Origin of the sequence: Isoptericola sp. NPDC060185 (genome assembly GCF_042728595.1) — a bacterium.
In the GTDB taxonomy this organism is placed as follows: Bacteria; Actinomycetota; Actinomycetes; order Actinomycetales; family Cellulomonadaceae; genus Isoptericola.
The window spans coordinates 1-55211 of sequence record NZ_JBHWYY010000001.1 but is presented as its reverse complement, the minus strand read 5'-3'; the positions used below and the strand labels follow the sequence as shown (position 1 = coordinate 55211).

Genomic DNA, 55211 nt, shown 5'->3' with positions numbered 1-55211 from the left:
CGTCGGTCGCGACGACGTCGACGCCGCGCGCGGCGAGCAGCCGGGTCAGCGACCCGCCGACGAGCCCCAGGCCCACCACCGCGACCGTGCCGACGGGGCCGCGGGTCACCACAGCAGGCCCCGGGCGAGCGTCTCGTCCGCGTCCTGCTGCAGCACGCTGCCCGTCGGCACGTGGTCGGGCAGGACGCCGTCCAGCCCGGGCCCGCCCGGCGACACCGGGAACGCCCCGAGCACCTTGAGCGAGTCGCCCGCGCCGAGGAGCGCCTCGAGCAGGTCGCGCACGCGCGGCTCCCACGGGGCGCCGTCGAGCGTCACGACGAACACGTACTGGCTCTCACGCACCTTCAGCGGGCGCTCGACGAGGCTCGTCATGTTGACGCCGCGCGCCGCGAACTCGCCCGTGACGCGCGCGAGCACGCCCGGCCCCGTCACGACCGGCGTCATCGCGAGCATCGTGCGCCATGCGCCACCGGCGGCCTCACCACCCTCCGCGCGCACCGGGGCCCACGCGGCGGGCGCGTCGTCGCGCCGGCACAGCACGAGGAAGCGGGTCCGCGCGCCGCCGAAGTCCTCCACCCCCGTGGCGAGGGTCTCCAGCCCGTACAGCTCCCCGCACAGCCGCGGGCCGAAGGCGACCTGATGGTCGGCGAGGTCGCGGCAGGCGGCCGCGTTGGACGACGCCGGCACGGGCAGCAGGCCCCGCTCGGTGACGAACCGCGTGCACTGCGCCAGGCCGTGCGGGTGCGCGGTCGCCTCGCGCAGGCCGGCGCCGTCGGCGTGCCCGGGCCGGACGAACGCGTCGAACGAGACGTCCAGCACCACCTCGTCGACGGCCACGACGTCGGGGCTGCCCACCAGAGCGTCGAGCGACGGCACGACGTACCCCTCGACCGAGCTCTCGATCGCGACGACCCCGCGGTCCGCGGCCCCCGACGCGACGGCGTCGTGCACCGCGCGCACCGTCGCGAGGGGCTCGAGGGCCACGTCCTCGGCCTGGTCCCGTGCCGCAGAGCCCGCGCCCCCGGCCCAGCGGCGCGCCGCCTCGTGGGTGAACGTGCCCTCCGGGCCCAGGTACGCGACCCTCATGCCCCGGCCTGCCCGCCCTCGACCCAGCGCGGGTCCAGCGGGACGGGCCCCGGCACGAAGCCCTCGCCCGGCAGCACCGCGAGCGTACGGTGCGCGACGCCGCGGCCGTCCAGCTCGGCGACGAGGCCGTCCAGGACGTCGACGGACGGGCAGCGGAACGAGGTGAAGAACACGTGGGGCCCGCGGGCGGACACGTGGCTGCGCAGGTGCTGCAGGTCCACGCCCGCGGCCGACAGCACGGCCAGCGTGTGCTGCAGCGACCCGCGGTGGTCGTCCGACGGCCCGACGGCGAGCCACACCTGGGCGGGCTCGTCGAACCGCGGCCACGCGGCGCGCGCCTCCAGCAGCCCGTACCAGACCGGCAGGCGGCCGGCGAGCCGCTCGCTGCCGGGCACCTCGGCCCAGCCGGCGGGCACCCGCGACCGCTCGACGACGATCGAGCCCGACGCCCCGGCGAGCGCGACCCGCTCGTCGACCGACGTCCGCGTGGGCACCAGGCGGGGGCTCACGCCCATGCCACGCAGCAGGTCCTGGCAGTCGCGCATCCCGGCCTCGTCGATGACGACCTGGCCGCCCGACGCGCCCGCCGGGGCCACCCACACCCACTGCGGCGCGACGGCGACCGCCGCCGTGACGATGAGCGACGGGTCGCCCGCGAGGATCGCCTCCTCGAGCGCCGGCGACGGCTGCTCCGGGTGGCCCAGGTGCACCACCGCGGCGAGGTCGTCGATCGTCGCCACCGTGGCGAGCGTGTCGGACGTCGTGCCGAGGTCGAGCAGCTCGAGCGACTCGTCCGCCACGGCCGCGACCACCGCCGAGCCGGCGGCGACCCCCGACCATCCCGCGTCGTGCGCCGCCTGCGCGGCGTGCGCCGGGGACTCGCGTTCCGAGCGTCCGAGCATCAGTCCTCCTTGGCCTTGCTGTCGCTGTCGTCCGTGCTCCCGCCGCCGCCGTCGCCCTGGTCGTCCTTGGGCTGGCGGTCCTGGTCCCGGTCGGCCTTCGGCTGGTCGCACACCACCGGGTTGTCCGGCTTGTACGTCCAGGTCTTCGACTCGTCCTTGACCTGCTTGCCGTCGAGGTACACCTTGCGGTAGTCGGTGATCGTGAAGCCGTCGCTGCCGCCCGGGTACGGCTCGCACGACGCGCCGGAGCTGTGCACCGGGGTGGCCTGCACGATGTTGCGCTTGTCGCCCGTCCCGGGCTTCACCGTGTAGTACTTCGTGGACCAGATCGCGACGTGCACGCGCCCGCCCGACACCCACGACTGCATGACCGCGCCGTACGGGGTGTCGTTGGTGAACTTCATGTCGATCGCGCCCACGTAGATGGTGGCCTCGCGCCCGGCCGGGTAGCGGTCGAACCAGTAGCTGTGCGGCTGGTGGCCCGCGTCGTCGTACCCGGCGTGGTACGCCGCGTTGTACGTGGTGGTGGCCATCTGGGACAGCCCGCCGCCGATGGCGTCGGTGTGCACGCCGTTGCTGATGACGCCCGACTGCACGTACCCGTTGGCCGCCGTCACGGGCGACAGGGTGTCGAGCAGGGAGAACGTCTCGCCCGGGGCGACGAGCGTGCCCGTGACGAGCTGCGCACCGCGGATCAGGTTCCGGGTGCGGACGCTGTCGCTGGTCAGGGGCGTGGAGAACTCGGAGACGACCTCCTTCACGCCCATCTCCTCGAGGCCCTCCTTGGTGCGCTCCGGGTCGCGCTCGACGAGCTTCAGCTGCGTGGTGCGCGAGTCCCCCAGAGCGGCCTTGCCGACGGCCTTCGCCGCGGCGTCCGGGTCCAGGGACGTGCCCTGGGCGCCGCCCTCGACCACGGGCTTGCCGCCCGAGAACACGAAGTGCGCGTCGTCCGGCTCCGTGAGCAGCCCGTCGGTGCCCTCGACGACCGCCGAGACGATCTTGTCGCCGTCGAACTTCGCGGTGAGCGAGCCGTCGGCCGCCTTGAACGAGGTCGCCTTCGCGAGCGTCTTCGGGCTCAGCTCCGCGGTCTGGTCGCCGACCTCCACCTCGACGGGGCCGCTCACGACCTGCTCCGCCTCGGCCAGGGCCGCGTCGGTCTCCTCCTGCGTGATCGCCGGGTCGACCGTCTTGGTGGGGAGCTCGACCGGGCCCGAGGTGACCAGCCACGCGTCCGCGACGGTGTCGACCGCCGCGTCGACCTGCACGCTGGAGCCCTCCTCGGCCTTCGTCGCGACCGCCTTGGCACCCTTGAATCCGACGGTGCCGTCCACGGGCTCGACCTGCAGCGACTCCTCCAGCCCCGAGAGCGCCTCGGTCAGCGCCGAGCGTCGGACGTCGACCGCCGGGGCGACCTCGTCCCCGCCCACCAGGTGCTCCCACAGGTGCGCCGGGCCCAGCGAGAACCCGGTGAGGTCCTCGACCGTCGCGTCGGCGTCGAAGGACAGGCCCGCGTCGGCCGGGTCGACCGTGCTCGAGGCGTCGCCCGCCTGGACGGTGATCGGCTCGGCCGCGCGCGGGCCGAGGCCTGCGTCCAGCGCCGCCACCGCGGCGGCGGTGTCCATGCCGCCGATGTCGACGCCCGCCACGGTCGTGCCCTTGGCCACCGACCCCGCGACCGCCGCCTGCGCGCCCACGTACAGGCCCGCCACGACGACGAGGCCGACGCCCGCCCACAGCGCCACCTTGGGCGCGCGGCTGGGGGCGCCGTCGCCGGCGAGGCCGTCGAGCGGGGAGCCCGACGCCGGGCCCTCGGGCCCGCCGGTCCCGCCCGCGCCGCCGGGGCCGACACGTCCACCGGGGCCGACAGGTCCACCGGGGCCGACAGGTCCGGCCGGACCGCCGGGCGCGGCCGGACCGCCGGGCGCGGCGAAGGCCGCGGCCGCCCCGAACGCCGCCGGGGCGGCGGACGCGGACACCGCGGGCAGCGCCTGGGTGGGTGCGCCCGTCGAGGGGGCGGCGACGGTCGCGATCACGCGCTGCTCGTACAGGCGCACGCGCGGCTGGTACGGCTCGTCGGGCTCCTCCTCCGCCACCGGCGGCGTCGCAGGCTGCGCCGTCGCGGGCTGCGGCGTCGCCGGCGCCGGTGCCGGCGCCGGTGCGCTCGGCGCGAGGCCCGCCGGGGCGGGAGCAGTCGGCGCGGAGGTGATCAGGGTCGGCGGCGCCGCCGGGTTCGTCGCCGTCATGTCGGCCCCGGAGTCGGGACGCGCGGGCTCGGCGGGTGCGGATCCGTGGCTCGCCGGATCGCGCTCGGTCGGGTGACCCATGCAGAGGCTCCGTCGGGGTGGAGGTGCGGGGACGACGCCCCGGGAGGACAGGTGGGCGCGGGCCGGACCCGCGTGGAGGATCCTACTCGCGGGGCCTCGCCCGACCTCGCCGCAGTTCGGGTGAAACCGCCAATTCGGGCACGAGTTCCCACACGTTCGTCACGCGCGGCATGGTGCCGCGCACGGGACGGTCACACCCGTCCGCTCAGCCCCGGCGGTCGGTGAACCAGGACCGGGGCAGGAAGGCCGCGACGAGGAACGCGACGAGGCCCCCGTAGGTCCACACGAGCCCGACGGCCTGCGCCGGCACCAGCACGTCCCCGCCCGGCCCCGCGACCGACAGCACCTGCACCGCGACCACCCAGCCGGCGCCCGCGGCGAGCAGCGTGCCGAGGCCCGCCCACGCACGGCACAGCATCGCCGTCGACAGGGTGATGGCGAGGGCCAGGACGATGCCGACCGGCAGGTCGTGCCACTGGGTGCGGTGGGCGACGGTGCCGAGCACGCCGACGGCGGCGCCGAGGGCGAGCGCGAGCACGACGCGGGCGGCGGTCGCCCACCAGCGGCCGGTGCGGGCCGGGGCGGTCGAGTGCTCGGGCGTGGTCATCGCGCCGAGCCTACCGGCGCGGACGCCAGGTACGTCTCGTGGGCGAGCACGGGGGCGAGCACGTCGTTGCTCAGCGCGTACCAGCCGAGCAGGGCGGGGTCGCCCGTCGGCCCCGTCGGCCCCGTCGGCCCCGTCGGCCCCGCCGGCCCGGCCGTCGCGTGCTGCACCTGCGTCGCGTGCGCCCGCATCGCCCCGAGCACCCGGTCGAGCACGGGCGCCACCGCGACGGTGCGGACGTCGCCGGCGGCGAGCTCCTCGTCGTGCCGGGCGAGCGGCGGCAGGTCCCCGTCGGGGTCGGGGAAGGTGAGCCCGGCCCGGTCCGCGAGGGCCCGCGCGTCCGGGTCCGCGGCCAGCGCCCTGCGCGACGCCCGCAGCTCCGCCGACGGCGTCATCGCCTGCCACAGCTCGGCCTGTGCCCACGCCTCGCCCGGGACGGGCGCGGCAGGGTCCGCCGCGAGCTCGAGCGCGCGGACGGCGACGTCGTGCGTGCGCACGTGGTCGGGGTGACCGTAGCCGCCCCGCGCCTCGTAGGTCGCGACGACGTCCGGCCGGTGCGCCCGGACCAGGGCCGCGAGCCGCGCCGCGGCGTCGTCGAGCGCGACGCGCGCGAACGCCGTCGGCGGCGCGTCGTCGGCCGGGCCGGCGATGCCGGGCGCGACCCAGGACATCCCGGAGTCCTCGAACCGCGTGTCAGACGCCGGGTGCGCCCCGGTGCCCGGGGCGTCTGACAGGTCGACCGCGTCGAGGAAGGCGTGGGCGACGGCGCCCGGCGCGCCGCCGAGGGCTGCCAGCGCCGCGGCCAGCTCGGTCTCGCGGTGGGCGGCGAGCGCGGGCCCGTCGCCCTCCAGGCGGGCCAGGCCCGTGGGGTGCGACGGCGTGTCGATGACCTCGCCGCGCTCGCCGCGCGTGCAGGTCACCACCGTGACCGGCCGCCCGGCGGCCGCCCACGACGCGATCAGCGCACCGGTCGCGAGGGTCTCGTCGTCCGGGTGCGCGTGCACCGCGAGCAGCCCCACGGGCGTCGCCGGTCCGTCAGGCGCGCTTGGCGCGGGCGACCGCGCGGGCGCGCGCCGTCGCGTCGAGCTCCACCTTGCGGATGCGCACGACCTCCGGCGTCACCTCGACGCACTCGTCCTCGCGCGCGAACTCGAGGGACTCCTCGAGCGTGAGGTGGCGCGGCGGGATGAGGTTCTCGAAGTTGTCCGCGGTCGAGGACCGCATGTTCGTCAGCTTCTTCTCCTTGGTGATGTTGACGTCCATGTCCTCGTTGCGGGAGTTCTCGCCGACGATCATGCCCTCGTAGACCTCCTGCGTGGGGTCGACGAAGAACGAGCCGCGCTCCTGCAGGTTGATCATGGCGAACGGCGTCACCTTGCCGGCGCGGTCGGCGACGAGCGAGCCCGTGTTGCGCGACTCGATCGGGCCGTTCCACGGCTCGAAGCCCTCGGAGATGGAGGCCGCGATGCCGGTGCCGCGCGTCTCCGTGAGGAACTGGGTGCGGAAGCCGATGAGGCCGCGCGCCGGGACCATGAACTCCATGCGCACCCAGCCGGTGCCGTGGTTGCTCATCGTCTCCATGCGGCCCTTGCGCTGCGCGAGGAGCTGCGTGACGGCGCCGAGGTACTCCTCGGGCACGTCGATGGTCATGCGCTCCATCGGCTCGTGGCGCTTGCCGTCGACCTGCTTGGTGACGACCTGCGGCTTGCCGACGGTGAGCTCGAAGCCCTCGCGGCGCATCTGCTCGACGAGGATCGCCAGGGCGAGCTCGCCGCGGCCCTGCACCTCCCACGCGTCGGGTCGCTCGGTCGGCAGGACCTTGAGCGACACGTTGCCGATGAGCTCCGCGTCGAGGCGGTCCTTGACCTGGCGGGCGGTGACCTTGTGGCCCTTGCCGCCCTTGCCGGCCAGCGGCGAGGTGTTGATGCCGATGGTCATCGAGATCGCCGGGTCGTCCACCGTGATGAGCGGCAGCGGGCGCGGGTCGTCGACGTCGGTGAGCGTCTCGCCGATCATGATGTCGGCGATGCCCGCGACGGCCACGATCTCGCCCGGGCCGGCGGACTCGGTGGGGACGCGGTCGAGCGCCTTGGTCTCGAGAAGCTCGGTGATGCGCACGCTCGTGAGGGTGCCGTCGTGGCGCGCCCAGGCGACGGTCTGGCCCTTGCGCAGGGTGCCGTTGAAGATGCGCAGCAGCGCGAGGCGGCCGAGGAACGGCGACGCGTCGAGGTTGGTGACGTGCGCCTGCAGCGGCATCTCGGCGTCGAACGTCGGGGCCGGGATCTTCTCGAGGATGGTGGCGAACAGCGGCTCGAGGTCCTCGTTGGCGGGCAGCGAGCCGTCCGCGGGCTGGTCGACCGACGCGCGGCCCGCCTTGGCCGACGCGTACACGACGGGCACGTCGAGGATCGCGTCGAGGTCGAGGTCGGGCACCTCGTCGGACAGGTCGCTCGCGAGGCCGAGCAGCAGGTCGGTGGTCTCCCCCACGACCTCGGTGATGCGCGCGTCGGGGCGGTCCACCTTGTTCACGACGACGATGACGGGCAGCTTCGCGGCCAGCGCCTTGCGCAGCACGAAGCGGGTCTGGGGCAGCGGCCCCTCCGACGCGTCCACGAGGAGCACGACGCCGTCGACCATCGACAGGCCGCGCTCGACCTCGCCGCCGAAGTCGGCGTGACCCGGGGTGTCGATGACGTTGATGGTGATGCCGCCGGGCTCGCCGACGCTCGCGGCTGCCGGGCCGGCGTACCGGACCGCGGTGTTCTTCGCGAGGATCGTGATGCCCTTCTCCCGCTCCAGGTCGCCGGAGTCCATCACGCGGTCGTCCACGTGCTGGTGGGCGGAGAAGGCGCCTGCCTGGCGCAGCATGGCGTCCACGAGGGTCGTCTTGCCGTGGTCGACGTGGGCGACGATCGCCACGTTGCGCAGGTCTGAGCGCACAGACATCGAGGGTCTCTTTTCCTGGGGAGGGAGGTGTGACCCGCGATCGGGCCCCGACCATCTTACCTGCCGCGCGAACCCGCTCGCGGATGGTCCTCCTCACCCTGCCCGACGACCCACGCTCAGCCCCCCGGGGCCCCGTCGTCGCCCCGCTCCTGGTCGGCTCCGCCGCCAGGCGGCCTCGCGTCGCGGCGCCGGGGCACGCGCAGCCGGAGGGCGCCGGGGGCCGACGGCAGCACGTTCTCCCAGCGTCCGGCCAAGGTGGTCGCCACCTTCTCGGTGACGTGCTCGGTCAGCTCGGCGCGCGCGGCCCGCCGCTCGGAGCGCACGATCGCCCGGTGCTCGGCGCTCAGCTCGCGCACGATCGAGACGGCCATGCCGATGAGCACCAGGGAGAAGGGCAGCGCGATGAGGATCGCGGCGGTCTGCAGCGCCTGGAGCCCGCCCGACAGCAGCAGCGCGATCGCGACCAGCCCCTGCAGCGCCGCCCAGAACAGCCGGCTCCACAGCGGCGGGTTCGGGTTGCCGCCGTGGGCGAGCATGTCGACGACGAACGACCCCGAGTCCGACGACGTGACGAAGAAGATCACCACGAGGACGATCCCCGCGACGGCGAGCCAGGTGCCGGCGCCCGGCAGGCTGTCGAAGAGCTGGAACATCGCCGTGTCCGTGTTCACACCGCCGGTCGCCGGGTCGAGCATGCTGCCCGGCTCCGTCATCTCCTGGTGCAGCCCGGCGCCGCCGAACACGCTGAACCAGATCGTCGTCACCAGCATCGGGACCGCGAGGGTGCCGAGCACGAACTCCCGGACCGTGCGCCCGCGGGAGATGCGGGCGATGAACACGCCGACGAACGGCGCCCACGACATCCACCAGCCCCAGTAGAAGATCGTCCAGCTCGACTCCCACGCGAGCCCCTCGTCCCCGCGGAAGGCGAGCGTGTCGAACGTCATCTGGACCACGTTCGCGAAGTAGTACCCGAACGACTGGACCCAGCTGCGCAGCAGGAACAGGGTGGGGCCGAGCACGAGGACGACGGCGAGCACCACGCCCGCCAGCATCATGTTGCCGTTGGACAGCCACTTGATCCCGCGCGAGAGGCCGGACGCCACCGAGAACCCGGCGATGGCGGTGATCACGGCGATCAGGCCGATCTCGAGACCCACCGACGGCTCGACCACCTCCAGGTAGCCCAGCCCGTGAGCCACCTGGAGCACGCCGAGGCCGAGCGACGTCGCGACGCCGAACACCGTGCCGATGATGGCCACGACGTCGATGACGTGCCCCCACGCCCCCTTGACCCGGTCGCCGAGGAGCGGCTCCAGCGCCCAGCGGATCGACACGGGCCGCCCCTTGCGGTGGATCGCGTACGCCAGCGCCAGCCCCGCCACCACGTAGATCGCCCACGCGTGGATGCCCCAGTGCACGTACGTCTGGCTGATCGCCGCCTGCGCGAGCGCGGCGTCGTCCCCGGTGACCCCCGGCTTCGGCTCGACCAGGTGGGACAGCGGCTCAGAGACCCCGTAGTAGACGAGGCCGATGCCCATCCCCGTGGCGAACAGCATCGAGAACCACACCGGCAGCTTGAAGTCCGGGGCCTCGTCGTCGGGGCCCAGCACGATGTCGCCGAAGCGGCTCAGCCCCATCCAGATCGCGAAGACCACGAATGCGGCCACCAGGAGCACGTAGTACCAGCCGAAGGCGCCGATCACCTCGGTCTGCAGGGAGTTCATGACCGCCGTCGTGGCGTCGGTGGCGACCACCGCCAGGAGGACGAACAGCAGGATGATGCCCGCAGCCGGGTAGAACACCCCTCGTGACAGCGTCGACGCCCGTGCCATGTCCCTCACCTTGACGCCGCGCGGGGGGCCCGGCAAACGGTGGAGGGGCCGCCCGGCTGCGCCGGGGGCCCCTCCACCGAGATGGTGCTTCTCGTCAGCCCGCGATCGCGGACCCCTCCAGCCCGGCGCCCGGGATGGCGGCGAGCAGGTCGCGCGTGTACTGCTCGCGCGGGTTGTCGAACACCTCGTCGGTGGTCGCCTGCTCCACGACCTTGCCGGTCTGCATCACGACGACCTGGTCCGCGATCTGGCGGACCACCGCGAGGTCGTGCGTGATGAACAGGTACGACAGGCCCAGCTCCGACTGCAGGGTGCCCAGCAGGTCGAGGATCTGCGCCTGGACCAGCACGTCGAGGGCCGAGACGGCCTCGTCGAGCACGATCACCTCGGGGCGCAGGGCGAGCGCGCGCGCGATGGCGATGCGCTGGCGCTGGCCGCCGGAGAGCTCGTTCGGGAACCGGCGCATCGCCGACTGGGGCAGGGCCACCATGTCGAGCAGCTCCCGCACCCGCTTCTCACGCTCCTTCTTGGAGCCCACCTTGTGCAGGACGAGCGGCTCCTCGATCGAGCGGAAGATCGAGTACGTCGGGTCGAGCGAGCCGTACGGGTTCTGGAACACCGGCTGGATCCGGCGGCGGAACGCGAACGCCTCCTTGGTGGAGTGCGTCGCGATGTCCTGGCCGTCGAACTCCACGCTGCCCGAGGTGATGTCGAGCAGGCCGAGCACCATGTTCGCGGCCGTCGACTTGCCGGAGCCCGACTCCCCCACCAGCGCGAGCGTGTGCCCGCGCTTGAGGGTGAAGCTCACGTCGTCGACGGCCTTGAACTCCGTCGCCGACCCCGGCCGGCTGCCGCGGATGGTGAACACCTTGGTGAGGTTGCGCGCCACGACGATGTCCGTCGGGCCCGCGGCCTTCGCCCCGGCGCGGGGCACCGTGGCGTCGAGGTCCGGGGCCAGCAGGTCGTCGGACTCCTCGCCGGCCTCGCGCGCCACCTGGATGCGGCGGGACGCGAGCGACGGCGCCGAGGCGACCAGGCGCTTCGTGTACGGGTGCTGCGGGTCGGCGAGGATCTGCCGGGCCGGGCCCGACTCGACCACGCGGCCCTTGAACATCACCACGAGGTGCTCGGCGCGCTCAGCGGCCAGGCCCAGGTCGTGCGTGATGAACAGGACGGCGGTGCCGAGCTCCTGCGTGAGGACCTCGAGGTGGTCGAGGATCTGCCGCTGCACGGTCACGTCGAGCGCCGACGTCGGCTCGTCCGCGATGAGGAGCTTCGGCCGCGAGGCCAGCCCGATCGCGATGAGCGAGCGCTGGCGCATGCCGCCGGAGAACTCGTGCGGGAACTGGCGCGCCCGCCGCGCGGCGTCGGGCAGGCCGGCCTCCTGGAGCAGGCCCGCGACGCGGTCCTTGCGCTCCTTCTTGCCGCCCTCGAAGCCGTTCGCCTTGAGGGCCTCCTCGATCTGGGTGCCGATGCGCCACACCGGGTTGAGGTTCGACATCGGGTCCTGCGGGACGAGGCCGATGTCGCGGCCGCGCATCGCCTCGATCTCCGTGCGGGGCAGCCCGACGATCTCGCGACCGTCGAACATGATGCTGCCGCCCGTAACCTTGCCGGTCCCCGGGAGCAGGTCGATCACGGCGTGCGCCGTGGTCGACTTGCCGGAGCCCGACTCGCCCACGATCGCGACCGACTGGCCCGGGTAGACGGTGATGTCGGCGCCGCGCACGGCGTGCACGTCACCCTCGGCGGTGGTGAAGGTGACCTGCAGGTCGCGGATCGCGAGCAGCGGCTTGTCGGTCCCGGCCTCATAGGTCGAGCCGTCGCCCCCACCGGCGGGCAGGTTGCCGTTCGTCACTGGGAACTGTGTCGTCATCGCTTCCGTGCCTTCGGGTCGAGGGCGTCGCGCACGACGTCGCCCATCATGATGAAGCCGAGCACCGTGAGGGCGAGGCCGCCGGCCGGGTAGAAGAGGATCTCCGGGGCCACGCGGATGGACTTCTGCGCCATGCTGATGTCGCCGCCCCACGAGACGGTGCTGGGCGGCAGGCCGATGCCGAGGAAGCTCAGCGTCGCCTCCGCGACGATGAAGGTGCCCAGCGCGACCGTCGCGTACACGATGATCGGGGCCGCCGAGTTGGGCAGCACGTGCTGGAGCAGGATCCTGCCGCGGCCCATGCCGAGAGAGCGGGCGGCCGTGACGAACTCGTTGTTCTTCACGGACATCACGGTGCCGCGCGTGATGCGGGCGATGGACGTCCAGCCGAACGCCGCGAGCACGAACGCCACGGTGAAGCTGGTGCGGTTGGTGGTGACCGACATGAAGACGATGGCGGCCAGCACCAGCGGGATCGCGAAGAAGATGTCGGTGATGCGCGACAGCACGGCGTCGAACCAACCGCCGTAGTAGCCGGCGACGGCGCCCATGGCGGTGCCGAGGATGACCACCATCACGGTCGACATGACGCCCACGAGCACCGAGGCCCGCGCGCCGTAGATCGTGCGGGAGTAGATGTCGCAGCCCTGCTTGTCGAAGCCGAACGGGTGCCCGGGCTCGGGGCCGGCGAGCGACTTGGACAGCACGCAGTCGAACCGCGGGTGGATGCTGGTGAACAGACCCGGGAAGGCCGCCACGAGCACCACGAGCAGGATGATCGCGGCCGACACCCAGAACAGGGGCCGGCGGCGCATGTCCCGCCACGCCTCGCGCCACAGGCCCGAGGGGGCCGCGTCGGTCTTGACCGCGTCGACGGCGCCGAGGCCGCCCTCGTCCACCTCGGCGGCGAAGTGCTCCTGCCCGGGACGGGGTCGCCGTCCGCCGGGCACGGTCTCGAAACGGTTCTCAGGCATAACGGATCCTCGGGTCGAGGGCGGCGTAGAGGAGGTCGACGAGCAGATTCGCGAGGATGTACACGAGGACCAGCACGGTGGTGATCGCCACGACCGTGACGTTCTCGCCGCGGATGATCGCCTGGTACAGCGTGCCGCCGACGCCCTTGATGTTGAAGATGCCCTCGGTGACGATCGCCCCGGCCATGAGGTTGCCCAGGTCGGCGCCGAGGAAGGTCACCACGGGGATGAGCGAGTTGCGCAGCACGTGGCGGCCGGTGACCTGCGAGCGGCGCAGGCCCTTCGCACGCGCGGTGCGCACGTAGTCGGCGCTGAGGTTCTCGCCGACGGACGTGCGGGTCAGCCGCAGCACGTACGCGAACGACGTCGCCGCCAGCACGACCGCGGGTAAGAACAGCTCGTACAGGCCTGGATCGTTGCCGACGCTGACGGGGAACCACCCCAGCTTCACGCCGAAGACGAACTGCATGACGAAGCCGATGACGAACGTCGGCACGGCGATGACCACGAGGCTGATGACCAGCACGGTCGCGTCGAAGAAGCCGCCCTTGCGCATCCCGGCGATGAGGCCGAAGAAGATGCCGAAGACGCCCTCGAGGATGAGGGCCATGATGGCGAGCTGGAAGGTGATGGGGAACGCCTGCGCCATCACGTCCGTGATCTCACGACCACGGAAGTCCACCCCGAAGTTCAGCGTGAACACGCCACGCAGGAACAGCAGGTACTGGACGATGAACGGCTTGTCGAGGTTGTACTCCGCGCGGATCTGCTCCTGCACCGCCTCGGGGAGCCCACGCTCCCCGCCGAGGCCGGCCACGGGGTCACCGGGCCGCAGGAACACCATCGCGTACAGCAGGAGGGTCGCCCCCAGGAACACAGGGATCATCTGCAAGAGCCTGCGTCCGAGATACCAGAGCATGTGTCTATTCTCCTCGTTCGCTCCGGGGATCCCCCGGGCTACGGGTCGTTGTCCGGCCGTCGTTGCCCGGACAGGCTCGGGGGCGGGGCGTGCGTCGTCGGCACACCCCGCCCCCCTCACGTCGGGTGGCCGCCCGCGACGCTACAGGACGTCGTCGGCGGCATCCGAATCGGACGACCGGCCCAGGACGGGCAGACCGGGCGTCCGGCCTGCTCGTCCCGGGCCGGTCGACCTCACCGGCTGAGCGTCACTTCTCCTTCGTGACCTGGTACAGCAGCGGGTCGCTGTCCCAGCCGAAGACGACGTTGTCGACGTCCTCGCCGTAACCGGCGGTCACGTTCTGGTACCACAGCGGGATGCCAGGCATGTCCTCGAAGAGGATCGTCTGGGCCTGCTTGTAGAGCTCGAGCGCCTTGGTCGGGTCGGACTGGCCGTTCGCCTCCTTGAGCTTCGCGTCGAACTCCTTGTTCGAGTAGCCCATGTCGTTCGAACCGGCACCCGTGCCGTAGATCGGCCCGAGGAAGTTGCTCATGGCCGGGTAGTCGGCCTGCCAGCCGCCGCGGAACAGGCCCTTGAGGGTCTCGTTGTCGCGAGCGTCGAGGAACTCGTCGAACGTCGGGAACGGCGCGAACTCGCAGTCGACGCCGAGCGCGCTACGGATGTTGTTGCAGACCGCGTCCACCCAGGTCTGGTGGTCGGAGTCGGCGTTCGAGGCGATCGTGATCGGCTGGTCACCGAACTTCGAGATGCCCTCGGCCTCGTCCCACAGCTTCTTGGCGCCCTCGGGGTCGTAGTTCAGGACCTCGTTGCCCTCGACGTCGTCGGACCACCCGTCGATGACCGGCGAGCTGAAGTCCTTCGCCGGCGTGCGGGAGCCGTTGTAGATCGTCTTGGTGATCTCGTCGCGGTTGATCGCCATCGACACGGCCTTGCGGCGCATGTGGCCGGCCTCGCCGCCCCACTCGGGCAGGTACTCCGGGACGTTGACGACCTGGATGACGGCCGCCGGCTGGTTGACCGCGCGGTCGCCCAGCTCGTCCTCGAACGTGGCGAAGGCCGACGACGGGACGTTGGTGACGATGTCCAGGTTGCCCGAGAGGAGGTCGTTGTACGCCGTGTCCTCCTCGGTGTAGGCGATCAGGTCGATGCCGCCGTTCTGAGCCTTGCGGTCACCGTTGTAGTCGGCGTTGGGCTCCAGCGAGATCTGGTCGTTGTGCTCCCACGACTTCAGCTTGTACGGGCCGTTGCCGACCGGCTTCTCACCGGCAGCCTTCGGGTCGTCGAAGAACGAGTCCGGCAGCGGCATGAACGCCGCGTAGCCCAGACGGGTCTTGAAGTCGGACTCCGGCTGCGTCAGCTTCACGGTGAACTCGGTGTCCGACACGACCTTGAGGCCCGTCAGCTCCGAGTCCTTCTCGTACGAGAAGCCCTCGATGGGCTCGAAGAAGTACGAGAGGTTCTGCTTGTTCGACAGCTTGGCGCCGTAGTTCCACGCCTTCACGAAGCTGTCCGCGGTCACCGGGGTGCCGTCGGTGAACTTCCAGCCGTCCTTGAGCGTGATCGTGTACGTCTGCTGGTCGTCCGTCTCGATGGACTCGGCCATCTCGTTGTGCACGGCGCCATCGGCGTCGTAGTACACCAGGCCGGCGAAGAGGTTGTTGATGACCTTCGAGCCGTACGTCTCGTTGGTCATCGTCGGGATGAGCGGGTTCTGCGGCTCGCCGTTGCTGACCGTCACGATGCCGGTCGTCGGGCCGCCGTCGCCGCCCGTGGCCTCGGGGTCGTCCCCGGAACCGCCACCGCACGCGGACAGCAGCAGGGCCGAGGTCAGGGTAAAGGCCCCGATGCCTGCAAGTCGTCGTCGAGGTGTCACGTGTCCTCCTGAGTTGGGTCGCTCACCGGAGGGGGTCACCCCTCGGTGAGGTACAGGCGCGTGTGCGCGCGCACTGCACTGTGCGCCGGTGAGCCTAGTCACGTCTCGGCCCTTGGTCATACCCTTGGTCCGGTTTGCGCCCGGAACCGTGACCATTCCGGTATCTGCTCGCAACTTCCAGGACCACTCACGGGAGGGTCACCAGCCGGCCGTCGCGCACCACCAGCACGCGGTCGGCCATCGCCACCAGCTCGGGGTCGTGGGTCGCCACCACCGCCGCCACCCCGCGGGAGTGCACGAGGTCGCGCAGCAGCACCATGACGCGCCGGGCCGTGGCCGAGTCGAGCTGCCCGGTCGGCTCGTCCGCGAGCAGCACCCGCGGCCGCGCCACCAGCGCCCGGGCCACCCCGACGCGCTGCTGCTGCCCGCCCGAGAGCTCGTACGGTCGCTGGTCGGCGTGGTCCGCGAGGCCCACCGCCTCGAGCGCCTCCGCGACCCGGGACGCGCGCTGCGCCGCGTCCACGCGCGCCAGCCGCAGGGGCACCTCCACGTTCTCCGCCGCGGACAGCACGGGCACCAGCCCGAACGACTGGAACACGAAGCCGATCTCGGTGCGCCGCACCGCGTGCAGCTCGTCCTCGCCGAGGCCGCCGAGCTCGCGCTCCGTCGCGCCCGGGCCGCCCTCGGCCGCCGGGTCCGCGCCGAGGTGCACGGTGCCCGACGTCGGGCGGTCCAGGCCGCCGAGCAGGTGCAGCAGCGTGGACTTGCCCGACCCCGACGGGCCGACGACCACCACGAGCTCGCCCGCGCCGACCTCGACCGACACGTCCTCCAGGGCGCGGACCTCGCCCGCGCCCGAGCCGTAGACCCGCGACACGTCCGTCGCGCGCAGGACCGCCGTCGCCTGCGGGCTCGTCGTGGTGACGCTCATCGCTCCTCCTCCGACCGGCCCCGACGCCCGTCCGGCCGGACCTCCACGTGGTCCTCCTCCAGCGCGAGGCGCACGCGGTCGCGCAGGTCCAGCGCGCTGACGAAGTCCTGGGGCAGCTGCATGCGGCCCACCCGGTCCAGCACCGCGAACTCCTCGGCCACGTGCCGCTGCGCGCCGTCCTCGTCGATCTCCGTGCGCCGCAGCACCTCGGTGGACGTGCGCCCGTCTCGGATCTGCACGGTCCGGGCGACGTGCTCCGAGACCGCCGGGTCGTGCGTGACGATCAGCGTGGTCACGCCCGTCTCCGCGTTCACCGAGCGCAGCGACTCCAGCACCTCCGCGCTGGTCGCCTCGTCCAGCTCGCCGGTGGGCTCGTCGGCCAGGAGCACGCGCGGCGAGCCGGCCACGGCGACCGCGATCGCGACCCGCTGCTGCTGGCCGCCCGACATCTGCGCCGGCACCCGGTCGGCGAGGTGCCCCACCTCGAGCATCTCCAGCAGGTCGGTCACCCGCGCCGCGCGGTCGGCGCGCGCGCCCGTCCGCGCGATCTCCAGCGGCACCCGGACGTTCTCCGCCGCCGTGAGGTACGGCAGGAGGTTGCGGCCCGTCTGCTGCCAGACGAAGCCCACCGTGGACCGCTGGTAGCGCACCCGGTCGCGGCGCGTCATCGCCAGCAGGTCCGTGCCCGCGACCGACGCCGAGCCGGCCGTGGGCAGGTCCATCCCGGACAGGATGTTCAGCAGCGTGGACTTGCCCGAGCCGGACGCGCCCACGACGGCGACGACCTCGCCGCGCTCCACCGCGAGGTCCAGGCCCTGCAGGGCCTGCACCTCGATCCCGTCGGTCGCGAAGATCCGCACGAGCCCGCGGCAGCGGATCTCCTCGAGCGCCGGACCGACCGCGTCGGCCGCCGGCCCGGGCGTCTCCTCCTGGGTCACCGCCATGTCGTCACCACCCTGTCGTCCTCCCTCATTCCGCCGCCTCCCGCAACCGCTCCGTCGTCGCGCCCCGCCGGCCGACGACGGCGGCCAGGGACGCCCCCACGACTACCGTCACCACGAACCCGGCCACTCCCGCGGCGACGAGCCACGGGTCCACGCTCAGCTCCGGCTGCGGGCCGCCGCCGGTCAGCGGCGTGAGGTCCACCGTGGCGTGCAGCAGCGCGGGCACGCCCACCCCCACGGCCGCGCCGACGAGCAGGGCGCCCAGCGCCCACGGCGCGACCTCCCACGCGACCAGCCCGCGCGACTCCGACCGGCGCAGGCCCATCGAGCGCAGCACGCCCAGCAGGCGCTCCCGGTCCGGCGCGGCGAGCACGAGCGTCAGCGCCACCGTGAGCGCCACCAGGACGCCGGCGAGCACGACGGCCACCAGGGCCGCCGTCGTGATCCCCTGGGCGGCCGGCGAGTCGAGCACCTCGGCCGTCTCGGTGCGCAGGTCGTCCACGGTCAGCTCGGGGACCGCCGCGCGCAGGGCCACGGCGACCCGGGCCGGGTCCGCGCCGTCCTCCAGCGAGAGCAGGGCGCTGCGCGGCTCCGTCTCCATGTCGAGCGGGTCGGCGAGCAGCCCGGAGTCCATCACCACGGTCGACGGCGCGTCGCTGACGCCCGGGACGCGCCCGGCGGTGCCGAGGGGCGCGACGTCCGCCGTCTCGTCCCGCAGGGCGAGCTCCAGGCCCTCGGTCCCGGCGTCGACGCCCGGCACCCGCAGCGCCAGGAACGGGAGCGTGTCGTCCGCGCCCGGCGACGCGAGCGCCGCGACGTCCGGCGGCGCCTCGGGGACGCCCTCCTGCACGGTCGCCAGCGCGGCCGCGTCGACGGCCACCACCTGCACCGTGCGGTGGCGGCCGTCCGGCCACGTCAGGTGCCCCACCTCCGGCAGGAGGGTGGCCCGCGCGACCTCGGCGACGCCGTCCACGTCGCGGATGGTCGTGAGGACGTCGTCCGACAGGAGCGGCCCTCCCACGCGCAGGTCGGCGCCGAGCCGCACCTGGGCCTGCCGGGCGACGCCCTCGTCGATCGTCGTGAGCACCACCGCCGACGACGCCCCCACCGAGACCGCGAGGACCAGCGCGAGCGCGGGGACGACGCCGCCCGCGGGCGCGCGCGTGGCCCGCGCGGCGCCCAGGAACGGCACGAGGTCGCGGCGCCGGGACAGCAGCCGCTCGAGCCCGCGGGCCAGCCACGGGATGGCGCGCACCGCGACCAGCGCGGCGGCGGCTGCCACGAGGAGCGGGGTCGCCGCGAGCAGCGGGTCGACGCCGCCGGCGCCTGCCCCGCCGACGACCCCCCGGCGCAGCAGGAGCAGCACCGCGAGCGCCGCGACGCCGAGCACCGACAGCTCCACCGTCCGCCGCCAGCGGCCCCCGGTCGCCGCGCGCACGTCGCTGCGCTCGGTGCGCAGCGAGCGCGGCACGGTCACGGCCGCGGCCGCGACGGCCGGGGCGAGCGCGGCCGCGGCCGCGCACAGCACCTGCACACCCGTGACGGCTCCCGGCCGCACCAGCAGGCCGAGCAGCACGCCGAGGACGGCGGCGGGCAGGCTCACGGCGAAGCCCTCCGCCGCGGTGAGCAGGCGCAGCCAGCCCCCGGTCGCGCCACGCGCGAGCAGCACGGCGAGCGCCCTGCGCCGCCGCTCCACCACGAGGCGGGCGGCCAGGACCATGACCGCGCCGAGCGCCCCCAGCGGCCCCACGACGAGGACGGCGAGGACCGCGTCGGTCGCCACCCGGTCGCGCAGCAGCTGGTCGAGCACCTCCGACAGCGTGGTGCGCCCCTGGAGCTCCACGGCGTCGTTCGGCACGATCGTCAGCGTCTCGTGGGTGAACCCGCGCAGCTGGTCGGCGAGCGCCTGGACCTCACCCGACTCGATGCCCTCCACGGACACCGGGTACCACAGGACCGTCTGGGGGCCGCGGAAGGCGAGCCCGGAGATCATCGCGGGGTCCACGTACACGGCGGCGACCGCGGTGGTCGAGCCGTTCGGCGTCATGCCCAGCTGGGCGCGGCGGCCGAAGGGCTGGTGGTACCAGGCGTCTGCCCCGTCGTCGACGGGCTCGGTGATCCCGACCACCTGCAGCGGGGGGAACTTCCACCCCTCGAGCGCGTAGGTGCCGCCGACCTTCCAGCCGAGCGTGTCCGCGGCCTCGCGGGTGAGCACGCCCTGGACCGGCACGTCGCCCTCGGGGCCGTTGTAGCCGAGCGTCACCGGGGTCGGCTCGGGCCACTCCCCCTCCACGAGGCGCATGTCCTCCTGCAGGCGCGGGGACGCCCGGAACACGGCCTGCGGGATCTCGATGCCCGAGCCGGGAACCTGCTCGGTGAGCATCTCCTTCGTGGAGACCGCGAAGGACGGCTCCCCCAGCACGTCGCGCAGCGGCCGCGGCTGCTCGTCCCGCAGCGACACCATGCCGTCGAGGAACTCGATCCAGTCCGGCTCGGAGGGGATCCGCTCCGCCGCCGGTGGCTCGACGGGGAGCGCGCCCGTCGGGCCCGGCATGCCGGGGACCGACCCCGACCGGGAGACGACGTCGCGCCGCAGGGGGGACAGCTGCTCGGTGGCGTAGACGACCTGGTGGGCGCGCATCTCGGCGACGGCGCGCGCGGCCGCCGTGGCCGCGCCCGCGGCCAGCACGGTCACCACGGCCAGGACGACCGCCGACCCCCACGCGGTGCGCAGGTGCCGGCGCAGCAGCAGCCGGAGCATCAGCGCACCTCCTCGCGGTAGGTGCCCTCGCGCGCCTGGGCGGCCACGCCGGCGCGCACCGCGAGGGCGACGACCGCCAGCCCGGCCAGGAGCGCGGCCCCGGGGACGAGCGCAGCCGCCGGCGCGAGGGCGGTGGACGCGGGCGGCACGACGGCGTACCCCGTGATGGTGGCCTCGGCGAGGCCGGGGGCCGTGGCGGCGGCCACGGCCCAGCCCGCCAGGAGTCCGACGAGGAGCGCGGCGCCGGTCACGGCGGCGATCTCGAGGGCGCGGTCGTTCCCCTGCGCGCGCGGCGGCATCCCGACGGCGCGCAGCACCGCGACCTCGCCGCGGCGCCCGCGCACGGCCGCGACGCTCACCGCGCCCACGCCCACGAGGGCGAGCGCGACGGCGGCGAGGGCCGCGACCCAGAACGCGCGCCGCACGGGCCCCGCGGCGTCCGAGCGGCCGCCACCGGTGGAGGTGGTCACCACGACGCCGTCGGCGCCGTCGGCCTGCCGCGCGACGTCGCCGGCGGCCGCACCGAGCGCGGTGACGTCGGCCTCCGAGGCGCCGGGCGCCGCCCGGACCCACATCTCCTGGGCGGGGATCACGGTCGAGTCCATGTGGAGGGACGCCGCCTGGAGCTCCGCGAGCCCGACGAGCGCCGCGGCGGGGTGGAGCGCGCCCGGCACGACGTCCACGACGTCGACCACCTCGACGGTGAGCCGGTCGCCGCCCTCCAGAGGCACCTCGGTGCGCTCGCCGACGGTGACGGCCATCATCCCGGCGAGGTCGCGGGTGAGGACGGCGGGCACCGCCTTGCGGCCTGCGGACGCCCCCACGACGCGCACCAGGGCGGACATCTGCTGGTACTCGACGCGCGAGGCGAGGGTCAGCCCGGTGCCCTGCCGGGCGCCGAACGGGATGGCACGGTCGGTGTCCGGCCCGGCGAGGTTCCACGACGTGCTCTCGACGTCCACGGGGGTGGCGGTGCCGTCGCTCGTGGTCGCGTCCATCTCGTCGACGGACAGCCGCAGGGACGTCGCGCGGTTCCCGGGGGCCGGCATCTCCACGTCGAAGGCGACCACGGTCCACTCCCCCGGCGTCCCGTCGGCGGCGTCCGGCGCGGGGGGTACGGCCGCGCGCAGGTCGAGCGTGCTCTCGGCGGGGCCGATCGCGTCCTCCTCGTCGCCCATGCCGTCGACGTCCACGTTCAGCGTGCCGACGTCGAGGGGCAGGAGCTGCCCGTCCGGGTCCGCGAGCCAGAGCGTCAGGGGGATGGTCGAGAGCTCGAACGCCTCGAGCCGCCCCCGCTCGATCGGCGGCGGCGCGCCAGCCCACGCGTCGGCCCACGGCAGGGGCGCGCCCAGCGCGCCGACGTCCTGGGTGACGGACTCGTCCACGATGAAGTACTCGCCGGTGACGGCGAGGTCGAGCGCGTCGGTCCCCGCCGGGAGGCGCGGGTTCTCGGCGTAGAGGTCCGGGTCGGACAGCGCCGCCGCCATCGCGCCGACGTCCTCGCCGCCCGGGTCGAGCGCCGTGCCGGCGATGCGGTCGACCGGCAGGCCCGTCGTCGAGACGGGGACGTCGTCCGCCGCGCCCTCCGACATCCGTGCGGGGGCGGCCGACGCCGCGCCGGGCAGCGACTCGTAGCCCGCCACGGGGCCCGGCGTGCCGGTGTGCGTGACGACGCGGACGTCGCTGCCGGATGCCACGGCCGCCGACGCCAGCCGCAGCTGGGTGCCCGTGCCGACGAAGGCGGAGGCGAGCACGACGCTGCCGGCCGCCACCACCACGAGCACCACCGGGACGGCGGTGACGGCGAGCCGCCGCGCGACCTGCCGGGCCGGGAGCACGCGGGTGTCCGGGCGGCGGGCCGCGAGCGCCGCCCAGGCCCGGGTCAGCGGCCCGAGCAGCACGACCGCCACGACCGCGGCGGCGGCGAGCGCGAGGGCGGGCGCCGCGGCCGCAGCCGGGTCGGACTGCCCACCGTCGGGGGTCGGGACGAGCGGCGAGCCGTAGCGGCGCAGCAGCCAGAGGGTCACCGTCGCGGCGACCAGGACCAGCACCACCGTGCCCCACGTGGCCGCCTGCCGCGCCCGGCCCGACGTGTCCACCAGGCGCAGCGCCGCCGCGGCGCGCGCCTGGAGCCCCTCGAGGGCCACCACGACGAGCACCGCGGCCAGCGCGCACCCGACCGCGGACGGGAGCAGGTCGCCGAGGGCGCCGGAGACGCCCTCCGATGCCAGCATTGCGACCGCCGCGCCGCACCCTGCCGCGGCCCCGACCAGCACGACGACGCCGGCCTCCGCCGCCGCGGCGGCCGTGAGCTGGGCGGGCGACGCGCCGCGGGAGACGAGCAGGCGGACCTCGCCCGCCCGGGTGGCGGCGAGGAGGCGCGCGACCTGCGCGACGGCGATCACGCCCGCGAGCGCCAGGACCATCATCGGGACCAGCGCGACGGCCGAGGCCGCTCCCAGCGACGCCGTGGCGTCCGCCGACCGCTGCCCGAGGTCCCCCGTCATCTCAGCGCCCCGCACCTGGATGTCGTCGTCGGCGAGGACCGTCTCCAGGAGGGCGGCCTGCCCGGCCGTGAAGGCGCGGAGGTCGTCGGGCGTGGTCGCGGCGACGTCCGGCGTGATCGTCCAGCGCACGAACGGGGCGTCCGAGTCGTCGTCGGGCACCTCCGCGCGCGTCACCTCGTACGGGCCGTCGCCGAAGAGCTCCTCGACGTCCTGGCGCATCGCCGCGTCCTGCGCGGCGGGGTCGTCCGCGAGGCGGGTCGTGACCGTGACGACGCCCGGGGAGCCGCCGCGGGTCAGCGCGTCGTCGATGACCCGCGCCTCGGCGGCGCGGACGGTGCCGATCGTCGTGCCGAGCGCCGCCGTCACCGTGGCGACGAGCAGCGCGACGAGGACCAGGAGGCCCCGGTGCGCGACGGAACGGCGCGCGAGCAGCCGTGCGCGACTCATCGGCCCGCCGTCCTGGCGAGCGGAGCGCGGGCGTGGTCCACGTGCCCTCCTGCGTCCTTGCTCGGGCCCGCTCCGGGCCTCGTCGTCGTGTCGTTCCCGCGCCGGTGCGGGTCCAGGGCGGACCTTAGTCCCCCGCAGACGCGCGGCGCGCGACCTCTCGCGAGGGTGCAATCTCTCCGTGCGGGGGCCGTCAGGGTGTAGGGAGGGCGACGCACCGGGACCGGGACACGCGGCCCGCCGCGTCGGGCCAGGTCACGGCCGGTGCGCCCGCTTCTCGTTGCCCCGCCGGTAGTTCCCGGTGGCCCGCGCGAGGAGCTCCTGGTCGGTGTCCGGGTCCTGCCCGAGCAGCGCGACCAGCCGCGCCGCCCGCGCGCCCGAGACCGTGACGACCAGCCGGCCGCCGCGGCTCACCAGGACCGTGCCGTCCTTGGTGACCCGGTGGTCGAACGGGTCGTCGTCGAGCCCCACGTCGTCCCCTCCTCAGCCGGTGGTGCGGCTCAGCGCCGCCACTCGTACGGCGTCGTCGTCGACACCTTGACCAGGCCGGAACGCTCCAGGATGGGCCGGGAGAACTCCGTGGAGTCGCTGTTCAGGTACCGCTTGCCGCGCGCGAGCGCCGACTCGGCGCGGGCGGAGGTGAGCGCGCGGTAGATGCCGCGGCCGCGCCACTCCGGGCGGGTCGACCCGCCCCACAGGCCGGCGAACTCGGTGCCCGGGACCGGCTCGAGGCGCCCGGCGCTGACCACCAGCCCGTCGGCCTCCGCGACCCACAGCTCCATCTCCGGGTCGCGGTCCTGGCGGCGCAGGAGCGAGTCGGCGTGGCCCGACGTGGCGGGGTCGTCGCCGAACACCTCGTCCGCCATCGCGGACATGGCCCGCACGTCCGCCTCGTCGGTGACGCGGCGCAGCGTCACGCCCTCGGGCAGGGGCACGTCCGCGACCAGCGAGCGCGCCTCGCCGATCATGATCGACTCCGGCTCCTCGGGCACGAAGCCGTGGTCGACGAGCGCGTCGTGCAGGCCCGGCGCGACGTCGTGGCCGCGGGTCTTCCACTCGACGCTCGTGATCGTGGCGTCGGCGCGGAAGTGCGCGAGCGCGGAGGCGACGAAGCCGCGGATCGTCGCGGCGTCCGCGCCGCCGAGGTCCCGGTAGGTGACGAAGCCGCGGCCGCCGTCGAAGGTCACGAGCCGCACCGGCCCGAGGCGGGTGACCGCCAGCGCGCTGGGCGTCTCCGCGTCGGTGCGGAGCTGGTCGTCGTAGGCGGCGAGGAGGCTCGTGGCGTCCGCGTCGGCCGGGGTCTGGCCCGAGGGTGAGTTCACGGCCGTCACCCTTCCAGAGCCGCTCTCGGGCGGGCAACAGATTTCGCCGTGGTGCCCTCGCGGGTCAGGGCCTTTCGGCGCCGGGCGCCAGGCCGTGGCACAGGACGTCCACCACGTGCCGCACCGCGGCGCGCGGCGCGTCCCGCCAGTCGTGGGTCGCGTGCGGCGCGAGCGCCGCCGCGCGCGGGTACCGCTCGTCGAGGTCCGGCACGAGGCGCCGCGTCGCCGCCGCGCGCTCCCGCCAGGCCTCGGCCCCCGCGGCGTCCAGGCGCTCGTACTCGGCCGCGGTCTGCGCGGTGGCGCGGACGACGGCGTACAGGGCGGTGACCACGGCGGCCCTGGACGCCGGGGGCACGTCGTGGCGCGCGAGGACGTCGAGCAGCCGCTCGAGCCAGTCCTGCTGCTGCGGGCCGCCCGGCGCGGAGGCCCACGGCAGGTCCACCAGCCACGGGTGCTCCCGGTACAGGGCGAAGAGGCGACCCGCCCAGGCGTCGAGGTCGGCGGCCAGGTCGGGGCCCGGGTCGCGCCAGCCCGGCATCGCCGAGGCGTGGTCCTCCGCGAGCGCCAGCAGCTGCTCCTTGGTGCCCACGTACGGGTACAGGCCCATGGCGCTCAGCCCGAGCCGGGCGCCGACGGCCCGCGTCGACAGGCCGTCGAGCCCGTCCGCGTCGGCGACGGCGACCGCGGCGTCGAGCACCTCGTCCAGCTCGAGACGTCGGCGCGGCCCGCGGCGCGCCGGTGCGGGCTCCGCCCCCCGGTGGCGCCACAGCCGCCGAACGTGCTCCTCGACGTCGTCCATTGCCCCGATCCTCTCATCTGCTTACAGTGTAAGGCGTAACTTCGCCCCCTTGCTGGAGACCGCCATGCCCACCGCCGCCCTGCCCGACGGATCGTCCCTCGACGTCACCACGCTCGGCGACGGCCCTGCCGTCCTGCTCCCCGTCCGGACCGCCCCGCTCGACGGGCCGCAGGCCGACGCGATGCGCGCCTGGGGCGCCGACCCCGACCTCGGCGCCGTCCTCGCGCACAGGGTCGCGGACGCCGGCTTCCGCGTCGTCGCCGCCGACTACGAGGCCCACCTCGCCGCCCACCCCCGGCCCGGCACGCTGACGGCCGACGCCGTCGCGGACGATCTCCTCGCCGTCGCCGACGCCGCGGGTACCGACCGATTCGCCTACTACGGCTATTCGTGGCTGGCGCTCGCCGGGCTGCAGCTCGCGCTGCGCACCGACCGCCTCACCGGCCTGGCCATGGGCGGTTACCCGCCCCTCGACGGCCCGTACGCCGCGATGCTCGCCGTGACCCGCGCCGCGCACCGGCTGGCCCTCGCCCATCGCGACGCCCCGCGGCCCGCGGCGACGCCCGCCCCCGAGCCCGGCGACTGGGGCTCCGTCGAGATGACGCAGAGCCCCGAGCAGACCGGGCAGTACGTGACGCTCTACGAGTCGCTCGACGACTTCGACGACGCCGCTTCCCTCGCCCTGCGCGTGCCGCGCCTCGCCGTCGTCGGCGCGGACGACGACATCGTCTACGGCCCCGGCTGGGGCGACGTCGAGGTCGTCATCGCCGGCGCCGTCGCCCGCCGGCGCCCCGAGCTCGAGGCCGCCGGCTGGACCGTCGCCCTGCTGCCCGGCAAGGACCACATGTCCGCCATGCAGGCCGACGCCGTCCTGCCCGTTCTCCTGCCCTGGCTGGCGGCGCTCCGCGGCTGAGCGTGCAGCCCGCACCGCTAGGGTCGGTGCCCGTGAGCGAGCCAGCGAGCGACCCAGGGCGCGAGCCGGGGAGCCGGCCCGAGAGCTACGTCCGGCGCCTGCGTGCCGTGGTCGGCCACGACCCGCTCTTCCTGCCGGCTGCCTGCTGCGCCGTCCTCGAGCACGACGACGACGGCTCGACCCGGGTGCTGCTGCAGCAACGGGGTGAGCCCGGCGGTCCGTGGGGCCTGCCCGGTGGGGCGCTGGAGCTCGGCGAGACCGTGTCGCAGGCCGCCGTGCGCGAGACCCTCGAGGAGACAGGCCTCGTCGTGGAACCGCACGACCTGCTCGGCGTCTTCTCCGGGCCACGGCCGCACACCTACCCGAACGGAGACGTCGTCCAGTCGGTCGTCACGGCGCTCGTCGCGGGGGTCGTGGCGGGCGAGCTCAGGGCGGACGGCACCGAGACCGTCGCCCTCGGCTGGTTCCGCCTCGACGCGCTGCCGACCCCTCTGTTCGGCCCGCACGAGCTGATGCTCGAGGCGCTCGTCGCCGGAGATCGCGGGGTCTGGGACTGAGCCGCCTCGCTCAGCCCGCGGGCGCGCCGGCCAGGTCGTCCCAGACGACGAAGACGGAGTCGCGGTCGATCTGCGCGCCCGCGGCACGGTAGCTCGCGAGCGCGGCGACGTTGTCCGCCTCCGTGCCGGTCCACATCCCGCGGCAGCCGCGGGCGAGGGCGTGGTCGCGCAGGGCCGCGAGCAACGCGGACGCCACGCCCTGACGCCGCCACGGCTCGTCGACGCCGAGCTCGTACAGGAACATCTCCGGCTCCTTGTCCGGGTGCCGCATCTCCACCCCGGACACGAAGCCGACGTCGCGCCCGTCCGGCCCCCGCGCGAGGAGCACGACGTGGCCGGGCCTCGACAGCGTGTCGGCCGCTCCGTCCGGCCGGACGGGCGCGTCGAAGAGGTGGGACGCCGCGACGAGCTCCGCCGGGTCCGTGACCTGCACGACCGTCCAGTCCGCCATGCCCGCCATCCTCGTCCGCGCCCGCCGCGCCGGCACCCGGGGCGCCGGACGGGTGTCACGGACAACCGTCCGGCCCCTCTCTCCCCACCATGACCCCGCAGGCGCTCGCCTCCGCCCAGGCCGTGACCGGCCTGCTGCCGGCCGCGCCCGCGCTGCTCGGGTTCCTCGGGGCGTCCCTCGCCACGCTCGCCGTGCCCGGGCCGTCGGTCGTGTACGTCGTCGCGCGCAGCACCACCCTCGGACGACGGGCGGGCCTGCTGTCGATGGTCGGGCTCGAGACGGGGGCGGCCCTGCACGTGGTGGCCGCCGCGGCCGGACTGGCCGCCCTGCTCGAGCGGTCGCCCGTCCTGTTCGGCGTCGTCCGCTGGGCCGGTGCCGCCTACCTCGTCTGGCTCGGCGTGCGCGAGCTGCGCGCCGCGCGCCTCCGGCCCGAGCCCGGGAGCGGCGCGGGGACGCCGGCCCGTGAGGCCGCGGCCACGGGTGAGGACGCGCCGCGGGGGTGGCGGCTCGTCGCCGACGGCGTCCTCGTGGACGTGCTCAACCCGAAGACGGCGCTCTTCTTCCTCGCGTTCCTCCCCCAGTTCACCGACCCGGGGCGCGGGGCGGTCGCGCCGCAGCTCGCGATCCTCGGCGGCGCGTTCGTCGTGCTCGCGGCCCTCGTCGACAGCGGGTACGCCCTCGTCGCGGACCGGATGTCGTGGCGGCTGCGCGCCTCCGAGCGCGCCCGGCGCCGCCTCGGCGCCACCTCCGGGGGCGTCTACCTCGTGCTCGCCGGCGCGGCCGTCGTCGTCTGACCGCCGCGGTGGGCGTCGTCGGGCCCGGAGTTGAGCGGTGCCAGGCTCTCGCTGGCCGCCATCCAGGCCGCGAACGTCACGACGCCCGCCTCGAACGCGACGAGCCGGCGGTCCCACCGGCGGCCGGGCCCGGCCGCCGCGCGCACGAGCGCCAGCCCGCCGGCGAGGTTGGCCGCACCCCAGGCGAGGTTGACCAGCGCCGACGACCGGCGGCCCGCCAGCGGGGTGAGATGCTCACGGCCCGTCGCGGCGGACGCCAGGTGCGGGGCGCTGTTGCCGACGAGGAGGCCACCCACGAAGGCGGCGACGTGCCGGCCCCGCGTCGGAGGGAACGGTGCAGGACTGCTCATCCGGACGACGCTCCCAGTGCCGCCCGCGCCGCGCAAGGGCACAGGTCGGGGGCGTCAGAGGTGTCGCGCCACCGCGCGCCGGGGTCGCAGCCGCCAGTCGCGGCGGTCGGCCTCCACGAGCAGCCGGAGCAGGAGCCCGCCGACCAGCAGGCCGCCCACCAGGTCGCTGATCCAGTGCCAGCCGAGGAAGTAGGACACGGCCACCGCGTCGAGGGCGACCAGGCCGACCAGGAGACGCAGCCAGCGCATCGTGCGCGCGGACGCGCGCGTCCAGCGGCCGACCAGGTACACGGCGGTGCCGTAGATCAGCACCGCCTCCGCGGCGTGCCCGGACGGGAAGCTGATCCCGCTCCAGCCGAGCTGACGCAGCCCGCCGTCGAACAGGTCGGCGTCGTCGGTGGTGGGCGCCGGCCGCGCGAGCAGCACCTTCAGCAGGCCGACTCCCCCGTAGAACGCGAGCTCCGCCATCGCCGCGCACCACAACGGCCGCCACGTGCGACGCCGCCACGCGAGGGTGCCGGCGACGGCCAGCAGCACCGGGAGGCAGACCGCCTGCCCGGCGATCGGGTCGAGCACGTGCTGGATGAGCGGTTGCAGGCCGGGCGTGAGACGCCGGGCCCAGAACCCGTGCGCGGCCTCGTCGACCTGCCGGAAGGGGCCGGCGGCGAGCAGCGTCACGACGACCAGCCCGGTCAGGAGCGCGGGCGCGGAGGTGAGGCGGGCGAGCTGTTCGTCGGGCCGGCTCGCGCGTACCGCCCGGGTGTCGAGGTGCGAGCCGTCGAGGGCGCGCACGGGCGCGTCGGGAGCCTGGAGCAACATCGCGCCCAGGGTAGGCAGCACCGGCTGGGCGTCCCCTGACCGTGGGGCGTGGGGCGGGTGTGGTGTCCCGCACGTTCGCGCCCGCCGGCCGGCTCAGTCGCGCGGCGAGAGCGCCGCCAGGAGCCACCGGTTCCGGGTGCGCAGCAGCCGCGTCATGTACCCGGTGAGGACGACACGGTCGACCAGGCGGCCCAGCGGCCCGGCGGGCGACGTGAACTCGACGACGTCCGTCATCAGCGTGCCGCCGGGGACGGCCTCGAACCGGTGCTCGTGCCACCACCGCCGGAACGGCCCGGTCACCTGCTCGTCCACGAAGCGGTGCGGCGCGTCGTGCGCGCTGATCCGCGACGTCATCCGGAACGGCACCCCGAAGTGCCGCGCCCGCCAGGTGACGGTGTCGCCGAGGCCCATGAGCCCCGTCGTCACGCCGCCGACCGCGCGCTCCCCCGACCTGCTCATCGACGCGGCGTGGGCGTCCACCGACAGGCTCGCCGCGAAGCACGCCTCCGTGGACGACGGGATCTCGGTGGTCAGCACGATCGTCGGCACCGGCCGATGGTAGGCCTGCTGCCTGGGCCCCGGCGGCGCGGCCGTCACCCGCCGAGCAGCGCGACGGCCGCGCGGCCCTTCGCCTGGTTCGCGGCAACGGACGGCCGCAGCTCGCGCTCGTACGCGGCGAAGGCGTCCCTGTGGTCGCCGCCCGCGGCCAGGGCGTCGTTGAGGCTGCGCGCGAGGACGTCGGCGCCCACCAGCGCCTGGGACGTGCCCATGCCCGACGTCGGGGCGGCGCAGGCGGCAGCGTCGCCGACCAGCACGACCCGGCCCACGGACCAGCGGTCCAGCTCGACCTGGCAGGTGGACGCGAAGAGGAAGTCGTCCGCGGCGGCCATGTCGCGCAGGAGGCGCGGCACCTCCCAGCCCGCGCCCTCGAACGCGGCGCGGACCAGCTCCTCCTGGTGGGCACGCCCGAGGCGGTCGGCCCGGGCCGAGTCCGTCGCAAACGACAGGCTCACCGTCATCCGCTCCGCGTCGTGGGCGCTGAACGCCAGCACCGCGCGCCCGGGGACCGCCTGCAGCAGCACCTGGTGGTCGAGACCGAACCGGTTGGCCGTGGTGAAGCCCGCGCCCGACATGCCGAGGTGGCGCACGTGGGCGTCGTGCGGGCCGAGCACCAGCCGGCGGACCGCCGACCAGACGCCGTCCGCCCCGACGACCAGGTCGTACGTGCCAGGCGCCGAACGCTCGAACGTGACGTGCACGCCGTCCTCGTCCTGCGTCAGCGCGCGGATCGAGTCGTCGAAGACGTAGCGGACGTCCTCGGCGGTGACGCGGTGCAGGATGCGCGTGAGGTCCGCCTTGGGGACCTCCAGGCCGCCCGAGAACTCCTCGGGGGGCAGCTCGCCGACCCGCGCGCCGTCCGCGTCGACGAGCACCGTGCCCCGCATCCGCGTGTCGTGGCCGCGCACCTCGTCCAGCACGCCCATCCGCTCCAGCACGTCGAAGGCCTCGCCGCGGAAGTCGACCGCGTACCCGCCGGCCCGGACCTCCGGGGCCCGCTCCACGACCGTCACGTCGTGCCCCTGGCGCACCAGCCGGTACGCCAGCGCCGGCCCGGCGACGCTCGCCCCCGAGATGAGAATCCGCATGTCCCGCTCCTTCGTGCCGTGGTCGTCGTGCCGTGGTCCCGGGCGCCCCGTGCGGGCGCCCGCCACCAGCCTGGAGGGGCGGCTCCGGGTCATCAACGGCGACCTCCGCAACGCAGCCGTGACCCCGGAGTCATGGACCTAGAGTCATGGTCATGGAGCTGCGGGACATCGAGGTCTTCCTCACCCTGGCCGAGGAGCTGCACTTCGCCCGTACCGCGGAGCGGCTGCACGTCACGCCGTCGCGGGTGAGCCACGCCATCCGCGCGCAGGAACGCCGCATCGGCGCCCCGCTGTTCGAGCGCACCTCCCGGACGGTGCGGCTCACGGAGACCGGCGAGCAGCTCGCCCGGGCCCTGCGGCCCGCGTACGCGCAGATCCTCGACGCGGTGGAGGCGGCGTCCGCGAGCGCCCGCGCGGCCGGCGGCACCCTCGTGCTGGGGGCCATGGGGCCGCAGAGCTGGATGATCCGGGACGTCGTCGACCGGTTCCGGGCCGCGCATCCCGCGGCACGGCTGGTGCACCGCGAGCTGAACGTCGTCGACCCGCTCACGCCGCTGCGGTCCGGGGCGGTCGACGTCGCCCACCTCTGGCTGCCGGTCGACGAGCCCGACGTCGTGATCGGCCCGGTGACCCACACGTCGCCGGTGATGCTGGTCATGGCCGCGAGCCACCCGTACGCCGGGCGCCCCTCCGTCGGCCTCGAGGACTACGCCGACCTGACCTTCCCCGCGCACCGGTCGCCCATCCCCGCAGCCACCGAGACGACGTTCCAGCCCGCCCGGACCCCGTCGGGACGCCCCGTGCCGCGCGGCCCCGAGGTGACGAGCTGGGACGACATCCTCGCGGTCGTCAGCACCGGGCAGGCGGTCGCCGCGACGGCCGCGGACGCCGCCCGGTTCTACTCCTGGCCCGGGCTCGTGTACGTGCCCGTCCGCGACGCCCCGCCGGTGCGCTGGGCGCTCGCCTGGCGCGCGGGCGACCGCAACCCGCTGGTCCGCGCCCTCGCGGACGCCGTCGCGGGGGCACCGGTCACCGCGGCCTGACCGCCCTCACGCCCGCGGGAGCGGGAGCCCCGACGGCACCCCGTCGCGACCGCCGGCGTAGGCGCGCATCGCGACCGTCGAGCGCTCGAAGTAGTCACCGACCCGCCGGGCCGCAGCGGGCGGGACGCCCGCGTCGTCGAGCGCGCGCCGGAAGAGCCGGACGCACACCTCGTCGAGCTCCGGGTGCTCGCCGTTGCCCGCGTGCATGCGCTGCACCTTCGCCTCGTCCCCGTAGCCGCCGGTGTACAGCGCCGGCCCGCCCGTCGCCTCGGCGAGGTAGGCGGCGAGCCGCTCGTCGTGCTGCGGGTGCAGCGTGCCGTGAGAGAACGGGTGCGCCGCGGCCGGGTCCGCCAGGCACAGCGCGTTCCACCGCCGGCACACCGCCAGCAGCACGTCGAAGCCCCCGACGTCCTCGTACAGGCTCATGCCGTCCAGTATCGGCGCCCCGTCCTCGCCGCCGCGCGCGGGAGCACGGCTCAGGCGGGCTTGACCCACCGCGTCCAGTCGTCCTGGGGCCGGTATCCGAGGGCGGACCAGGCGCGCGCCCCGAGGTCGTTCGCGGACAGCACCATCGCGTCGAACCGGATGGCGCCGAGCGCGCGGAGCCGGTCCTCGGCGGCCTCCACGAGGCCGCGGCCGACGCCCTGCCCGCGCGCCTCGCGGGCCACCGCCAGGCGGTAGAGGTGCGCACGCCAGCCGTCCCAGCCGGCGATCACGGTGCCGACCATCGCGCCGTCCTGTTCGGCGACGAGGAGGCTGTCCGGGTCCCGGCGCAGGAGGTTCTCGACCAGGGTGGCGTCGTCGGCCGGCCGGGACGCGTTCTCCCCGGCCACCGCCCAGAGCTCGAGGACGGCGGGGACGTCGGCGCGCTCGCCGCGGCGGATGATCACCCGCGCATCATGCCGGATCAGCCCCCCGGGTGAGTGCGGCGAGGAAGGGCAGCGCGCGCTCGAGCAGGAGGGCGGCGGCCTGCGGGTCGTGGCCCCGCAGCGAGGAGTCGGCGAACAGGTGCGCCGTGCCGGGGTAGAGGAACAGCTCGGCTTCGCCCACGGAGGCGGCCAGCTCGCGGGCCGCCTCCAGGTCCTCGGCGAACCACGCGTCGTCGGACCCGCCGTGGACCTGCACCGGGACGCCGTCGGGCCACGAGCCGAACTCCGCGACGGGCAGGCAGCCGTCGAGGAAGAGGGCGCCCACCGCGCCCGGGCGGGTCTGCGCGAGCCGCTGCGCGGGCATCACGCCCATGGAGAAGCCCGCGTACACCAGCGCGTCGGGGAGCCCCTCGACGGCGGCCGCGCCCCGGTCGAGCACGGTGTCGAACCCGATCTCCTGCGCATGGGCGACGCCGCTCTCCACGTCGTCGAACGTGCGGCCGTCGAAGAGGTCGGGGACGTGAAGGGTGTGCCCCTGCGCGGCGAGGACGTCGGCGAACGCCAGCACCCCCGCGGTGAGCCCCTGGGAATGGTGGAACAGGACGATCTCGGCCATGACTCCTCCAACGATCCAGATTGTTCGAACGTTCTAGAACGTTAGTATCGGCAGCCATGGACGGCAAGACCCCCGACTACGACCTCGAGGACAGGCGGGCGCTGACCCGGCCCGACCAGGTCCGCGCGCTCGCCCATCCGCTGCGCACCACGATCCTCGGCCTGCTCCACGAGCGGGCCGCGAGCGTCACCGAGCTCGCCTCCGCCGTGGGCCGGCCCAAGAGCACCGTCGCCCACCACGTCAAGGTCCTCACCGACGCGGGCCTGCTGACCGTGGTCCGCACCCGCCGGGTCCGTGCGATCGACGAGGCGTTCTACGGCCGGACGGCGCGGCTGTTCCACGTCTCCCTCGAGGAGCCGGGCGACGGCGAGGACGGCGGCGTCCGGCCGCTGGACTTCAACGACCTCGAGGTCGCCGCCCGCGAGTCCCGGCCCGCGTACCTCGAGGGGCAGCTGTGGGGATTCCTGCGGCACGCCCGGATCGACGAGGCGCAGAAGGAGGAGTTCTGGCACCGCATGGCGGCGCTGGTCGAGGAGTTCGACACCCTCCCGCGCCGCGGCGACCAGGTGCACGGGTTCGCCGTCGGCGTCTACCCGGTCGCGGACTACCCGCAGTTGCCGCCGCCCGGCGACGACCGCTGAGCGAGCCGGCTATCGCGTCAGCGCGAGGTGCAGCAGCGGGTACGGCCGACCCTCGTCGTCCACCGGGCTCCGGCCCGTCACCGTGAACCCGGCCCGCGCGTAGAAGCCGACGGCCTGCGTGTTCTGCTCGTTCACGTCGACGGTCGTCACGCCGCACTCGTCGACCACGTGCGCCAGGAGCGCGCTCCCCACGCCGCTCCCCCGGTCCGCCGCGTCGACGAACAGCATCTCCAGCGACGCCCCGGACACGCCCGCGAAGCCGACCACGCGGCCGGCCCGCTCGGCGACGAACAGCCGCACGTGCGGGAGGTACGCGGTCGGGAGCAGCTCCTCGATCCGCGCGCGGTCGTCGTCCGCCAGGAAGTCGTGCGTCGCGTCGACGGCGGACCGCCAGATCGCGACCAGGCGGGGATACTCCTCCGGCCCGGCGCAGGGACGGACGGTCACCTCGTTCATGGGGTCTTCCGCATCGGTCGTCTCGTCAGCGATGGTCTCAGGCGCGGGCGCGCTCGCGGAGCACGGCGGCGAGGTCCAGGAGCCAGCGCCACAGGTCGGGGTCCGTCATCGGGACCATCGTGTCGAGGCGGAGGTAGACGAAGGCGTCGTCGCCGGCGAGCTCCAGGTTCACGTCCCGCAGGGCGAGCAGCTCGAGCAGCTCGTCGTCGACGAAGCGCCGGGCCCGTGCGGTGCTCCGGGGCAGGGTCCACATCGTGAAGTGGGCGCCCCCCGGCGCGTCGAGCCCGGTCCGGGCCCCGTAGGAGTGCATGGGGCGGTAGAGCCGCCGGCGCGACCCGGTCGACCGCACGTCGACGAACAGCTCCGGCGCGGACCCGAGGCCGCGGATGCGCGCGTAGTCGTAGGACCACGGCGTCGTCGACTTCACGCTCCGCGTCACGTAGTGGTAGGTGCCCGCCTCGATCCCGTCGTCCGGCCACCGCAGGACGCGCTCGAGCCGCCCGTCGCTCCCCTTGCCGAGGAGGAGCCCCGCGGGCTCGGGCCCCTGCTCCACCAGCTCGAAGGTCAGCCCGTTCGCCTCGGCGAACCGCGCCACGCGGTACCGGCGCGACGGCATCTGGGCCGCGTTCTGCGCCCCGACGACGATCGCCCGCACGCACAGCACGAAGGTGCCGACCAGGATGAGGCCGGCCACCAGCGCCCACCCCCACTCGGTCGGGCGCGACGCGTAGCCCATCCAGAACGCACCCGCGAACAGCAGCCCGATCGGGAGCGCGATGGCGACGAAGCACCCGGCGCCCGACCCGCCGGACGGCGCGCGGAGGCCGGCCCGTCGGTGCAGCTCCGCGTCGTACGCCGGGACGAGCCGCTGGTCGACGGGCTCCGTCAGGGGGCGGAAGTCGATCGCGCGCTCGGCGGCGCGGTCGGGGTCGGTCACGGGGCCTCATCGGGTCGTCGGGGCGTGGCTCCACCACGTCGCCGTGGGGAGGGGATGATGGTATGCCGAGAGCAGCATCTCCCCCGCCGGACCGTCCGGCACCCTCCACGAAGGACGAACGGACTTGACCACTCCCACGACGTCGCGCTCCCGACGACGCACCGCGACGCTGGCCCTGGTCGCGGGCGGGGCGTTCCTGCTCTCCGGCTGCAACGCGCCGGCCGACGAGATCTCCGGCAAGAGGGGCGACGCGCCGCCCGAGGACGCCGTCGCCGCCGCGGTGGACGCGGCGCTGCCCGACGCCGACACCGTGGACGTGGGGTCGCACAAGAACGGCTTCGCCCAGCAGATGTCCGTGGACGTGTTCCAGCCCGGCCCGGCGGTGGACGCGGACACCCTGCGCACGGTGGTCGACGCCGTCTGCTCGTCGGTCTTCCTGACCGACGACGTCGCACTCCAGTTCTTCCAGGACGCGGAGGACGGCGGGAGGATCCCGTTCGATGCCGCCTGGGACGACGCGTACCCGGAGGTCACCCCGCTGTGGACGAGCGACGGGACGGCCGTCTTCGCGGTGGACGAGGTCTGCGGGGGTTGATGCGGCTCAGGCGTGCCCCCGGGAGCCCGCCCAGTCACGTCGCAGCAGGCCGTACACCCACGAGTCGGACACGACGCCGTCCACGACGCAGTCCTCGCGCAGGGTGCCCTCGAGGACGAAGCCGAGCTTCTCGAGCACCCGGCCCGACGCCGCGTTGCGCGTGTCGGCCTCGGCCTGGACCCGGTTGAGGTCGAGGGTGTCGTAGGCCCATCCGAGCAGCGCGCGGGCCGCCTCCGTCGCGTAGCCGTGGCCCCACGAGGCCTGGGTGAAGCAGTAGCCCAGGGAGGCGCTCCGGAACCCCGGGTCCCAGTCGTGGAAGGTGCACCAGCCGACGAACGCCCCGTCGGTGGCGCGCTCGACGGCCACCCGCGCGCCGCTGCCCTCCTTCTCCATCCGCCGGCACCGGTCGAGGAAGCTGTCGACCCGCGACCGGTCGCGCCACGGCGGCGAGTCCCAGTAGCGCAGCACGAACGCGTCGCTCTGCAGCGCGAACAGGTCGTCGCCGTCGGCCACCGCGAACGGGCGCAGCGTCAGTCGCTCGGTCGGAAGGACCGGGGTCGGGAGGGTCATGCCAGGCATCGTCGCACCGCGGCGCAACGTGATTCCCGGGAGTAGCGTGCTGCGCGGGAACCATCCGACGACGGCGACGGGACGAGCGACGGTGAGCCACTACATCATCTACTTCAACCAGCAGTGGGTGGGCGACCACACCCCCGAGTGGTTCGCCGGGCGCGGGCCGCTCGCGAACGCCGTCGTCGACGACATGCGGGACGCCGGCGTCCTCGTGTTCGCCGGCGGCGTGGACGAGGACGACGCCAGCGCCTTTTCCGCCGACGCGACCGGCGGCGCGCCCGTGATCACCGCCGGGCCGTTCGCCCCGACGCAGCAGCGGGTCGGCGGCCTGACCATCATCGACGTCCCCGACGACGACGCCGCGACGACGTGGGCCGGCAAGGTGGCCGAGGCGTGCGGCTGGCCGCAGGAGGTCCGCCGGGTCGTCTGAGCGCGCTCCGAGCTATCCCCGTCGCCGCGGCAGTGCGGCCGCGACCAGGAGCGCCGGCCCGGCCACCAGGGACCACGGACCGGGGCCGGCGGGCGAGAGCACGAGCTCGGGGTGCACCCGCAGGACGTTGGCGGCCAGCGCGCAGCAGAGGACTCCGGCGACGAGCACGACGACGCGCGCCACCGGCCCGGCACCCCGCCGCGAGTAGCGCCAGGCGACCACGGCGAGCGCCCACAGCAGGACGCTGAGCCCCGCCCCGAAGATCAGGAACAGCGGCCAGGAGCCCTCCGGGTCGGCGGCGAAGCCGGCGGCGTTCGTGACGGTGTGGGCGATGCCCAGCCCGACCAGGGCGAGCGCGCCGACACCGCCGGCGACCCGGCGGGTGCGGGAGAACGGGACGGTCGGGGCGAGGGGGCGCGTGTCGGTCGTCGTATCCATGCGTCCAGGCTGGCCGGGTCGGCGCGCGCAGGGATCCTCCGCACGGGGCATCCGCTCACCCTCGCGGGTGAGAGGTGGTCCACCCGGCGTCGGCGAGGACCCGCTCCAGGGCGGCGGCGGCGCTGACCGTGGCGTCGAACACCGACTCGTCCAGGGCGGGGACCCGGTCCTCGCTGCGGTACCAGGAGGCGACGTCGGCCTCCGACACCTCGGCCGCCAGCGGCTTGGTCCGATGCCGCCGCAGCGTCTCGTCCAGGGGGAGGTCGTAGTAGTAGCAGCGGGTCACGCCGACGTGGTCGTCCCGCAGCCGCGCGAGCATCTCGCCGTAGCTCTCGGAGTGCAGGATGCCCTCGACCACCACGTCGAGGCCGTGGTCGAGCGCGAACCGTGCGGACAGGTCGATGTAGGGCACGCTCAGCGCGCCCGGATGGTCACGGACGTGCAGGATCTCCCGCCGCAGCACGTCGTGCCCGACGATCGCCACGCCGCGCGGCCGCGCCGCACGGATCGCCTGTGCCAGCCGGGTCTTCCCGCTGCCGGAGTTCCCGCGGACGATGATCAGGCGGGAGTGCTCGCTACCCGTCGTCGCCCGCTCCTCGCGCCCGTCCTCACCCTGACGGGGTGCGGAGCTCCTCACGGTCCGTGGTTCCCTCGCGATCTAGACGTTGAAGCGGAACTCCACGACGTCGCCGTCCTGCATGACGTAGTCCTTGCCCTCGACGCGCGCCTTGCCGGCGGAGCGGGCGGCCTGCACGGAGCCGGCCTCCACCAGGTCGTCGAACGAGATGACCTCGGCCTTGATGAAGCCGCGCTCGAAGTCGGTGTGGATGACGCCGGCGGCCTGCGGGGCCGTCCATCCCTTGCGGATCGTCCAGGCGCGGGACTCCTTGGGGCCGGCGGTGAGGTACGTCTGCAGGCCGAGCGTGTGGAAGCCGACGCGGGCGAGCTGGTCGAGCCCCGCCTCCTCCTGGCCGGAGTCGGCCAGCATCTCCGCGGCGTCCTCGGGCTCGAGCTCGACGAGCTCGGACTCGAACTTCGCGTCGAGGAAGACGGCGTCGGCGGGGGCGACGAGGTCGCGCAGACGCTGCTGCATGCCCTGGTCCGCGAGGCCGGCCTCGTCGGTGTTGAACACGTAGATGAACGGCTTCGCCGTGAGCAGCTGCAGCGACGCGACGTCGGCGAGGTCCAGGCCCTCGGCCTTCGCGCCCTGGAAGAGCGTGGTGCCCGACTCGAGGATCTTCTGCGCGGTGGTGGCGGCCGCGAACAGCGCGGCGTCGCCCCGCTTGATCTTGACCTCCTTCTCCATGCGCGGCAGCGCCTTCTCCAGCGTCTGGAGGTCGGCGAGGATCAGCTCCGTGGAGATGGTCTCGATGTCGCCCTCGGCGTCGACCGAGCCCTCGACGCGGACGACGTCGCCGTCGTCGAACACGCGGGTGACCTGGCAGATCGCGTCGGCCTCACGGATGTTCGCGAGGAACTTGTTGCCCAGGCCCTCGCCCTCCGACGCGCCCTTGACGATGCCCGCGATGTCGACGAACGACACCGTGGCGGGCAGGGTGCGCTCGCTGCCGAAGATCCCGGCGAGGGTGTCGAGCCGCGGGTCGGGCAGCGGGACCACGCCGACGTTGGGCTCGATCGTCGCGAACGGGTAGTTCGCGGCGAGCACCTGGTTGCGGGTCAGAGCGTTGAAGAGCGTGGACTTGCCGACGTTGGGCAGGCCGACGATGCCGATGGTGAGTGCCACGTCGGGAGAGTCTACGTGGCGGGCCTACGACCGCTGCCCGCCGGCGCGCTCCTCCAGCGTCGCCAGGTCGCGCTCGACGAACTGCAGGTGCTCCCAGTGCTCGCGCGCGACGACGCCGAGGCTCTCGTGCACCGCGCGGGTGAGCCCCTCCGGCGCCCAGGGCGGCAGCCGCGGGGCGTCGGCCGTGACGTCGGTGCCCGCGAGCTCGTCGTACAGGGCGTGCACCTGCCCGATGCGGTCGGCGTGCACGGCGAGGATCTCCTCCCACGAGGGCGTCGCCTCCAGGTCCACGCCCAGGGCCGCCACCTCCGGCTCGTACTCGGTGAACGGCAGCCCGGCGTACCAGAACGGGTCGTCGATCCCCCGCAGCCCGTACCGGATCCAGCCGTCCACGGCGAACACCAGGTGCCGCAGCGTCTGCGCCGTCGACCACTCGCCGTCGACCGACGTGTCGACCGCCCGTGGCCCGAGGTTGGCGGCACGGACCAGGTGCTCGTCCCAGCGCCGGAGCGCGGCATCGAGCGACGCCCGCTGTTCGGCGAGGTCCGCGGACCTGGCCTGCTCGCGGCCCGGGTACCGGCGGTTCAGCTCGGCCTCGATCAGCGGCACGACGTCCACGCCGTTGACGCGCAACCCCGTGATCTCGCCGTCGATGTCGGCGCCCGTGAGGTCGACGCCCCGCATCACCGCGCCGGGCAGGAAGCTCTGGTCGAACCGCACGCCGTCGAGCCGGACGAGTCGGAACGTGGCGCCCGTCATGTCGGCCTCGACGAACCGCGCGCCCTGCAGCTCGTCGTCCGGCCCGAACGTCGTCATGCGACGACCGTAGGTCGGGGCACGGACACTCAGGCGTCGACGTCCTGGTGCCAGGACTCCGTCACGTACCGGGTGCGCCAGCCCCAGCTCTCGTACAGCGACGCGGCGCCGGTCGGGCTGTCGGCGTCGACCTCGAGGCCCACCCGGTCGCGCCCGCGCGCCGCGGCGTCGCGGATGACCGCGAACAGCAGGGCTGTCGCGACCCCGCGGCCGCGGGCCCGGCGGTCCGCGCCGAGGTACTCGACGTAGCTGCCCTCCTTGCCCGACGCGCCCGAGGGCAGGGCGGCCCCGACGAGGGCGCCCATCGGCTCGGGCGCGGCGCCCGGGCGCTCGGGGTCGTCGACGAACGCCAGCCACCAGTGGTCCCAGCGGTGCCCGGGGTCCGCGCGCAGCCGCACCAGGAACTCGCCGAAGCTCTCGCGGTAGGAGTTGAAGTGGTCCTCGAACGCGCCCTCGAGCACGCGGTGCACGGTCTGGAGGTCGTCGGCCACGGGCAGGCCGTCCTCGTGGGTCGCGACCTGCCGCACCGTGACGCCGGGCCTCGGGTCGGGCAGGACGCCGCGCAGCGCCTCCTCCGGCAGCACCGGACGCGACATCTGCAGCCACGAGCGCGCCTGCGCGTACCCGGCCGCCGCGAGCCAGCGCCGCTGCGTGTCGTCCCCGGCGAACGCGCCCGCGTCGAGCTGCGTGCGGCCCAGCCCGCGCAGGGCTGCGAGCTCACGGCCCTGCCGCGCCGCCCAGCCGTAGGCGCCCGCGGCGAGCTCGTCGGCCCCGGCGGCGGCGCGGTCGACGTCCACGGTCACGACGACGCGGCCCGCGGCGCGGTCGTGCGCCGTCGCCCAGGCCCGGATCTCGCCGGCCGGGTCGCGCACCACCACCTGGCGGCGCGTCCACGACATCGGGCCCGCCACCTCGGCGGCGAGGGCGTCCTGGTTCACGACCGACGAGCCCGTGAAGGGCGCCGCGACCACCCCGCGGAGCTCGCCCAGGCGTGGCAGGTCGCCGAGCTCGGGGGCCGACGCCGTCCAGCGCGCGGGCAGGGGCAGGTGCTCGGGGTTCAGGGACGTCACGTGCTCCATTGTCGCAAAGCCCGCTTGGGGAGCCCATGACCACCCGCCCAGGAATCGCCCGGGCGGGTGGACGGTTCGTCACCCGAAGGCCATGACCTGCTGCAGCAGCTCGGGCAGCCGACGGTCGTAGGTGCGGGCCCCCAGGCGCACGCCGACCAGCAGGACGACGACGCCCGTGACCAGCCCGACGCCGAGCGCACCCCACCCGAGCGCGGCCTGCGGCATCAGCACGGCGGGCAGCGTCAGCGCGAGCGTCGGGACGCTCACGGCGAGCACGACGAGCATCGCCGCCATCTGGGCGACCATGGTCGCCATCGTCGCGCCCTGCGGTGACTTGAACGGGCTCTCGCCCGGCTTCGGCACGGGGTAGACCATGCGCGCCGACACCGCGCTCGAGATCCCGAGCGAGGCTCCCAGGACCCCGCAGGTGAGCCCGAGCATCGCGGGCAGGGCGTCCCACCGGCCGGCCACGGCGCAGCCGATGACGGCGAACGCCAGGCACAGCGGCAGGCCCGCGACGAGCACCGGCAGCACCCGACCCCACCGGTCGGCGCGGCCCTTCGTCCCGGTCGCGACGTGCAGGGCGAACGCCGTGTTGTCGTAGCCGATGTCGTTCGAGATGCCGAAGCCGAGCAGCCACGCCGCCAGGGGTGCCATGACGAGCAACAGGCCGCCCCCGCCGCCGTTCGTGACCCCGACGGCCAGCAGCACGAGCGGCAGCAGCGGCACCATCGCGACGGACGCCGCGTACCGGGGGTCGCGCAGCCAGTACGTCGCAGCCCGGGCGGCGACGGCCCCGGTGGGCGTCGCGGGCAGCCGGCCGAACCAGCCGAGGCCCTTCGCGGCCGAGGCCGCTCCCCCGCCCCGCGGCGTCACGAGCTCGCGCGCGAGCGACCGGTCCCACACCACCCACGCGAGCGCGAGCGTGCCGACCGAGATGAGCAGGCGCGCTGCGAACAGGCCCCACGCGCCGTCGTGCACCGCGGACGGCAGGGCCCACGGGGCGCCGAGCGGCGTCCAGCCCACCACCTGTGCCAGGGGGGTCAGGACGGCGTCCACCGCGCCCGACCCGGACCCGTCGACGGTGACCTCGACGCCGTTCGCCACCCACCCGAACGCGGGGCCGATCAGCAGGATCGGGACGACCGCCACGACCATCAGCACCTCGCGGTAGCGGCGCGAGTCCAGCAGCGGCGCCAGGGCCGTCGTCGTCGCGCGCGAGCCGACCACGCACAGCGCGGTCGCCAGCACGCCGCCGACGAGGGCGGCCACCAGGGCCGCGGGGTCGCGCCACCACGCGAACGAGACGCCGAGCGCGCCGAGCGTCGTCACCGCGGCGGGGATCGACACCAGCCCGGCGAGCGCGAGGCCGGCCAGCAGCGTGCGCCGCGGGATCGCGAACGTCACGAAGCGCCGCGGGTCGAGGGTGGCGTCCACGCCGAACGCGAAGACCGGCACGAGCCACCACGCCAGGACGACCAGCGCCCCCGCCACGGTGATCACCCGGCCGGTGAGCGCGGGGTCGGCGGTGCCGCCCGCGACGGCGGCGACCAGCACCAGGGTCAGCACCAGGAGGCCGTAGAGGGACCCGACGACGAGCCCGATCGTCTGCCACACGCTCCGGCGGAACGTGTTGGCCAGCAGGGTCAGCTTGAGGCGGACGAGCTGCGCAACCACGCCAGTCCCTCCGACTCCCGACGGCCGCCCACGAGGTCCACGAAGCGGTCCTCGAGGCTCTGCTCGCCCCGCACCTCGGCGACGGTCCCGGCCGCGAGCACGTGCCCGCCGGCGATGATCGCCACGTGCGAGCACATCCGCTGCACCAGGTCCATGACGTGGCTCGAGACCACGACCGTGCCGCCGTCGCTGACGTACGCGCGCAGGATGTCGCGGATGTTCGCCGCGCTCACCGGGTCGACGGCCTCGAACGGCTCGTCGAGGACGAGCACGCGCGGGGCGTGGATCATCGCGGAGGCGAGGCCGATCTTCTTGGTCATGCCGGCGGAGTAGTCGACGACGAACGTGTCGCGGTCCCCGGTCAGGTCCATCGCCTGGAGCAGGTCCTCGGTGCGCTCGGCGACCGTGTCCCGGTCGAGCCCGCGCAGCAGGCCCGCGTAGGTGAGCAGCTGCGCACCGGTGAGGCGGTCGAACAGGCGCACCCCGTCGGGCAGCACGCCGAGCTGGGACTTGGCCTCGTCCGGGCGCGCCCACAGGTCCGTGCCGTGCACGTGCACGGCGCCGAAGTCGGGGCGCAGCAGGCCGGTGGCCATGGACAGGGACGTCGTCTTGCCGGCGCCGTTGGGGCCGACGAGCCCGAAGAACGATCCGGTGGGCACGTCGAGGTCGACGCCCGCGACGGCGACCTTCTGGCCGAACCGCTTCCACAGCCCGCGCAGGCTGAGGGCGGCATCGAGGTCGGGCGGGACAGGGACAGGGGCGGCGGGCGGCGGCCCGGTCTGGTCGCTCACGGGTCAACCGTAGTGCTCCGTCGCGTGGGAGCTCGGTCCTGTCGGTGCCCCGTGACACCGTGTCGCCCATGACGACGTCCCTCGCCCTGCTCCTGATCGCCGCCGCCCTCGTGCTGGGTGCGCTGCTGGGATGGATGGGGCACGCGAACCGCGCGGCCAAGGCGGGCCGGTCGCAGGAGATGCAGCGGGTGGCGCAGCACGGCGAGCTCGAGACCCTGCGCCGCGACGCCGCCGAGCTGCGCAGCCGCCTGGCGCAGGCGGGCGACGAGACCGCGCGCCGCCTCGCGGAGCAGCGTGAGCTGGCCGACCGCGACCTGGACCGGGCCCGTGACGAGGCGGACCGGCGCGTCGTGGAGGCCCGCGAGCAGGCCGACCGCCTGCTCGTGCAGGTGCGCGAGGACCTCGAGCGGCAGCTCGCGGAGGCGAAGGGCGACCAGGAGGCGGCCGCGCAGCGGTTCCGCGCGCTGGCCAACGACGCGCTGGCCGCCAACCAGAAGCAGTTCCTCGACCTCGCGGACGAGCGCCTGCAGCGCAGCACCCAGAAGAACGACGAGACGCTCGCCCAGCGCGAGCAGGCCATCCGCGCCCTGCTCGACCCGATGAGCAAGACCCTCGACAAGGTCAACGCCCGCGTCGACAGCGCCGAGCAGGACCGGATCAAGGGCCACACGGCGCTCACCGAGCAGCTGCGGCACCTCGAGACCGTCAACTCCCAGCTGCGCGTCGGCACCAGCGACCTCGTCTCGGCGCTGCGCTCCAACCAGACCCGCGGCGTGTGGGGCGAGCTGCAGCTCAAGCGGGTCGTCGAGGCCGCCGGGATGATGGACCACGTCGACTTCGAGGCCCAGGTGCACCGCACCACGGCCGAGGGCGAGACCCTCATCCCCGACCTGGTCGTGAGCCTGGCGGGCGGCAAGACGATCGTGGTCGACGCGAAGGTGCCGCTCAGCGCGTACCTGCGCGCCCAGCAGGCGGAGAGCTCCGCCGACGGCGACAAGGAGCTCGACGCCCACGCCAAGGACCTCGCCAAGCACGTGGACGTCCTCGCGGACAAGGCCTACTGGTCGCAGTTCGACGCGGCGCCCGAGTTCGTCGTGATGTTCGTCCCGGCGGAGCCGATCCTGGCCGCCGCCGTCGAGCGCCGGCCCGACCTCCTCGAGACCGCCATCCGCAAGCGGGTGCTCGTCGCGACGCCGATGACGCTCGTGGCGATGCTGCGCACCGTGGCGTACGCGTGGCAGCAGGACGCCATCGCCGAGGACGCCCAGAAGGTGCTGCAGACGGGCAAGGAGCTGTACGCCCGCATCGTCACGATGACCAAGAGCATCACCAAGCTCGGGCAGTCGATGACGGCCGCGACCAAGCACTACAACGCGTTCGTCGGCTCCCTCGAGACCCGCGTGCTGCCGCAGGCACGCCGCATGGTCGAGCTCAAGGTGGTCGACGCCGGCCAGGCCCTCGAGCCGCTGAAGGCGGTCGAGGACACCACGCGCGCGGTCACGAAGCCGGAGCTGCTCGCCATCGAGGAGGGGCTGGTCGTCGACCTCGGCATCCTCGGCGTCGAGGGCGGGCGGGACGACTCGGTCGAGTCCCTCGTCGACGCCGCGCAGCGCGACCTGGAGCGCGCCGCCGAGCCGGACGACAGGGGCGAGTCCGCCGCCGGCTGAGCCGGCGTCAGGCGGGCTCGACCGGCAGCGCGGTGCGCGCACCGCGGCGGGGCCGCTTCTCCTCCTGGCCCGCGGCCTTGAGGCCTCGCGCCAGCTCGCGCGGCAGGGAGAACATCAGGTCCTCCGTCGCGGTGCGCACCTCCTCGACCTCGCCGAAGCCGTGGCTGTCGAGGTGCGCGATGACGTCCTGCACGAGGATCTCCGGCACCGACGCGCCCGAGGTGACGCCCACGGTCGTGGCGCCCTCGAGCCAGGCGTCCTCGATCTCGGTCGCGCGGTCCACGCGGTACGACGCCCGGGCGCCGGCCTGGAGCGCCACCTCGACGAGGCGCACCGAGTTGGACGAGTTCGCGGAGCCGACGACGACGACGACGTCGCACTCCGGCGCCAGCTTCTTCACCGCGACCTGGCGGTTCTGCGTGGCGTAGCAGATGTCGTCGCTGGGCGGGTCCTGCATCTCGGGGAACCGGTCGCGCAGGCGGCGCACGGTCTCCATGGTCTCGTCGACGGACAGCGTGGTCTGCGAGATCCAGACGACTTTGTGCGGGTCGCGGACCTCCACCTGGTCCACCTCGTCCGGGGAGTTGACGACCTGGACGTGGTCAGGCGCCTCGCCCGCCGTACCCTCGACCTCCTCGTGCCCCGTGTGGCCGATGAGGAGGATGTCGTAGTCGTCCTTCGCGAAGCGGACGGCCTCCTTGTGCACCTTGGTCACCAGCGGGCACGTGGCGTCGATGGTCTCCAGGCTGCGCGCCGCGGCGGACTCGCGCACCGCCGGCGAGACGCCGTGCGCCGAGAACACGAGGCGGGCGCCCTCGGGCACCTCGTCCGTCTCGTTGACGAAGATCGCGCCGCGGTCGCGCAGCGTCTCCACGACGTGCTTGTTGTGCACGATCTCCTTGCGCACGTACACGGGCGCGCCGTACGTCTCGAGCGCCTTCTCGACCGCCACCACGGCTCGGTCCACGCCCGCGCAGTAGCCGCGCGGCGCGGCCAGGAGCACGCGCTTGGTGGTGGTCGGGCTGGTCGGAGCCGGGGCTGTCGCAGTCACGCGGCCAGTCTAGGTGGGCCCGTGTGGACGTCCTGTGACGGGCGCTGGACGAGCGCCTGACGAACTCGTCGGGGGCGTGGGGCATGCTGGACGCCGTGTCGGACGTGTCCTCACCGGAAGCCCAGCCGGAAGCCCAGCCCCAGCCCCTGCCCGAGCTCGCCCGCGAGACGACGGCGGAGCGCCCGTGGCCGGTGCGGCTGCTGTCCGCGAAGATCCGGGACTACGTCGCGAAGATGTCGCTCGTCTGGGTCGAGGGCCAGGTCGTGGAGCACACCTACCGGCCCCGGGCGGGGATGCAGTTCGTCACGCTGCGCGACACGGACGCCGAGGCGTCCCTGCCGGTGCACATGCTGACGCGCGTCTTCGACGGCCTGCACCACAAGCCCGAGGTGGGCGACCACGTGGTGGTGCAGGCCAAGCCGGAGTTCTGGGTCAAGACGGGGCGGATGTCGATGCGCGCCACCGCCGTGCGGCAGGTGGGCGTCGGCGAGCTGCTCGCCCGCATCGACCAGCTGCGCCGGGTGCTCGCCGCCGAGGGCCTGTTCGACCTCGACCGCAAGCGGCCCCTGCCGTTCCTGCCGGCCGTCGTCGGCCTGGTGTGCGGGCGGGAGTCGAAGGCCGAGCACGACGTCGTCGTCAACGCGCGGGCCCGCTGGCCCCAGGTGCGGTTCGAGATCCGCGAGGTCGCCGTGCAGGGCGTGGACGCCGTGCGCGAGGTGAGCGCCGCCCTCGCCGACCTGGACGCCCGCCCCGAGGTCGAGGTGATCGTCGTGGCACGAGGCGGGGGCTCCGTCGAGGACCTCCTGCCGTTCAGCAACGAGGCCCTGGTGCGCGCTGCCGCGGCCTGCACGACGCCGCTGGTCAGCGCCATCGGCCACGAGACGGACGCCCCCCTGCTCGACCTGGTGGCCGACCACCGCGCGTCCACCCCGACCGACGCCGCCAAGCGCGTGGTCCCCGACGTCGCCGAGGAGCGGCTGCGCCTCGACCAGGCGCGACGCCGAATGCGCGCCGCGACGGCGGGGCGGGTCGAGCGCGAGCAGCACGGCCTGGACGCGCTGCGGTCGCGCCCCGTGCTCGCCCGGCCGCAGACGACCCTCGACGCCCGCGAGCGCGAGCTCGCCCAGCAGGTGCGGCACGCCCGTCACTGCCTGGACGCCGCGCTGCTGCGCGCCTCCGGGGAGGTCGGTCGGCTCGCGGCCCAGGTCCGGGCGCTCTCGCCGCAGGCCACGCTCGAGCGCGGCTACGCCGTCGTGCAGCGCGCCGACGGGCACGTGGTCCGCGCGGCCGGCGAGGTCGCGACCGGCGACGCCGTGCACGTGCGCGTCGCCGAGGGTGCGCTCGACGCCGAGGTCACGGCGACGGCGGCACCTGCGCCGCCCGCGTGAACCGTTCCGCCAGCCGGCCGAACGCCGCCCGGAGCTCGGCTCCCTCGAGCACCTCGACGTCCATCCCGAGCTGGGTGACCCAGAGCGCGAGCTGATCGGGGTCGTCGCTGCCCACCTCGACGCGGCACGTCCGCGGCCCGAGCACCTCGACCTCGAGGGGCGAGCCGATCCTCGCGACCACCTCGTCGGCGGGCGCGTGGACGAGGATCCGTGCGCGGTGGCGCCACGTCGCCCGCCCCACCCGGGCCACGACGTACCGCTGGACGGCGTCCTCGGGGACGACCCTCGGCCGGAACCGCGCGCCGGTGGGCGGGCGCGGGGCGATCCGGTCCACCCGGAAGACCCGCCAGTCCTCCCGGTCGAGGTCCCAGGCCAGCAGGTACCAGCGCGACCCCCAGCGCACCACACGGTGCGGCTCGGTGTGGCGGGCCGTCTCGGCGCCGCCGTGCGCGGTGTAGCCGAAGCGGAGCCGCTCGTGCGCCCGGATCGCGGCGGCCACCGCGCCGAGCACCTCGAGGTCCGGGGACGGGTCCGTCCCCGGAACCACGCTGGTGGCCTCGCGGACGGCCTCGACGCGACGCCGCAGCCGCGAGGGCATCACCTGCTCGAGCTTCGCCAGCGCGGTGAGGTACGTCTCCCCGCCGTCCGCGCCCGCGCTCGCCGCGACGCCGAGCCCCACGGCGACAGCGACCGCCTCGTCGTCGTCGAGCACCAGGGGCGGCATCGCCGTCCCGGCGGCCAGGCGGTACCCGCCGGCGACCCCGGGGCGCGCCTCGACCGGGTAGCCGAGCGACCGGAGCTTGCCGACGTCGGTCCGCACCGTCCGGGTGCTGACCCCGAGCCGGTCGGCGAGCTCGCCGCTGGTCCAGTCCCGCCGCAGCTGCAGCAGGGAAAGGAGGTGGAGCAGGCGGGCCGACGTCTCGAGCATCCACGGAGTTTCTCACCGATCGCGGAAGCAAGTCTTCCGCGTTCCCTGGGAGCGTGGAGCCATGACCACGAACCGCGCAGACACCGCCCTCGTCCCCTTCCGCATCGACGTGCCGCAGGCCGATCTCGACGACCTGCGCGACCGGCTGGCGCGCACGCGCTGGCCCCTGCCCGTGCCCGGCCGCGACGACCGCACGAACTTCAGCCGCGGCATCCCCCTGCCGTACCTGCGCGAGCTCGCCGACCACTGGCGCGACGGGTTCGACTGGCGCGCCCAGGAGGCCGCGCTCAACGCCCACGACCAGTTCACGACCGTCGTCGACGGCCAGACCTTCCACGTCGTCCACGCCCGCTCCGCGAACCCGGACGCGATCCCGCTGCTGCTCTGCCACGGGTGGCCGGGGTCGTTCGTCGAATACCAGCGGCTGATCCCGCTGCTCACCGACGCGTTCCACGTCGTCGTGCCGTCGCTGCCCGGGTTCGGGTTCTCGACGCCGCTGTCCGGCACCGGCTGGGAGGTGGCGCGGACCACCGAGGCGTACGCCGAGATCATGACGCGGCTCGGCTACGACCGGTTCGCGGTGCACGGCACCGACATCGGCGCCGGCACCACCGGGCGCCTGGCCGCGCTGTACCCGCAGCGGGTGATCGGCACCCACGTCGGCAGCGACGGCCGGTCGCTCGGCATGGTGGGCGACCAGTACCCGATGCCCGAGGGGCTCACCGCCGACGAGGTCGCGCAGATCGAGGCGGTGCGCGCGGCCGACGCCGCCGAGCACGGCTACTTCGAGATGCAGAACCACCGCCCGGACACGATCGGGCCGGCTCTCACCGACTCGCCGGTCGGGCAGCTCGCGTGGATCGCCGAGAAGTTCCAGACCTGGACGAACCCCTCCCGCCGCACGCCGGACGAGTCCGTCGACCGCGACCAGCTCCTGACCAACGTGTCGCTGTACTGGTTCACCCGCAGCGGCGCGTCCAGCGCCCAGTTCTACTACGAGGCGTCGCACTCGGGCCTGGACTGGCTCTCCGCCGCCGAGGTGCCGTCCGCGTGGTCGGTGTTCGACACGCACCCGCTGATGGCGAAGGTGTTCAACGCCTGGGGCGCGATCGACCAGTGGGTGGAGCACCCCGAGGGCGGCCACTTCCCGGCGATGGAGGAGCCCGAGCTGCTGGCGGCCGACCTGCGCGCCTTCTTCAGCGGCCGGTCGTGACGGACGGGGCGGGCGCCGCCTCGGGCGCCCGCCCGTACTCCCCGACGCGTCGGGTGAGGAACCTCTCGACCGGGCCACGTTGGATCAGCCGCATGACGCCGGTCATGGTCGCGATGCCGAGCCGCGTGCGCGGTGCGAACGACCGGACCCTCCCCGGATACATGGCCTGCGCGCGCTCGACCACGGGGCGCATCGCGGCCTCGTACCCGGCGAGCACCCCGGCCACGTCCGGCGGCGCCTCGTCCCCGAGCGCGTCGGCGAGCGTGGCCGCGCCCCGGAGCGCGAGCGCCGTGCCGAGCCCGCTCAGGGGGCTGGCGCACCACGCGCTGTCGCCCAGCAGGACGACGCGCCCCCTCGACCACGTGTCGACGTGGATCTGGTCGTACGTGTCGAGCGCGAAGTCGTCGGCCGTGCGCGCCGCCGCGAGGAGCTCCGCCGTGCGCCAGCCCTCCCCCGCGAAGGTGTGCTCGAGCAGGGCGAACCGCGCCTCGGCGTCCCCACGAGGCGGCAGCGTGGTGGCCGGGAAGGTGAAGCCGACCTCCTGCCGTCCGGCGTGGCCCGGCCGCGCCTCGACCACCCTGGATCCGGGCAGGTTGAGCATGAGGAACCAGCCGTCGACGGGCGGGGTGTCCGGCGTCTCCCGCAGCGTGAACCAGGCGTGCGCGAGCCCGAGCGGGTGCCGGAACGACTCCTCCGGCCCGAGGACGAGACGCCGGACCGTCGAGTGCGCGCCGTCCGCCCCGACGACGAGGTCGTAGTCCTCCGGTGCGTGCCGGCGGAACTGGACCCGTACGCCCCGGTCGGTCGGCGTCAGACCGGTCACGGTGTCGGCGAACCGGTGGCGGGTGCGCGGCCCGGTGGCGTCGTGCAGCAGCCGGGCCAGGTCGGAGCGCAGCAGCTCCTCGGCCGAGACGAAGCCCGCCCCGCCGAAGGCCTCGACGGGCATCTCGGCGCGCCGCCGGCCCCGCTCGTCGATCCACGCGAGTCCCCGCTGCTCAACCGTGGCCCCGAGCGCCACGTCGAGGAGCCCGAGCCGGTCCAGCACGTCCCGGCTGTCCCCGCGCAGGTCGACGGTCTGCCCGCCGGACCGCAGGTCGGGAGCGATCTCCACCACGGTCACCTGCCATCCGGCCCTGTCGAGCAGCACTGCGAGCGCGTCCCCGGCGATCCCCGCTCCGACCACCAGCACTCTGGACATCCCGCCACCTCCGCTGTTGATGCGATCCAAGTTGCGTTTGCAACGTAGCGCGCTCGAGCCACTGACGCAACGCTTGTTGCGTTAAGGTGTCGTCATGACCGACGCGACCGACCCCGGCTTCCAGTCGACGGGGACCGTGCGCCCCGGCGGCCGCACGGCCCGGACCCGGGAGGCGGTGCACCGGGCGGTGCGCGAGCTCATGGCAGAGCAGGGCGGCGAGGCGCCCGAGATCTCCGAGGTCGCGGCCCGCTCCGGGGTGCACGCGGCGACGATCTACCGGCGCTGGCGCACCCGGGACGCGCTCGTGCTCGACGTCGCGGTGGCCGACGTCAACGCCGCGTCGCCGGTCCGTGCCACCGGCGACCTGCGCGCCGACCTGCTCGCGTACACGCGCGGCCTGCTCGACGCGTTCGACCGCCCGGGCGGCCTCGCCTTCGTCGACGCGCTGGTCCGCGCGTCGCGCGACGCGCGGACGAGCCCCGAGCGCACCGCGGAGCTGCTGCAGCCGCGGCTCGACCTCTTCCAGCAGCTGCTGGACGCGAGCGGCACCGCCGAGCTCGACCCGCTCGACCTGGTCCTGCTGCTCGTCGCGCCGGCCCACCTCGGTTCCACCCTCGGGATCACCGCCGCGACCGGGGACGACGCCGAGCGGCTCGTCGACAACGTGCTCGACGTCGTCGCCGGCCGCCGGTCCCGGACGACGACGCCCGCGGCGCGCCGCGGCTGAGGGTCAGCGCGCCCGGACGACGCGCCCCTCGTCCCAGACGGGCTCGAGCGTCTCGCGCACGGTGCCGTCGGCGCCGAACACGAGGAAGCGGTCGAAGCCGCGCGCGAACCAGCGGTCGTGCGTGACGGCGAGCACGGTGCCCTCGAACGCCTCCAGCCCCTCCTGCAGCGCCTCGGCGCTGGCGAGGTCGAGGTTGTCGGTGGGCTCGTCGAGCAGCAGCGCGGTGCAGCCGGCGAGCTCGAGCAGCAGGATCTGGAACCGCGCCTGCTGCCCGCCCGAGAGCCGGTCGAACGCGCGGTCGGCGGCGACGGTCAGCTCGTAGCGGCGCAGCACGGACATCGCGGCGCCGCGGTCACGCGCGTGGTCCTCCCACAGCACCTGCGTGAGGGTGCGGCCGAACAGCTCCGGCTGCGCGTGCGTCTGCGCGAAGACGCCCGGCACGACGCGCGCGCCCAGCCGCCACTCGCCGGTGTGCGCGACGTCGTCGCCGCCCAGCAGGCGCAGGAAGTGCGACTTGCCCGAGCCGTTGGACCCGAGGACCGCGACCCGCTCACCGTAGAAGACCTCGAGGTCGAACGGCTGCATGAGCCCCGTGAGGCCGAGCTGCTCGCACGTCACCGCGCGCACGCCGGTGCGGCCGCCGCGCAGGCGCATGCGGATGTCCTGCTCGCGCGGCGGCTCGGGCGGCGGACCGACCTCCTCGAACTTGCGCAGGCGGGTCTGGGCGGCCTTGTACCGGGCCGCCATGACGTCGCTCATCGTCGCGGCGCGCTGCAGCTCGCGCACCAGCTTCTTCAGCTGCTCGTGCTTCTCGCCCCACCGCCGCCGCAGTTCCTCGAAGCGGGCGAAGCGCTCGCGCCGGGCCTCGTGGAACGTCGCGAACGACCCGCCGTGCACCCACGCGTCCGCGCCCGACGGCGCGGGCTCGATCGACACGATCCGGTCGGCCGCCGTGGCCAGCAGCTCGCGGTCGTGGGAGACGAACAGGACCGTCTTGCGGGTGGCGCGCAGCTGGTCCTCGAGCCACCGCTTGCCCGGGACGTCGAGGTAGTTGTCCGGCTCGTCGAGCAGCAGCACCTCGTCGGTGCCGCGCAGCAACGACTCCAGGACCAGGCGCTTCTGCTCGCCGCCCGACAGGGTGCGCACCTCTCGCCAGCGCGCCTGCTCGTACGGGATGCCGAGAGCCGCGACGGTGCAGACGTCCCAGTGCGTCTCGGCCTCGTACCCGCGCGCCTCGGCCCAGTCGGCGAGCGCCTGCGCGTAGGCGAGCTGGGCGGGCTCGTCGTCGACCTCCATGATGGCCAGCTCGGCGGCGTCGACGGCGCGTGCGGCGTCGCGGATGCGCGGCGGGGCGACCGCGACGAGCAGGTCGCGCACCGTGCTGGCGTCGCGCACGGAGCCGACGAACTGCGGCATGACGCCGAGGCCGCCCGCGACGGTGACGGAGCCCGCCTGCGGGGTCAGCTCGCCCGACAGCAGGCGCAGGAGGGTGGTCTTGCCCGAGCCGTTGGGCCCGACGAGAGCGGTCGCGCTGCCCTCGGGGACGCGGAACGAGACGTCGTCGAGCAGCGTGCGACCGTCGGGCAGCACGTGCTCCACGTGCGCCACCTCCAGATGAACCATGGCGGGCACGCTGCCCGACCACCCCCGCGCTCGCAAGGCATTTCCGGCCGTGCCCCCGACCGCCGGGTGGACGGCGCTGTCATGGCGTCGGCGCCATGTTGTTGACTGTCCCCCGTGACCGACGCGAACCCCGACGCCCCGACAGAGATCTCCTTGTTGAGCTACGAGCAGGCCCGCGACGAGCTGGTCCAGGTCGTCGCCCGGCTCGAGGCCGGCAGCGAGCCGCTCGAGGCGTCCCTCGCCCTGTGGGAGCGCGGCGAGGCCCTCGCCGCCCGCTGCCAGGAGTGGCTCGACGGCGCGCGCGAGCGCCTCGCGGCAGCCCGGGCGGACGCCGAGCCCCAGCCCGGGACCGCCGCCGAGACCGAGGAGGGCGACGCGTGAGCGCGCACGTGCTCGCCGTCGGCGAGGCCCTGGTGGACGTGGTGCACCGCCCCGACGGGACGAGCGAGGAGCACCCCGGCGGCAGCCTGGCGAACGTCGCCCTGACCCTGGGCCGGCTGGGCCGCGACGTGCGGCTCGCGACGTGGCTCGGCCGCGACGCCCGCGGCGACGACGTGCGGGCGTGGCTCGCCGAGTCCCGCGTGGCGCTGGCGCCGGGCAGCGACGGCGCGGACCGCACGAGCGTCGCGCAGGCGACCCTCGACGCGACGGGCGCCGCCACCTACGAGTTCGACCTCGAGTGGCAGGTGCCCGCGGGCGCGGGAGCGACCGACGAGACGCTCGCGGTGCACACGGGCTCCATCGCGGCGATGCTCGCCCCCGGCGACGCGGCCGTGCGCCGGGTGCTCGAGGACGCGCGCCGCGTCGCGACGGTCAGCTACGACCCCAACGCCCGCCCCGCGCTCATGGGCGACGCCGCCGCGGTGCGCCCCCGGGTCGAGGAGCTCGTGGCGCTGTCCGACGTCGTCAAGGTGAGCGACGAGGACCTCGCGTGGCTCGCGCCCGGCTCCGACCCGCTGGAGGTCGCCCGCGCGTGGCAGGCGACGGGGCCGGCGCTCGTCGTGGTGACGTTCGGCGGCGAGGGCGCGACGGCGGTCACGGCGGCCGGCGAGGTCGCGGTCACTGCCCCGCGGGTCGACGTGGTCGACACCGTCGGCGCGGGAGACTCCTTCATGGGAGCCCTCCTCGACGGCCTGTGGTCCACCGACCTGCTCGGCGCCTCCCGGCGCGACGCGCTGCGCACGATCCCCGTCGCCGACACCGAGCGGCTGCTGGCCCGGTGCGCCGCCGTCGCCGCCGTGACCGTCTCGCGTGCCGGCGCCAACCCGCCCTGGGCCCGGGAGCTGGACCCCACCACGAAGGAGCACGCATGAGCAGCACGCCCGACGCGACCCTCACGCCCACCGAGGCCTGGGAGCGGCTGCGCGCAGGCAACGGCCGCTTCGTCCGCGACGAGCCGGACCACCCGGACCAGGACGCCGTCCGCCGGCACGAGCTGCGCACCACCCAGCACCCGCACACCGTGATCTTCGGCTGCTCGGACTCGCGGGTCGCCGCGGAGATCATCTTCGACCAGGGCCTGGGCGACGTCTTCGTGGTGCGCACGGCGGGGCACGTCGTGGACACCACGGTGCTCGGCTCCATCGAGTACGGCACCGAGGTGCTGCACACGCCGCTCGTCGTGGTGCTCGGGCACGACTCGTGCGGCGCGGTCGCGGCGACGGCCCACACGCTCAGCACGGGCGAGCAGCCTCCCGGCTTCGTGCGCGCCGTCGTGGACAAGGTCATCCCGTCCGTCGCCGAGCTCACGAGCCGCCAGGGCATCGACGGCCCGATCGACGTCGACGTGCTCCGCACGGAGCACGTCAAGCACACCGTGGCCCTGCTGCGGGGCTACTCGGCCGCGATCGCCGCGGCCGTCGACGCGGGCCGGCTCGCAGTCGTCGGCGTGGTCTACGACCTGGACGACGGCAGCGCCCGCCTCGTGGCGGTCGACGGCGAGGTCGGCGAGCAGCCGGTCGGCTGACCGATCCTGACCACGGCCTCCCGGAACGGGATCCTCAGTCCCGTGCGGGGGGGGGGAGGCCCCGCCAGGGGCCGAGGGGGCCGGTGGGGGCGGCTACCCCCGGGAACCCCACGACCGCGGCGTTGGGGGGGCCCCCCGCGCCCCGCCCGCCGCGGGCCCCCCCGAGCCCCCCCCCCC

General features: G+C 74.7%; 55 protein-coding genes (1 of these 55 running past the window's edge). 14 read left to right on the top strand and 41 right to left on the bottom strand.

Annotated elements, in window-relative coordinates:
- The 19 genes from ACFWDO_RS00275 to ACFWDO_RS00185 all read right to left on the bottom strand — a co-directional run.
- Positions 1 to 109, bottom strand: the beginning of a protein-coding gene (locus ACFWDO_RS00275) for a prephenate dehydrogenase (RefSeq protein WP_380317893.1). 908 nt of this gene lie to the left of the window's left edge; the window shows 109 of its 1017 coding nt (coding positions 1-109); it begins with the start codon at positions 107 to 109; the stop codon falls past the left edge of the window.
- The gene (locus ACFWDO_RS00270) at positions 106 to 1086 is read right to left on the bottom strand and encodes a prephenate dehydratase (protein ID WP_380317890.1); all 981 of its coding nucleotides are present in this window, start codon (positions 1084 to 1086) and stop codon (positions 106 to 108) included. Before ACFWDO_RS00270 ends, ACFWDO_RS00275 begins: the two co-directional genes overlap by 4 nt.
- On the bottom strand, positions 1083 to 1988 hold the full coding sequence (locus ACFWDO_RS00265) for a hypothetical protein (RefSeq protein WP_380317887.1): 906 nt from the start codon (positions 1986 to 1988) through the stop codon (positions 1083 to 1085). Before ACFWDO_RS00265 ends, ACFWDO_RS00270 begins: the two co-directional genes overlap by 4 nt.
- The gene (locus ACFWDO_RS00260) at positions 1988 to 4312 is read right to left on the bottom strand and encodes a VanW family protein (protein ID WP_380317884.1); all 2325 of its coding nucleotides are present in this window, start codon (positions 4310 to 4312) and stop codon (positions 1988 to 1990) included. The genes ACFWDO_RS00265 and ACFWDO_RS00260 overlap by 1 nt, the downstream gene beginning before the upstream one ends.
- A gap of 205 nt (positions 4313 to 4517) precedes the next feature.
- Positions 4518 to 4919: a DUF6113 family protein gene (locus tag ACFWDO_RS00255; protein WP_380317881.1), complete on the bottom strand. Its 402-nt coding sequence runs from the start codon at positions 4917 to 4919 to the stop codon at positions 4518 to 4520.
- Positions 4916 to 5935, bottom strand: coding sequence for a PIG-L family deacetylase (locus ACFWDO_RS00250; RefSeq protein ID WP_380317878.1), 1020 nt, complete (start codon positions 5933 to 5935; stop codon positions 4916 to 4918). Before ACFWDO_RS00250 ends, ACFWDO_RS00255 begins: the two co-directional genes overlap by 4 nt.
- Before the next feature lie 16 nt (positions 5936 to 5951).
- Positions 5952 to 7862 carry a translational GTPase TypA gene (typA, locus tag ACFWDO_RS00245; RefSeq protein WP_380317875.1) on the bottom strand — a complete coding sequence of 637 codons (1911 nt, stop codon included), beginning with the start codon at positions 7860 to 7862 and terminating at the stop codon, positions 5952 to 5954.
- A gap of 116 nt (positions 7863 to 7978) precedes the next feature.
- Positions 7979 to 9697, bottom strand: coding sequence for a BCCT family transporter (locus tag ACFWDO_RS00240; protein ID WP_380317872.1), 1719 nt, complete (start codon positions 9695 to 9697; stop codon positions 7979 to 7981).
- Between the two features lie 94 nt (positions 9698 to 9791).
- On the bottom strand, positions 9792 to 11573 hold the full coding sequence (locus tag ACFWDO_RS00235) for a dipeptide ABC transporter ATP-binding protein (protein WP_380326860.1): 1782 nt from the start codon (positions 11571 to 11573) through the stop codon (positions 9792 to 9794).
- Positions 11570 to 12547: an ABC transporter permease gene (locus ACFWDO_RS00230; RefSeq protein WP_380326857.1), complete on the bottom strand. Its 978-nt coding sequence runs from the start codon at positions 12545 to 12547 to the stop codon at positions 11570 to 11572. Before ACFWDO_RS00230 ends, ACFWDO_RS00235 begins: the two co-directional genes overlap by 4 nt.
- Positions 12540 to 13466: an ABC transporter permease gene (locus ACFWDO_RS00225; protein ID WP_380326854.1), complete on the bottom strand. Its 927-nt coding sequence runs from the start codon at positions 13464 to 13466 to the stop codon at positions 12540 to 12542. Before ACFWDO_RS00225 ends, ACFWDO_RS00230 begins: the two co-directional genes overlap by 8 nt.
- Before the next feature lie 247 nt (positions 13467 to 13713).
- A complete protein-coding gene (locus ACFWDO_RS00220) occupies positions 13714 to 15339 on the bottom strand; it encodes an ABC transporter substrate-binding protein (protein ID WP_380326653.1) in 1626 nt (541 codons plus the stop codon).
- Between the two features lie 187 nt (positions 15340 to 15526).
- The gene (locus tag ACFWDO_RS00215) at positions 15527 to 16270 is read right to left on the bottom strand and encodes an ABC transporter ATP-binding protein (protein ID WP_380326650.1); all 744 of its coding nucleotides are present in this window, start codon (positions 16268 to 16270) and stop codon (positions 15527 to 15529) included.
- Positions 16267 to 17214, bottom strand: coding sequence for an ABC transporter ATP-binding protein (locus ACFWDO_RS00210; protein ID WP_380326647.1), 948 nt, complete (start codon positions 17212 to 17214; stop codon positions 16267 to 16269). The genes ACFWDO_RS00215 and ACFWDO_RS00210 overlap by 4 nt, the downstream gene beginning before the upstream one ends.
- 25 nt (positions 17215 to 17239) lie before the next feature.
- Positions 17240 to 19975 carry an FtsX-like permease family protein gene (locus ACFWDO_RS00205; RefSeq protein ID WP_380346736.1) on the bottom strand — a complete coding sequence of 912 codons (2736 nt, stop codon included), beginning with the start codon at positions 19973 to 19975 and terminating at the stop codon, positions 17240 to 17242.
- The gene (locus ACFWDO_RS00200) at positions 19975 to 22929 is read right to left on the bottom strand and encodes an FtsX-like permease family protein (protein WP_380317430.1); all 2955 of its coding nucleotides are present in this window, start codon (positions 22927 to 22929) and stop codon (positions 19975 to 19977) included. Before ACFWDO_RS00200 ends, ACFWDO_RS00205 begins: the two co-directional genes overlap by 1 nt.
- A gap of 252 nt (positions 22930 to 23181) precedes the next feature.
- Positions 23182 to 23397, bottom strand: coding sequence for a hypothetical protein (locus tag ACFWDO_RS00195; protein ID WP_380317427.1), 216 nt, complete (start codon positions 23395 to 23397; stop codon positions 23182 to 23184).
- 29 nt (positions 23398 to 23426) lie between these two features.
- Entirely contained in the window at positions 23427 to 24248 is an 822-nt protein-coding gene (locus ACFWDO_RS00190; RefSeq protein ID WP_380317424.1) for a GNAT family N-acetyltransferase, read from the bottom strand.
- A gap of 64 nt (positions 24249 to 24312) precedes the next feature.
- On the bottom strand, positions 24313 to 25047 hold the full coding sequence (locus ACFWDO_RS00185; protein ID WP_380317421.1) for a TetR/AcrR family transcriptional regulator: 735 nt from the start codon (positions 25045 to 25047) through the stop codon (positions 24313 to 24315).
- Positions 25048 to 25096: 49 nt separating this feature from the next.
- Between ACFWDO_RS00185 and ACFWDO_RS00180 the strand changes: the two genes are divergently transcribed.
- Together ACFWDO_RS00180 and ACFWDO_RS00175 are read left to right on the top strand one after the other, a co-directional pair.
- Entirely contained in the window at positions 25097 to 25960 is an 864-nt protein-coding gene (locus ACFWDO_RS00180; protein ID WP_380346734.1) for an alpha/beta fold hydrolase, read from the top strand.
- A 32-nt stretch (positions 25961 to 25992) separates the two neighbouring features.
- On the top strand, positions 25993 to 26517 hold the full coding sequence (locus ACFWDO_RS00175; RefSeq protein WP_380317416.1) for an NUDIX domain-containing protein: 525 nt from the start codon (positions 25993 to 25995) through the stop codon (positions 26515 to 26517).
- 10 nt (positions 26518 to 26527) lie between these two features.
- On the opposite strand, the gene ACFWDO_RS00170 is transcribed toward ACFWDO_RS00175, so the two are convergent.
- Positions 26528 to 26968, bottom strand: coding sequence for a GNAT family N-acetyltransferase (locus tag ACFWDO_RS00170; RefSeq protein ID WP_380317414.1), 441 nt, complete (start codon positions 26966 to 26968; stop codon positions 26528 to 26530).
- Positions 26969 to 27057: 89 nt separating this feature from the next.
- Between ACFWDO_RS00170 and ACFWDO_RS00165 the strand changes: the two genes are divergently transcribed.
- Positions 27058 to 27762 carry a LysE family translocator gene (locus tag ACFWDO_RS00165; RefSeq protein WP_380317411.1) on the top strand — a complete coding sequence of 235 codons (705 nt, stop codon included), beginning with the start codon at positions 27058 to 27060 and terminating at the stop codon, positions 27760 to 27762.
- Here ACFWDO_RS00165 and ACFWDO_RS00160 read toward each other — a convergent pair.
- The 4 genes from ACFWDO_RS00160 to ACFWDO_RS00145 form a co-directional block, all read right to left on the bottom strand.
- Positions 27726 to 28112 (bottom strand): hypothetical protein, encoded by a 387-nt coding sequence (locus tag ACFWDO_RS00160; RefSeq protein WP_380317408.1) that lies wholly within the window; start codon positions 28110 to 28112, stop codon positions 27726 to 27728. The genes ACFWDO_RS00165 and ACFWDO_RS00160 overlap by 37 nt on opposite strands.
- A 54-nt stretch (positions 28113 to 28166) precedes the next feature.
- Entirely contained in the window at positions 28167 to 28931 is a 765-nt protein-coding gene (locus ACFWDO_RS00155; protein WP_380317406.1) for a phosphatase PAP2 family protein, read from the bottom strand.
- A 93-nt stretch (positions 28932 to 29024) separates the two neighbouring features.
- Positions 29025 to 29480 (bottom strand): SRPBCC family protein, encoded by a 456-nt coding sequence (locus ACFWDO_RS00150; RefSeq protein ID WP_380317403.1) that lies wholly within the window; start codon positions 29478 to 29480, stop codon positions 29025 to 29027.
- A gap of 44 nt (positions 29481 to 29524) precedes the next feature.
- Positions 29525 to 30577 carry an FAD-dependent monooxygenase gene (locus tag ACFWDO_RS00145; protein ID WP_380317400.1) on the bottom strand — a complete coding sequence of 351 codons (1053 nt, stop codon included), beginning with the start codon at positions 30575 to 30577 and terminating at the stop codon, positions 29525 to 29527.
- A gap of 152 nt (positions 30578 to 30729) precedes the next feature.
- Here ACFWDO_RS00145 and ACFWDO_RS00140 point away from each other — a divergent pair, with 152 nt between their 5' ends.
- Positions 30730 to 31620 carry a LysR family transcriptional regulator gene (locus tag ACFWDO_RS00140; protein WP_380317397.1) on the top strand — a complete coding sequence of 297 codons (891 nt, stop codon included), beginning with the start codon at positions 30730 to 30732 and terminating at the stop codon, positions 31618 to 31620.
- A 6-nt stretch (positions 31621 to 31626) separates the two neighbouring features.
- Here ACFWDO_RS00140 and ACFWDO_RS00135 read toward each other — a convergent pair whose 3' ends face one another.
- Genes ACFWDO_RS00135 through ACFWDO_RS00125 form a run of 3 tightly spaced genes read right to left on the bottom strand, consistent with a single transcriptional unit; the run spans position 31627 to position 33105 of the window.
- Positions 31627 to 32046 (bottom strand): oxidoreductase, encoded by a 420-nt coding sequence (locus ACFWDO_RS00135; protein ID WP_380317394.1) that lies wholly within the window; start codon positions 32044 to 32046, stop codon positions 31627 to 31629.
- Between the two features lie 50 nt (positions 32047 to 32096).
- Positions 32097 to 32510, bottom strand: coding sequence for a GNAT family N-acetyltransferase (locus ACFWDO_RS00130; protein ID WP_380317391.1), 414 nt, complete (start codon positions 32508 to 32510; stop codon positions 32097 to 32099).
- A gap of 7 nt (positions 32511 to 32517) precedes the next feature.
- Positions 32518 to 33105 carry a dienelactone hydrolase family protein gene (locus tag ACFWDO_RS00125; RefSeq protein ID WP_380317388.1) on the bottom strand — a complete coding sequence of 196 codons (588 nt, stop codon included), beginning with the start codon at positions 33103 to 33105 and terminating at the stop codon, positions 32518 to 32520.
- 56 nt (positions 33106 to 33161) lie between these two features.
- On the opposite strand from ACFWDO_RS00125, the gene ACFWDO_RS00120 reads away from it, so the two are divergent.
- Positions 33162 to 33746, top strand: a complete 585-nt coding sequence (locus ACFWDO_RS00120; RefSeq protein ID WP_380317385.1) for an ArsR/SmtB family transcription factor — start codon at positions 33162 to 33164, stop codon at positions 33744 to 33746.
- 9 nt (positions 33747 to 33755) lie between these two features.
- On the opposite strand, the gene ACFWDO_RS00115 is transcribed toward ACFWDO_RS00120, so the two are convergent.
- Positions 33756 to 34202, bottom strand: coding sequence for an acetyltransferase (locus ACFWDO_RS00115; RefSeq protein WP_380317382.1), 447 nt, complete (start codon positions 34200 to 34202; stop codon positions 33756 to 33758).
- A gap of 37 nt (positions 34203 to 34239) precedes the next feature.
- Positions 34240 to 35139 (bottom strand): hypothetical protein, encoded by a 900-nt coding sequence (locus tag ACFWDO_RS00110; RefSeq protein WP_380317380.1) that lies wholly within the window; start codon positions 35137 to 35139, stop codon positions 34240 to 34242.
- A 124-nt stretch (positions 35140 to 35263) separates the two neighbouring features.
- Between ACFWDO_RS00110 and ACFWDO_RS00105 the strand changes: the two genes are divergently transcribed.
- The gene (locus tag ACFWDO_RS00105) at positions 35264 to 35734 is read left to right on the top strand and encodes a hypothetical protein (RefSeq protein ID WP_380317377.1); all 471 of its coding nucleotides are present in this window, start codon (positions 35264 to 35266) and stop codon (positions 35732 to 35734) included.
- A 6-nt stretch (positions 35735 to 35740) separates the two neighbouring features.
- Here the strand turns inward: ACFWDO_RS00105 and ACFWDO_RS00100 are convergent, their stop codons facing one another.
- Entirely contained in the window at positions 35741 to 36304 is a 564-nt protein-coding gene (locus ACFWDO_RS00100; protein WP_380317374.1) for a GNAT family N-acetyltransferase, read from the bottom strand.
- Positions 36305 to 36395: 91 nt separating this feature from the next.
- Between ACFWDO_RS00100 and ACFWDO_RS00095 the strand changes: the two genes are divergently transcribed.
- On the top strand, positions 36396 to 36737 hold the full coding sequence (locus ACFWDO_RS00095) for a YciI family protein (protein ID WP_380317371.1): 342 nt from the start codon (positions 36396 to 36398) through the stop codon (positions 36735 to 36737).
- Between the two features lie 12 nt (positions 36738 to 36749).
- Here the strand turns inward: ACFWDO_RS00095 and ACFWDO_RS00090 are convergent, their stop codons facing one another.
- The 7 genes from ACFWDO_RS00090 to ACFWDO_RS00060 all read right to left on the bottom strand — a co-directional run bounded on the left by ACFWDO_RS00090 (position 36750) and on the right by ACFWDO_RS00060 (position 43273).
- Positions 36750 to 37175, bottom strand: coding sequence for a hypothetical protein (locus ACFWDO_RS00090; RefSeq protein ID WP_380317369.1), 426 nt, complete (start codon positions 37173 to 37175; stop codon positions 36750 to 36752).
- Positions 37176 to 37230: 55 nt separating this feature from the next.
- Positions 37231 to 37812, bottom strand: a complete 582-nt coding sequence (locus tag ACFWDO_RS00085) for a zeta toxin family protein (protein ID WP_380317366.1) — start codon at positions 37810 to 37812, stop codon at positions 37231 to 37233.
- A gap of 21 nt (positions 37813 to 37833) precedes the next feature.
- Positions 37834 to 38919 (bottom strand): redox-regulated ATPase YchF, encoded by a 1086-nt coding sequence (gene ychF / locus ACFWDO_RS00080; RefSeq protein WP_380317363.1) that lies wholly within the window; start codon positions 38917 to 38919, stop codon positions 37834 to 37836.
- Positions 38920 to 38943: 24 nt separating this feature from the next.
- On the bottom strand, positions 38944 to 39735 hold the full coding sequence (locus ACFWDO_RS00075) for a DinB family protein (RefSeq protein ID WP_380317360.1): 792 nt from the start codon (positions 39733 to 39735) through the stop codon (positions 38944 to 38946).
- 29 nt (positions 39736 to 39764) lie between these two features.
- Complete coding sequence (locus ACFWDO_RS00070; protein WP_380317357.1) at positions 39765 to 40814, bottom strand: GNAT family N-acetyltransferase; 1050 nt, start codon at positions 40812 to 40814, stop codon at positions 39765 to 39767.
- 69 nt (positions 40815 to 40883) lie between these two features.
- Positions 40884 to 42482: a hypothetical protein gene (locus ACFWDO_RS00065; protein WP_380317354.1), complete on the bottom strand. Its 1599-nt coding sequence runs from the start codon at positions 42480 to 42482 to the stop codon at positions 40884 to 40886.
- Entirely contained in the window at positions 42452 to 43273 is an 822-nt protein-coding gene (locus ACFWDO_RS00060; protein ID WP_380317352.1) for an ABC transporter ATP-binding protein, read from the bottom strand. Before ACFWDO_RS00060 ends, ACFWDO_RS00065 begins: the two co-directional genes overlap by 31 nt.
- A 68-nt stretch (positions 43274 to 43341) precedes the next feature.
- On the opposite strand from ACFWDO_RS00060, the gene rmuC reads away from it, so the two are divergent.
- Complete coding sequence (gene rmuC / locus ACFWDO_RS00055) at positions 43342 to 44940, top strand: DNA recombination protein RmuC (RefSeq protein WP_380317349.1); 1599 nt, start codon at positions 43342 to 43344, stop codon at positions 44938 to 44940.
- A gap of 7 nt (positions 44941 to 44947) precedes the next feature.
- On the opposite strand, the gene ACFWDO_RS00050 is transcribed toward rmuC, so the two are convergent.
- Positions 44948 to 45991 carry a 4-hydroxy-3-methylbut-2-enyl diphosphate reductase gene (locus tag ACFWDO_RS00050; protein WP_380317346.1) on the bottom strand — a complete coding sequence of 348 codons (1044 nt, stop codon included), beginning with the start codon at positions 45989 to 45991 and terminating at the stop codon, positions 44948 to 44950.
- Between the two features lie 83 nt (positions 45992 to 46074).
- Between ACFWDO_RS00050 and xseA the strand changes: the two genes are divergently transcribed.
- Positions 46075 to 47379: an exodeoxyribonuclease VII large subunit gene (xseA, locus tag ACFWDO_RS00045; RefSeq protein WP_380317344.1), complete on the top strand. Its 1305-nt coding sequence runs from the start codon at positions 46075 to 46077 to the stop codon at positions 47377 to 47379.
- On the opposite strand, the gene ACFWDO_RS00040 is transcribed toward xseA, so the two are convergent.
- A complete protein-coding gene (locus ACFWDO_RS00040; protein ID WP_380317341.1) occupies positions 47345 to 48307 on the bottom strand; it encodes a helix-turn-helix transcriptional regulator in 963 nt (320 codons plus the stop codon). The genes xseA and ACFWDO_RS00040 overlap by 35 nt on opposite strands.
- A 61-nt stretch (positions 48308 to 48368) precedes the next feature.
- Between ACFWDO_RS00040 and ACFWDO_RS00035 the strand changes: the two genes are divergently transcribed.
- Positions 48369 to 49520 (top strand): epoxide hydrolase family protein, encoded by a 1152-nt coding sequence (locus tag ACFWDO_RS00035; RefSeq protein WP_380317338.1) that lies wholly within the window; start codon positions 48369 to 48371, stop codon positions 49518 to 49520.
- On the opposite strand, the gene ACFWDO_RS00030 is transcribed toward ACFWDO_RS00035, so the two are convergent.
- Positions 49504 to 50718, bottom strand: a complete 1215-nt coding sequence (locus ACFWDO_RS00030; RefSeq protein ID WP_380317335.1) for an FAD-dependent monooxygenase — start codon at positions 50716 to 50718, stop codon at positions 49504 to 49506. The two genes, ACFWDO_RS00035 and ACFWDO_RS00030, sit on opposite strands and share 17 nt — an antisense overlap.
- A gap of 94 nt (positions 50719 to 50812) precedes the next feature.
- On the opposite strand from ACFWDO_RS00030, the gene ACFWDO_RS00025 reads away from it, so the two are divergent.
- Positions 50813 to 51445, top strand: a complete 633-nt coding sequence (locus tag ACFWDO_RS00025) for a TetR/AcrR family transcriptional regulator (protein ID WP_380317332.1) — start codon at positions 50813 to 50815, stop codon at positions 51443 to 51445.
- Between the two features lie 3 nt (positions 51446 to 51448).
- Here ACFWDO_RS00025 and ACFWDO_RS00020 read toward each other — a convergent pair whose 3' ends face one another.
- On the bottom strand, positions 51449 to 53068 hold the full coding sequence (locus ACFWDO_RS00020; RefSeq protein WP_380317329.1) for an ATP-binding cassette domain-containing protein: 1620 nt from the start codon (positions 53066 to 53068) through the stop codon (positions 51449 to 51451).
- A 114-nt stretch (positions 53069 to 53182) separates the two neighbouring features.
- On the opposite strand from ACFWDO_RS00020, the gene ACFWDO_RS00015 reads away from it, so the two are divergent.
- Genes ACFWDO_RS00015 through ACFWDO_RS00005 form a run of 3 tightly spaced genes read left to right on the top strand, consistent with a single transcriptional unit; the run spans position 53183 to position 55034 of the window.
- Positions 53183 to 53449 carry an exodeoxyribonuclease VII small subunit gene (locus ACFWDO_RS00015; RefSeq protein WP_380317326.1) on the top strand — a complete coding sequence of 89 codons (267 nt, stop codon included), beginning with the start codon at positions 53183 to 53185 and terminating at the stop codon, positions 53447 to 53449.
- The gene (locus ACFWDO_RS00010; protein ID WP_380317323.1) at positions 53446 to 54381 is read left to right on the top strand and encodes a carbohydrate kinase; all 936 of its coding nucleotides are present in this window, start codon (positions 53446 to 53448) and stop codon (positions 54379 to 54381) included. Before ACFWDO_RS00015 ends, ACFWDO_RS00010 begins: the two co-directional genes overlap by 4 nt.
- On the top strand, positions 54378 to 55034 hold the full coding sequence (locus ACFWDO_RS00005) for a carbonic anhydrase (RefSeq protein WP_380317320.1): 657 nt from the start codon (positions 54378 to 54380) through the stop codon (positions 55032 to 55034). Before ACFWDO_RS00010 ends, ACFWDO_RS00005 begins: the two co-directional genes overlap by 4 nt.
- Positions 55035 to 55211: the final 177 nt, after the last annotated feature.

Coding starts and splice junctions, on each gene's coding strand:
- ACFWDO_RS00270 (WP_380317890.1), bottom strand. CDS start 1,086: ATGAGGGTCGCGTACCTGGGCCCGGAGGGCACGTTCACCCACGAGGCG.
- ACFWDO_RS00265 (WP_380317887.1), bottom strand. CDS start 1,988: ATGCTCGGACGCTCGGAACGCGAGTCCCCGGCGCACGCCGCGCAGGCG.
- ACFWDO_RS00260 (WP_380317884.1), bottom strand. CDS start 4,312: ATGGGTCACCCGACCGAGCGCGATCCGGCGAGCCACGGATCCGCACCC.
- ACFWDO_RS00255 (WP_380317881.1), bottom strand. CDS start 4,919: ATGACCACGCCCGAGCACTCGACCGCCCCGGCCCGCACCGGCCGCTGG.
- typA (WP_380317875.1), bottom strand. CDS start 7,862: ATGTCTGTGCGCTCAGACCTGCGCAACGTGGCGATCGTCGCCCACGTC.
- ACFWDO_RS00240 (WP_380317872.1), bottom strand. CDS start 9,697: ATGGCACGGGCGTCGACGCTGTCACGAGGGGTGTTCTACCCGGCTGCG.
- ACFWDO_RS00235 (WP_380326860.1), bottom strand. CDS start 11,573: ATGACGACACAGTTCCCAGTGACGAACGGCAACCTGCCCGCCGGTGGG.
- ACFWDO_RS00230 (WP_380326857.1), bottom strand. CDS start 12,547: ATGCCTGAGAACCGTTTCGAGACCGTGCCCGGCGGACGGCGACCCCGT.
- ACFWDO_RS00225 (WP_380326854.1), bottom strand. CDS start 13,466: ATGCTCTGGTATCTCGGACGCAGGCTCTTGCAGATGATCCCTGTGTTC.
- ACFWDO_RS00215 (WP_380326650.1), bottom strand. CDS start 16,270: ATGAGCGTCACCACGACGAGCCCGCAGGCGACGGCGGTCCTGCGCGCG.
- ACFWDO_RS00210 (WP_380326647.1), bottom strand. CDS start 17,214: ATGGCGGTGACCCAGGAGGAGACGCCCGGGCCGGCGGCCGACGCGGTC.
- ACFWDO_RS00205 (WP_380346736.1), bottom strand. CDS start 19,975: ATGCTCCGGCTGCTGCTGCGCCGGCACCTGCGCACCGCGTGGGGGTCG.
- ACFWDO_RS00200 (WP_380317430.1), bottom strand. CDS start 22,929: ATGAGTCGCGCACGGCTGCTCGCGCGCCGTTCCGTCGCGCACCGGGGC.
- ACFWDO_RS00185 (WP_380317421.1), bottom strand. CDS start 25,047: ATGGACGACGTCGAGGAGCACGTTCGGCGGCTGTGGCGCCACCGGGGG.
- ACFWDO_RS00170 (WP_380317414.1), bottom strand. CDS start 26,968: ATGGCGGACTGGACGGTCGTGCAGGTCACGGACCCGGCGGAGCTCGTC.
- ACFWDO_RS00165 (WP_380317411.1), top strand. CDS start 27,058: ATGACCCCGCAGGCGCTCGCCTCCGCCCAGGCCGTGACCGGCCTGCTG.
- ACFWDO_RS00160 (WP_380317408.1), bottom strand. CDS start 28,112: ATGAGCAGTCCTGCACCGTTCCCTCCGACGCGGGGCCGGCACGTCGCC.
- ACFWDO_RS00155 (WP_380317406.1), bottom strand. CDS start 28,931: ATGTTGCTCCAGGCTCCCGACGCGCCCGTGCGCGCCCTCGACGGCTCG.
- ACFWDO_RS00145 (WP_380317400.1), bottom strand. CDS start 30,577: ATGCGGATTCTCATCTCGGGGGCGAGCGTCGCCGGGCCGGCGCTGGCG.
- ACFWDO_RS00140 (WP_380317397.1), top strand. CDS start 30,730: ATGGAGCTGCGGGACATCGAGGTCTTCCTCACCCTGGCCGAGGAGCTG.
- ACFWDO_RS00135 (WP_380317394.1), bottom strand. CDS start 32,046: ATGAGCCTGTACGAGGACGTCGGGGGCTTCGACGTGCTGCTGGCGGTG.
- ACFWDO_RS00125 (WP_380317388.1), bottom strand. CDS start 33,105: ATGGCCGAGATCGTCCTGTTCCACCATTCCCAGGGGCTCACCGCGGGG.
- ACFWDO_RS00120 (WP_380317385.1), top strand. CDS start 33,162: ATGGACGGCAAGACCCCCGACTACGACCTCGAGGACAGGCGGGCGCTG.
- ACFWDO_RS00115 (WP_380317382.1), bottom strand. CDS start 34,202: ATGAACGAGGTGACCGTCCGTCCCTGCGCCGGGCCGGAGGAGTATCCC.
- ACFWDO_RS00100 (WP_380317374.1), bottom strand. CDS start 36,304: ATGACCCTCCCGACCCCGGTCCTTCCGACCGAGCGACTGACGCTGCGC.
- ACFWDO_RS00090 (WP_380317369.1), bottom strand. CDS start 37,175: ATGGATACGACGACCGACACGCGCCCCCTCGCCCCGACCGTCCCGTTC.
- ACFWDO_RS00075 (WP_380317360.1), bottom strand. CDS start 39,735: ATGACGACGTTCGGGCCGGACGACGAGCTGCAGGGCGCGCGGTTCGTC.
- ACFWDO_RS00070 (WP_380317357.1), bottom strand. CDS start 40,814: ATGGAGCACGTGACGTCCCTGAACCCCGAGCACCTGCCCCTGCCCGCG.
- rmuC (WP_380317349.1), top strand. CDS start 43,342: ATGACGACGTCCCTCGCCCTGCTCCTGATCGCCGCCGCCCTCGTGCTG.
- xseA (WP_380317344.1), top strand. CDS start 46,075: ATGCTGGACGCCGTGTCGGACGTGTCCTCACCGGAAGCCCAGCCGGAA.
- ACFWDO_RS00040 (WP_380317341.1), bottom strand. CDS start 48,307: ATGCTCGAGACGTCGGCCCGCCTGCTCCACCTCCTTTCCCTGCTGCAG.
- ACFWDO_RS00035 (WP_380317338.1), top strand. CDS start 48,369: ATGACCACGAACCGCGCAGACACCGCCCTCGTCCCCTTCCGCATCGAC.
- ACFWDO_RS00030 (WP_380317335.1), bottom strand. CDS start 50,718: ATGTCCAGAGTGCTGGTGGTCGGAGCGGGGATCGCCGGGGACGCGCTC.
- ACFWDO_RS00025 (WP_380317332.1), top strand. CDS start 50,813: ATGACCGACGCGACCGACCCCGGCTTCCAGTCGACGGGGACCGTGCGC.
- ACFWDO_RS00020 (WP_380317329.1), bottom strand. CDS start 53,068: ATGGTTCATCTGGAGGTGGCGCACGTGGAGCACGTGCTGCCCGACGGT.
- ACFWDO_RS00005 (WP_380317320.1), top strand. CDS start 54,378: ATGAGCAGCACGCCCGACGCGACCCTCACGCCCACCGAGGCCTGGGAG.